Genomic DNA, 57,671 nt, shown 5'->3' with positions numbered 1-57,671 from the left:
TTGCCTAGCCAGCTCCACGCCCACATCGCCACGACCATAAACCACAGCGCCCAAACCATCAGCATCACAGGCGAGATAAAGACGCGTTCAATTAATAACAATGCCACGGCAAAAAGCAACAAAGCAAAGCCCTGCTTGACCCAGTTCATCCACTCACCCGCTTTTGGCATGATTTTACCTTGGGTCGCGCCGATTAAAATAAGCGGCGCTGATAAACCAAAACCGAGCATAAATAAAGCCGCAAAGCCAAGTAATGGACTTCCAATCGTTGATACAGCAAGCAGCGCCCCAAATAAGGGTGCCGAAACACAAGGCGATACCACGAGCGCCGATAAGAATCCCGCAATTAAACTGCCGCCCGTACTACCAAGCTTGCTATCCCCCGCTTGGCTTAGACCCTGCATTTTACTACTGATAAATCTCGGCAGACGAATGCTAAATACGCCCAACATATAAAGGGCTAATAAGACAAAAACGATGGCAAACCCAATTAAAATAATCGGATTTTGTAGCCAACCGATAATGCCTAACGATTCGCCAAATACCGCAATGACCGCGCCTAAAATACCATAAGCGATGGCAACACCAATAGCGTAGCTGGTCGTTAAAATGACACCTTTTTTAACTGTTGGGTTTTGCTGGCGAGCGACGATATTGGCGACAATCGGTAGCATCGGTAATACGCATGGCGTCAATGCCAAGCCTAATCCTGCCAAAAATAATAACACCAATGCCAACCACGGATGCGAGGCTAAGCCAAAAGGGTCGCTATCAATCGTGTTATCACCAACAACGGTATTGCTTGTTGCAGCAGCATTATTTATGACAGCGTCATTGTTCGCTGCTTCACTTGTGACATTATCGCCTACCACTTCTTCATCGGCTCCAGAGATGGTATTGATTGCACCAAGCTCTGCATCTAACGCTTCGTCATCTAACAATGCATAATCAATCACCTCGTCATCTGGCGTAGTTTGCTCTGTAGCAAGACTATTGGTAACTGTCCCATCTGTAGAGGCTTGCGCAGTTTCTACATTGCTGTTATTGCTCGCAGAAACTGTAGCAGTACTACTTGAACTATTGGCTGCCGATTGTGACGCAGCAGCGATATTGACCGTGGTTTTTATTTTCTCCGGTGGATAGCATAGACCCGCTTTGGCACAGCCTTGCCAACCTATTGTCACGGCGGCATTATTTATCGCCTTGCCATTACTACTACTCAAAATGGTAGTAGCAACCATATTGGCTTGGTCAAATACCAATACTTGCCCAAAGGTTGGATCATCAATGGAGACTGGCTTTTGGCTAAAGGTAAAAGGTGCAGCGCTCACGCCAGCAGGCAACGTTAGCTTAATTTGGTCTTTATAAACATAGTGCTCAGGCGTAATGTCAAAGTTAATCGATAAGCGCGTGCCATTATTGGTCGGTTTGCTGCTACTGCTAACTTGAAACGCTTCATCAACAGGCAAAAATTTCGGTTGGGCAGCACTTTTATTACCAAATAAATCACCCAATCCTGCCGCTTGCGATGCCACTGGCACGGCCGTCAGCCCAGTAGCTCCTAGCCCTGTCAATAATGAGCCCGCGCTGAAAGCGAACGCCAACAGATAAGATTTTTTTGACGGTTTATTTTGCGTTAATGACGGAGACTTTTCTGCGCTCTTAAGGGACATGAAGGGCTACCTATTATTTCCAATATTCGAATTGACCAATTCACTGTCTGTATGGACTTGTCTATTTACAACCCCAGTTCGGGATAAGCCACATTGTAACTCATTGATACTATTTACAATGTGGCTACCTGTCCCTGCTGAGGCATATTTTTGATGGTGGGTTTATAGGGAAACCAGCAATAAGCAATTAAACCTGACAGCAAGTTTGTGATAAACCCCGTGACACTACGATGGCGTGAGTGTTCGATTTGGCACAAGTTTTTAAGCTCCCCAAACACCGTTTCAACCAAAGAGCGATGATTGAGTAGTACCTCATCCATAGGCTCAAGTAAGGGGCTGTCCTAGATAAGTAAAATTATTTAGGATAGCACTATGAGAAAGAGTAAACTAAGTTGGTATAAACAAAACAGACTCATCGAGTTATTTGTTGCCGGTTCTACCGCCAGAACAGCAGCAAGCTTAGTTGGTGTTAATAAAACCACAGCCAGTTATTACTTTCATAGGCTAAGACTGCTTATTTACGAGAATAGTCAAGACCCTGGTCTATTTGAAGGCGAAATCGAAGTAGACGAATCATACTTTGGTGGAACTCGTAAAGGCAAGCGAGGGCGAGGTGCTGGTAGCAAAGTGCCCGTGTTTGGCCTATTAAAGCGTAATGGCAAGGTCTACGCTTGTATTATACCCAATGCTAAAGCAGATACTTTGATCCCCATTATAAGAGAAAAAGTGAAGCCTGATAGCATTGTTTATACTGACTCATTTAAAAGCTATAACGCATTAGATGTCAGTGAGTTTACTCATTATCGTATTAACCACTCCAAAACCTTTGTTAATGATAAGAATCACATTAATGGTATAGAGAACTTTTGGAACCAAGCTAAACGGCATCTACGTAAGTTTAACGGAGTTCCAAAAGAGCATTTTCACTTCTATTTAAAGGAATGTGAGTGGCGTTTTAATCACAGTGACCCAAAGTCGCAATTACTACAATTAAAACAATGGGTTAAACAGGGTTTGAACTAGTTATCTAGGACAGCCCCAAAATGACCAAACCTAATCCAAGAGTATTAGAAGTAAAAGGCGTATTCGTTGAGCCTGCATCGGCGGCTTCAATCGGCGGTGCAATCCGTGATATTAAAGCAGGTAAAATCGCTGAAGGTTCGGTGATCGTTTGCACAGTGACGGGTAATGGTCTAAAAGATCCTGACACTGCGATCAAACAATGTGCCGATGCCGTGATGCTCACCATCAATGCCACATTGGATGATGTCAGAACATCAATCCTATCAAATATGGAAAAATAATTTTTCATGCTTTGCTCAGAAGAAAATACTTAAAAAGCCAACCAACTGCGGTTGGTTTTTTTTATTGCATCGTGCAGAATATAAACTGTATAAGAATAATTCCTATTTACAAACAATTTGATACAGTTTGATTTGTTTTGGTGCAAAATCAATAAATCGCCCAATATTTGTGCAATACAATAATGCTTCAAAGTTGGTTTTGTAAGTTATTGCAGTTTTATTGCAAAGAAATAAGATAAAACAGTAACTTAATAAAGTTGGCACGCCCTTTGCTATTTCAATAACAAGTTCAGAGTCAAATCATTTCGATTTGAACATTTGTAATAAACAGCTTGGGGGAATACCAACATGAACTTTAAACTTTCTACATTAGTGGCTGCATCTTTACTCACTTGTGCAAGTGGCTTGACTATGGCAGCTGAAAGCGATGTATCATTCTCTGGTACTGCAGCAATGACTTCAGATTACCGCTATCGTGGTATGACACAAACTGAAAGCGACCCTGCCGTTCAAGTTGGTTATGGATTAACCCATAGCTCTGGCTTATACGCAGGTGTCTGGGGCTCGAATGTCGGCTTTGGTAGCTCATTAGAGCTCGATCCATATGTAGGTTATAGCACTGAACTTGGCTCTTTGGCGTCTAAACCAGTTTTAGATGTCGGTTTATGGTACTACGGCTATCCAAGTGCTTCTGATTTGAATTGGCTTGAGCTGTATGCACGTCTAGGTTTTGCAGACACCATCACTGTTGGTGACAGTTTGCTTGCAAGCGTGAATTTCACTAATGATTTTTTTGGCTTAGATACTGATGCATGGTATTTAAACCTGACTTATAGCATGCCATTGAGCGCATCTTTCGGTGGTGTAGCAAGCTTAGGTTATACCACTGCTGACGATTATGATTTCAGTGATAACGCTAGTGGCGATGATAACTACATCGACTGGAAAGTTGGTGTGACTTACAGCTTTGCTTCTGTTGAAGACCTGTCAGCTGAGCTTGCTGCTGTCGGCACAAATATTGACGCCGACACCAACCCGTACAAACGTGGTGTAGAGACTGGTGCTGTATTTACAATTACTAAAGCATTCTAAGTTGTAAATAGCATAGGCTAGAAAATTAGCCTTGCGATAAAAAAATCCTGTCTTACTTCAAGGCAGGATTTTTTTATGGAGAATTGGTTCTAAATACGTCTTGGCATGTTAAATGCTTAATATTTATATCGAATAAAGATTGTTTGAATAGATTAAAAAGAAGGGGCTGTCCTAGATAAGTAAAATTATTTAGGATAGCACTATGAGAAAGAGTAAACTAAGTTGGTATAAACAAAACAGACTCATCGAGTTATTTGTTGCCGGTTCTACCGCCAGAACAGCAGCAAGCTTAGTTGGTGTTAATAAAACCACAGCCAGTTATTACTTTCATAGGCTAAGACTGCTTATTTACGAGAATAGTCAAGACCCTGGTCTATTTGAAGGCGAAATCGAAGTAGACGAATCATACTTTGGTGGAACTCGTAAAGGCAAGCGAGGGCGAGGTGCTGGTAGCAAAGTGCCCGTGTTTGGCCTATTAAAGCGTAATGGCAAGGTCTACGCTTGTATTATACCCAATGCTAAAGCAGATACTTTGATCCCCATTATAAGAGAAAAAGTGAAGCCTGATAGCATTGTTTATACTGACTCATTTAAAAGCTATAACGCATTAGATGTCAGTGAGTTTACTCATTATCGTATTAACCACTCCAAAACCTTTGTTAATGATAAGAATCACATTAATGGTATAGAGAACTTTTGGAACCAAGCTAAACGGCATCTACGTAAGTTTAACGGAGTTCCAAAAGAGCATTTTCACTTCTATTTAAAGGAATGTGAGTGGCGTTTTAATCACAGTGACCCAAAGTCGCAATTACTACAATTAAAACAATGGGTTAAACAGGGTTTGAACTAGTTATCTAGGACAGCCCCAAAAATTATTACCGTAAGTTTCATAACACCAGAGCGGTAAGTGGAGCCGTTTATAAAAGTGGCGCGATTAATAGTCGTATACCAAAAACATATACGTTTAACATTGTTCATTGTATAAACACAGATAAAGAAAACAACTATGACTGAATCTACCGACAGATTAGATAGTACTAAATTGAATAGCGTTGAATCGGCTAGTACTAATATTGCTGACAAGAAGGTACCTATAGCTGTGAGTAGTACTCATCAATCGATTGACTCTAAAACCATAAATCATACGCCTAAAGCTATGTACGTGACTTCAGGCAACTCAATAACACCTAAAGATAAGTTGGACAAAATGCCAAAAATGGTTGCCAATGGCAGTCGCGCTTTTATCTGGTATTTGTTGGCGATAATGGTATTAATACTTGATCAATGGACTAAGTGGTTGGCCCAAACCACATTAGCGTTCAATGACCCCGTACCGGTCATTGAACCATTTCTCAACTGGACACTCGCTTATAACTATGGGGCAGCATTTAGCTTTTTAGCCAACGCTGGCGGTTGGCAGAAATGGTTTTTCTCAGGCTTAGCTTTTGTAATGGCTATCTTTTTAACGGTTTATTTAATCAAAGCGCCACGTGCAGCCAAGCTATTATCTATGGGGTTGGCCTTAATGCTTGGTGGTGCGATTGGCAACTTAATCGATCGTTTAAGAATTGGTAAAGTGGTTGACTTTATCCATGTGCATTATGCTGATGTCTGGAATTATCCTCTTTTCAATGTTGCAGATATAGGTGTCTGTGTCGGTGTCGCATTGATTATAATTGACATGATATTTTTAGAAAGTAAGCGTAATAAATAAGCACATTGATGCCGATTATCACAAACAAAATGAACTAGCGTCGTATTCACTCTATACGGAAAAATACTTTTTATACTTGAGTATGTTTATAAAATGTGAACTGGAAGGTAATGTATGACTGGTATAGGTACTCACTCATTTTAGGTCTTAAAACTCAATACTTAAAAGCTCTGCGTAGAGCCATTATTATAGAGAAATTGAATAATCCATAAATTCTTTATTGATAATAACAAAAGGAAAATACAGTGTCACAGACTCAGCCAACTATTGAAAAAATTCACAGCCTTAGAAAAAAAACAAGAGACAGCGTTAAAAAGTCTTACCCTTATATAGTCGATACACTCTAAAAATGTCATAGCACTACTGGGATGAATTTTGCGCAGCCTCCTATCGTGCGCTCAAAGAAATTTGAAGCGGACTATAATAATTACCATCGTTTGTCAGGCGAGGGTAAGCGGGATACAGACACATTCAGAAATGAAATGAAGAATTTTATTACTATGTATCCTGAAGATTTTGAGAAAAAACCGCTAGAAAATTATTTGAAATAACAGCTATTAATGGCACTCCATTAACATTTCTGTAAGTACATTACCGTTAAATGATTACCCTGCGCAGCAAGATAGCTCTTTAACGTCTTTGCTAAAGGTTTGAGCGCATAACTTCAATCCTTCAACCATCGTCAAATACGGAAATAGTTGACCTGCCAATTCTTCGACTGTCATTTTATTATGAATAGCAAGAGCCGCACTTTGAATCAGTTCTCCGCCTTCATGGGCTAAAATTTGTGCGCCTATCAGTTTTCCCGTGGATTCTTCAGCTACCAACTTGATAAAACCATCCGTTTCAAAATTTGCTAAAGCTCTTGGTACGTTTTCCATATCAAGTACACGACTTATCGTATTTATTCCTACCGCTGAAGCTTGTACTTCGGTTAGACCTACCGTAGCAACTTGTGGGTCGGTGAATATAACAGCAGGCATGGTAGATAAGTCGAGTTGCGCATTTCCACCTGTCATATTAATTCCAGCCCTACTTCCGGCAGCAGCAGCAACATAAACAAATTGTGGCATATTGGAGCAATCTCCAGCGGCATAAATGTTAGCTGTTGATGTTTCCATCATACTATTAACAACAATGGCACCACTTTTATCTGTTTCAACACCAACATTTTCTAAACCAAGCTTTCCAGTATTTGCATGGCGACCCGTAGAGATAAGCAATTTTTCAGCGATTAATGTTCCTTCGTTAGTTTCCAATGAAAAACCATTGCTATCATAAGAAACATGACTTGCTTGCGTATTATTAAGTACCCTAATACCTTCTTTTTCAAAGCACTCTGCCAGTTTTTCACCTAATAACGGATCTTCAGCATATAAAAGGGTATGTCTGGCTAGAATTGTCACACGGCTACCTAAACGGGCATAAGCTTGCGCAATTTCCAGAGCAACAACGGAGGAGCCGATGACAACTAGACTACTCGGTAACTCTTCTGCAAATAAGGCTTCTGTTGATGTCCAATAAGGTGTATCAACTAAACCCTTAATTGGCGGAATGCTTGGTGTAGAGCCTGTTGCAATTAAAATGCGATCTGCAACCAGCTCTTCTTCACTACCATCAGACTTGTGAACTAGCAAGGTATTTTGATTTTTAAAACGTGCATAACCTTTAAGTAAAGATAGCGCGGGATTACTCTCTAAAATACGTTGATATTTAGCATCGCGTAGTTCTTCGACGCGAGCGTTTTGCTGATGTGCTAATAAGGAGCGGCTAAGTTGTGGCTGAATATTTTCTAAACCATCAAACGGGTTAGTACGTTGCTGATGCGCTAATTGCGCAGCACGGATCAATATTTTTGAAGGAACACAGCCGACATTTACACAGCAACCTCCGATTACATCGGCTCCTTCAATGATAGTAACTCTTGCTCCGCCTTCTGCTGCTTTAATCGCACTGGCAAAGGCCCCTGAACCACTACCAATAATGGCTACATGTAATTGTTCTGGCTGGATGTCATTTGGCGAGCAACAACTATTCGTTGACATATTTTATTCCTCTTAAAAAGTTAAGCGGTACAAGTTTCATCATCACAGCGTTTATTCGCAGGAGAAACCATGTCCCAAATTGATACAGCAACCATTAGTCCTAGCCCCGTATAAGTAACGTATGAACTCCACCCGTACTGGAACCAAGGGTATAAAGAGAGTAAAACCAAAATGGGGCCAATTGAACCGATAAAACTACGGTGCCATTGACGATGGCTAAACCAGCCTAAGATATTCATTACCAGCGCTAATACTGCAAACAGTGGTAACAACGTATTGATAAATACCCCTTCCCACTGACTAAGAAATCCCATCCCAATTGCCGCACCAAGACTAGCTATCGCGGGAAAACACATGGCGCATCCCATTGCCGAAACAAGTGCACCTATAGAGCCTGCTTTATCTCCGATACGCGTAACTAGTTCTAAGGGGCTAAATATTACTTATTTTCACTTTTTAAATTTGAAGGGTAGCCAGCGTTGGTAGTCGCTGCAATTAATGCATTGATGTTGGTTTTAGTGTCATCAAAAGAAACAACAGCTAGCTTAGGCTTGTAGGTAACTTTCGCATTTTCAACGCCATCAACATTTTCTAATGACTTTTTAACTGTGATTGGACATGTCGCACAGTTCATCGTTGGCACTTCCAGTGTAACTGTTTTTACTTCAGCAAAAGCACCAAAACTAGAAAGTGAAAGCAGTGCGGTTAATAATAATTTTTTCATAATTAGCTCCAAATTTTAAAATGTTATAAATTTCTTGATCTGTATATTAAGCAAACAAAAGTATCCAATAATTACTGGTCACTAAAATTGTCGCAACTATAGCGCTCAGCCAGAAAATGACTTTTCGTTGTTGCTGTTTCTTAGGAATTGCACAGGCCGTTCCCGGCTCACACTCTTCTACAGGACGGTAAATTTTCCAACCTGAGTAACCAAACAACAACACTACAAATGCGATAAATAATGGCCTATAGGGTTCAAATGCAGTTAAATTACCAATCCATGAGCCACTTACCCCAAGTAATAACAGGAGCAAAGGACCTACACAGCATACGCCTGCGCCTAATGCTGCTATGATGCCTCCTATCATTGGAAGGTTTGATTCTTTTTGATTCATATAGATACCTCATTAGATAATGCAAGTGTATTGCATGTACCTAAGTACGGAGTCAAGGGTGATTTATAAAAAATTTATCTTTGATAATCTGCTACGACAGATACGGGGAATAAGCTAACTTGAATTAAGGCGCAGAAGTAAAATTGGATATGCTGTTTTAGTGGGAAATGGTAGTTAAGTGAATCATTTACTTCGGTTGCAACGAATCAATTATTGGGCAGTGGCTATCGTCATCATTATTTTGGCATTGTCCTAAATGTTCTTCCAAAGCGTGTTCTAACAACAACAAGTCAGCCATCTTTTTTTGTACTGCGATCAGTTTTTTATTAGCTAATTCTTGTACTTTACTACATGGACTATCGTTTAACGCAAGTAACCCTTCAATCTCATTTAGCGTAAAACCTAATTCTTGAGAACGCTTGATAAAATGTATTCTATTTACCGTTTCTTTCGGGTAATGTCTATAGCCCTGCATAGGCTTTGGTGGTTGTTTAATTAAGCCTTTGCGTTCATAAAAGCGAATTGTTTCGACATTTACACTCAGTTCTTTAGCCAACATACTTATGGTTCGTTTAGACACGTTATCAATTACCTTACTGACTTTTTGTTTACTTACTTTATATCTAATTAAAGTGACCATCAATGAATACCAGTTTAAACATCGCTAATTGATTTTGTTTTTTCTTCTATTAAATAAGTAAAGTTACCGTTGTTACAACAATATTAAACCACAACAATGTATGGTTTATCCTTTTTCATTATCAAAGTCCAAATTAGTGTTATTACATGCAGTTCTACATGAGTATACCCTAGCGGAACCATCTATTTCAGCATTTAAACCTATTAACAGACCACTTAAAACAGACCGGTATAATGGAACCACTTATATTAAGTCGTCTTTGATTATTTATAAATAGGTATTATTCACACTAAAATAATCAAGTACGACGTGAACAATACCTATACGGCGATGAGCCATAACAAATATATCAATTAGTAAGCGACTTATCCGCCATTTCATTAGCCATCTTCAATGCTTGGTATAAACTCGTCGCACTTGCGCCGCCGCGTCCCGCCAAGTCTAGCGCCGTACCATGATCGACAGAGGTGCGAATATAAGGCAGTCCTAAGGTGAGATTTACCGTATCACCAAAGCCGTGTGATTTGAGTACGGGCAACCCTTGATCGTGATACATGGCGATGACTGCATCGCAGTTTGCTAAGTGTCTGGGGGTAAACAGCGTATCGGCTGGCATCGCCTCTGAAATATTGACGCCTGCATCGGTGAACTCTCGTAAGACTGGATTGATAATCTCAATCTCCTCCATACCCAAATGCCCGCCCTCGCCTGCATGTGGATTGAGACCGCACACCAAAATACGAGGCTGCGTGAGGCCAAACTTTTCTCTCATGTCATTGACAACGATTTGTACTGTTTGACGTACATTATCCGCGGTGATGGCAGCAGGTATGTCTTTTAATGGCAAATGGGTAGTGACAAGCGCGACTTTCATCGCTTGATTGGCAAGCATCATCACCACTTTCTCACAGCCACTTTGCTGCATAAAAAACTCGGTGTGACCGCTAAACATAGTGCCATCCAATAGCTTGATACCAGCATCTATCAGCGCTGATTTTTGTAAAGGACCTGTGACGATAGCGGCAACTGTTCCATTTACTGCTAACTGATGAGCAATGTCTAATTGCTGAGCCACCATCGCTGAGTTGGCAATATTGATTTGTCCGCCAGTAACTGGTCCTGCACAAGGGACGTTAAGCAAAATAAAAGCACTATCAGCATCTATATCCTGCTGTGCTATCTGCTCGGCCGCGTCCATATCAAAGTCACCAGCCTCGTTGTCAATGGTTTGCCAAATAGGCACTTCTGTCAACACGCCAGCTGAAACCAACTCCTCTGCACGGACTTGCATCGTGCTCGCATCAGCGGTTACCCAAATGGGACGGTCAAAATCTTGCAGCTTGCCCTCTGCCGCCAGATTCAATACGACATCCATTCCAATGCCCGCAGGTTCACCTGTCGTGATTAATAATGGTCGTTTTTGTTCTGTCATAGCAATAGCCTTATTTTATTTAAATTTTTGATTTTATTATATTTATCGTCAATATTTTCAGTTGTTACGTTTAGACAATGGATGCGGTCTCTTATTTTATGCATAACAATCACTGTAGATTTAGTTGCTTACCCAGCCTAAAAAATCACATTATGTGTTAAACTTTCGCTTCTGATTGTAGCATTTGCAGGCAAATCTAAAACCACGTTTTGGTACATCTACCGTAGAGATGTACCATATCTGTTTTGCGCTACCATCGACATCTTTTTTTATACCCATTTTGACTCATTAGGCACTCATGGCAGAAAACGACAAAACCGACGACTTACTCAATCAGACACCGCCGCACAATATCGATATTGAAAAGGCATTGCTCGCGTCTTTGATGAGTATCGAAGAGGCGTACGACAAGATTGCCGATATCGTCACCAAAGATGACTTTTATGCGGGGCGACATCAATATATTTTTGATGCGATTGCTCACCTTGCAGCCGTTAATGAGCCTTATGATACGGTCATGGTACACGACTGGTTAGAGGCGCAAAAGTTACTCAAAGGTGCAGGTGGGGACAGCTACTTAGCTGATATTTTGAGCCAAAGTCCGGCGACCTTGTTTAACCTGACTGCTTACGCTCAGCGCGTACGTGAGCTCTCAACGCTGCGTCAGCTCATTACCACGGGTAATGACATGCTAGCGCTGGCCTACAATCCAAAAGACCAAAGCGTTAGTGATATCTTGGACAATGTCGAAGGTAAGATATTTAGCATCAATGAGCAGCATAACAAACGCGCGGAACAGCGTGGCCCTGTCGGTATTACTTCGGTCTTAACCAATGTTATCGATCAGATTCAAGAGTTAAAATCCAACCCCGATGGCATGATTGGTTTACAAACGCCATTTGTCGAGCTGAATAATAAAACGCAAGGGCTACAATCAGGCGACTTGATTATCGTCGCCGCTCGTCCTTCTATGGGTAAAACCACTTTTGCAATGAACTTGGCAGAAGGGATTTTATTTAATGAAGATTTGCCTGTTGTGGTGTTTTCGATGGAGATGCCGGCAGAGTCTATTGTCATGCGTTTGCTGTCTTCATGGGGCGCGATTAACCAGACGCATCTACGTTCTGGGCAAATGAATGAAGATGAGTGGGCAAAGATGATGAACGCCATTCAGCATCTACAGTCTAAGCATTTATATATTGATGACAGTACCGCCTTGCCGCCATCCGAGATGCGCTCACGCTGTCGACGTATTGCCAAAAACCATGATGGGCGCTTGGGTGCTATCGTGGTCGATTATCTTCAGCTGATGAAAGTGCCGAGCCTAGATGGCAACCGTGTTGGCGAGATTTCTGAGATTTCGCGCAGTCTAAAGGCGCTCGCACGTGAGCTTGAATGTCCCGTGATTGCGTTGTCACAGCTTAATCGTAGTCTAGAAAACCGTCCAAATAAACGCCCAATTATGTCGGATCTACGTGAGTCTGGTGCAATTGAGCAGGATGCCGATTTGATTATGTTCATCTATCGTGATGAGGTTTATAATGAAAACTCAGACCACAAAGGTGTGGCGGAAATTATTATCGGCAAGCAGCGTAACGGCCCTATTGGTACCGTACGCTTGGGTTTTGAAGGTCAATTCACCCGCTTCATTAATCTAACGCCAGAATACTATCAAGGCGTCAGTTTTGAGAATGATGAGTAATCAGCGTTATAACATTTAAGTCTTAGTAAAATGTAAGCCCATACCGATTTTGGCTTACTCACAAGTTAGTAAGTAGCTTTAACCACATAGCCAGTATAGTATCAACTCCATTGATGCTGTACTGGCTTTATCACTTCATAATTCTACTCATAAAGAAGGCGATTATGCGCACCATTACCATAAAACCAAAAGCCATTACTCATAATCTCAATCAAGTAAAACAACGCGCACCGCAAGCAAAAGTCTTAGCGATGGTCAAATCCAATGCGTATGGGCATGGCGTGGCGGCGGTATTACCAGCCCTGCAGCAAGCAGATGGTATTGGGGTTGCGACTTTAACCGAAGCATTAGAAGCCAGACAATTAGGTTGGGAGAAAACCATTGGTCTAGTAGAAGGGGCATTTAGCGCTGATGAGTGGCAACAAGCCATTGATCATGATATTAGCTGCGTGATTCACCACGGACCACAGTTAGAATGGGCACTACAAAACTTCCCGCCAGCTGGTAGTGCAACTAATGTGGTTTGGCTAAAATATAATACAGGTATGAACCGTTTGGGTTTCAATGCTGAGGGTGTGCTATCAGCAGCCAAGCGTTTGCATGAAGCAGGTTATCAGCTGATCCTAGCCACCCATTTTGCCAATGCTGATGATCATGACCATCCATTAAATGCCATGCAGATTGAGCGCTTCTCAAGCGTACTTGCGACTTTGAAAGATACCATTAGCCTAGATATCAAAGGCTCATTATGCAACTCTGCTGGCATCGTCAACTTCCCAGAGTACCATTATGATTGGGTACGCCCAGGCATCATCTTATACGGTAGCTCGCCTGTCGTCGATAAAAGCGCACAAGAGTTAGACTTGCAGCCCGCGATGGAATTTAGTGCTCAAATTATGGCATTACAAACGGTCAGTGCCAATGATGCGATCGGCTATGGTAGCCGCTGGCGTGCGCAGCAAGACACCAGAACCGCTCTCGTGAGTGTGGGTTACGGAGACGGCTACCCGCGTGTAATAAGTGACGACGCTTATGTCACCGTCATCGATACTAACGACAATCAAAGCTACCGTTGTCCTGTGATTGGGCGTGTGGCAATGGATATGATCGTCATTGATGTCAGCAAAACGCCTGAAAGCCTTGCTTTGGATAGCAAAGTCATGCTCTGGGGCGATGCGCCGCGTGTCGATGAAGTGGCAGGTCATGCTGGAACGATTAGCTATGAGCTGTTATGTCGCCTCAGCATACGTCCAAACCGTACACAGGCATAATCATTAACGGCACAGGCATTAGCATACGAGTACTATGGCTTGCTAATGCGATTTCGGTCTATTTAGCAAGCCATTCGATCTTGATAAAATTGCACGTTTACATTGAAAGTAAATACGCTATACTAAAAGTTTGTTGTCAACCCAGTATACGCACTGACGCGATGATATTGAAGACTGATGACGTTTCACTGACTGCGATCGACTGCTAGGATTACTATGAGTTTGCGCCATTTTTTAACCTTATCTGATTTAACCAAACAAGAACTAGAAAACTTAATCAAACGCGCAAGCGAATTGCGTAAGATGCAACACGCAGGCGAGATATATCAGCCTTTCGTTGGTCGTACGCTTGGCATGATATTTGAAAAATCTTCAACGCGTACCCGTATCTCATTTGAGACCGGCATGGGTCAATTTGGTGGTAATGCTATATTTTTATCACCCAACGATACGCAGCTCGGTCGCGGTGAGCCATTAGAAGACTCAGCACGCGTGATCTCCAGCATGGTTGATATCATTATGATTCGTACCTTTGGGCACGAAAAAGTCGAGACCTTTGCTGAATACTCAAGCGTCCCTATTATCAATGCGTTGACCGATGAATACCATCCTTGTCAATTGCTTGCTGATATGCAGACTTATTATGAGCATCGCGGTAGCATCGAAAATAAGATCGTCACGTGGGTCGGTGACGGCAACAATATGTGCTCGTCATTTATGCAAGCCGCCAATCAGTTTGGTTTTGAATTACGCGTGGCAGCGCCTTATGGGTTCGAGCCTGATCCGAAACTTATGGAACGCTTCTCACATTGCGTGAGCTTGGTCGAAAACGTACAAGACGCAGCCAAAGATTCTAATTTGATTGTCACCGATGTATGGGCAAGTATGGGTCAAGAGTCCGAGCAAAATACGCGCGCACGTCGTTTTGCCCCTTATCAAGTGACGCCGTCTCTACTAGACAAAGCCGACCCTGAAGTGGTGTTTATGCACTGTCTGCCCGCCCATCGTGGTGAGGAGATCTCTCATGATATGCTAAATGATCCGCGCTCTGTTGTGTGGGATGAAGCCGAAAATCGTCTACATGCGCAAAAAGCCTTGATGGAGTTTTTGCTAAAAGACAAAATCAAACTACCTGCCTAACTTACCGTGTAAAAAACAGTAAGATAAGTTATTAGTCCGTTCATAAATAAAAAAGCCGTTCAGATTTGGACGGCTTTTTATCTGTAAAAATGGCTTGAGACTGTATTCTTGAGACTGTATTAGCGCGTAAGCGTTGTTACGCCATCTGCACTGGCTTTTAATAGCACATCCGCTTGGTTTGCCGCAAAGATACCATTACAGACCACACCCACGATATTATTCAGCTCTTTTTCAAGCGCGATTGGATTACTCACATCCAAGTCATAAGTATCTAGAATAACGTTGCCGTAATCAGTGACAAAGTCTTCACGATAGACAGGCTCACCGCCCAATTTTGCTAATTGACGCGCGACATAAGAGCGCGCTTGCGGCAGGACTTCAATCGGCACTGGAAACGCGCGACCTAAGATCTCAACGCTTTTGCTCTCATCAACCATACACACAAACTTTTTGGAAGCAGCCGCGACGATCTTTTCGCGAGTCAATGCACCGCCGCCGCCTTTGATAAGTTGCAAGTGCTCATTGACCTCATCAGCACCATCGATATAAACATCAAGCGTACCAGCAAAGTTTAGATCAACAATTTCGATACCAAGCGCACGCAGTTTGTCTTCAGTCACCTGTGAGCTGGCAACCGCACCAGCAAGCTTCAATTGTGGCAACAACTCAATCAAACAGTTGACCGTACTACCCGTCCCCACCCCAAGTATCATATCATCTTCGATATAGCTTAGGGCAGCGCGGGCGGCGGCTTGCTTTTGTGCTTGCTGATCACTCATCATAAATCCTTGGAAAATAAACGTATGGTCTTAAAAAAAGTAAAAGGCTAAAACAAATAAAATGCGTGGCTATTATAACCGATGATATTGATCGATGTTAGCGCAATCACAATTCTAATTCGGTAGTCATATAATACTTATCTCACAACGTTCTTCACCACACGCTTTCACTTTATATTCATTCAGGCATAAAATCCCAAGAAAACTGCAATTGAGTCTTGCAAGATACTCAAAATCAGCATAGGCTAATCTATTTCATTTTTATATTCATTCTGTTTAGGGATTACTATGCTGTCACACTGGGTACGAGCCATACTACAAGCCACCGTCTATGACGTTGCGATTCAAACACCACTTGAAACGGCGCCCAAGCTGACCCAACGTTTTGCCAATGACATTCGTTTTAAACGTGAAGACTTACAACCTGTCAAATCTTTTAAGTTACGAGGTGCCTACAACCGTATCAGTCAGCTAAGCGATGAGCAAAAAGCGCGCGGCGTTATCTGCGCCTCAGCAGGCAACCATGCTCAAGGCGTGGCTTACTCTGCGCGCAAACTGTCACTAAACAACATCATCGTTATGCCAACGACTACGCCTGATATTAAGGTAGAAGCCGTCAGAGCGCTTGGTGGCAATGTCGATCTGCATGGCGATAGTTTTGATCAAGCAAACCGCTATGCAATAGATCGTGCTGAGCGCGAGGGCCTGACCTTTATACCGCCTTATGATGATGAATTGGTGATTGCTGGGCAAGGAACCATCGCGCTTGAGTTGACCCAACAGTGGCGTAACATGGATTATGTGTTTGTTGCCGTTGGTGGTGGCGGTCTCATCTCAGGTGTCGCCGCATTTTTGGGAGAAGTGGCACCGCATGTCAAAGTGATCGCGGTAGAAGCGGAACAATCAGCTTGCCTAAAAGCCGCACTTGAAACGGGTGAACGTGTCAAACTTGAGCAAGTCGGACTGTTCGTCGATGGCGTGGCAGTCGCGCAAATTGGTGAACTGCCTTTTGACGTCGTGCGTACTCAGAAAAGTGACAATTCAGGCCCTATCGTGGAGCCTAACGTCGTCACCTGTAGCAACGATGAAGTCTGCGCAGCAGTCAAAGATGTGTTTGAGGAGAGCCGCAGTATCGTAGAGCCTGCAGGTGCGTTGGCAGTTGCTGGTATGAAAAAATATATCACAGCGAACAATATTCAAGGCAAAAACTGCGCGGCCATCATTTGCGGCGCTAATATGAATTTTGACCGTCTGCGTTATATTGCTGAGCGCACTGAGATTGGCGAGAAAAAAGAAGCTATCTTTGGGGTTACTATACCAGAACAAACTGGCGCTTTCTTGAACTTCTGCCGCAGTCTGCACGGTCGTAATATTACTGAGTTTAACTACCGTGCCGATAGCAAAAAGTCACCAGACTCAATGGAGCCTGCCTCAATCTTTGTCGGTATTGCATTAAAAGAAGGTGAAAAAGAGCGTCAAACTATTAGTACTCAATTGGCAAATGATGGCTATACCGCTCACGATCTGACTGACGATGATATCGCCAAGTCACATATCCGTCATTTGATTGGTGGTCACGCTAAGGTCGAAAACGAGCAGTTACTACAAGTGATATTCCCAGAGCGTCCGGGCGCCCTGCTGACTTTCTTAGAAAAATTGGGCGATGACTTTAATATCACTTTATTCCATTACCGCAACCATGGTGCCGCTGAAGGCCGTGTACTGGTTGGTCTACAAGCCTCAGAAAGCAACTCTCGTCAGCTACAAGACGCCTTACTAGACATCGGCTATGACTGCACGACGGTCAATGACAATATTGGCTATCAGTTATTTTTGAAATAATGACTTAACGGGATATATTTAGACCTTATTATAAAAGCGACTTGTCATATGATGGGTCGCTTTTTACTTTCTATAATCTGCTACAGACGGCGACGAACACAAAACCTTATTTGTAAATACCAAATATGCCCTCATATTATTTGATATAAAAACAAATACAGAGTGAGCTTTATGAAAAAAAATACTGATGATAACACCCAAGGTTTGGTCAAAATTCGTCTCGATAAATGGTTATGGGCCGCTCGGTTTTACCGCACACGCACCCTTGCCAAGCAAGCCATTGAAAGCGGACGTGTGCATTATGGTGGCAGCCGCGTCAAGACCAGTAAAGAGATTTCAGTCGGCGATGAGCTAACCATTCGTCAAGGCTCAGCGACCGCCATGACTGAAAAGACTGTCATTGTTGAGGCGCTATCTGCACAGCGGGGCAATGCGACCGCCGCTGAGGTGCTATACTCAGAGACCAAAGAGAGCGAAACGCGGCGTGCTTATTATGCTGAACAGCGCAAACTGGCCAACCTTGCTCGTCCTGATAATAAGCCCAACAAAAAAGAGCGCCGTGACTTACAGCGCTTCAAAAGCAATCAAGATTGATACAGCATTACCCTCGCATCACCCAGTTACCTATAGCATTGTCATAAACCCAGTATTAAGTGACGCTATTGTCTAGTCTCTGTCCTTGCCATTCAAGCGATTAAGCGTTACGCTAGTCGTTGGTTCAATCGATTGCATGCTAATAAAAGCCGCATTAACAGTGCTGGTTTCTTATAGCATGTTTTTTTGTTATAGAAGGTCATATTATGCTGATGAAAGCCTGTACTCCCTCGTCTGTATTATTGGTTTGTTTAGGAAACATCTGCCGCTCCCCTACCGCTGAGGAAGTTTTCCGTCAGCAAGCGGCGATTGCTGGACTCTCAATAAAGATAGACTCAGCAGGTACCAGTGATTCACATGTCGGCGACAAACCTGACCCACGTTCGCAGCGCCATGCGAAATCACATGGCTACAAAATTAATAAATTGGTTGCACGCCAAGTCAGCGCCGATGACTTCCGTGATTTTGATTTGATCTTAGCCATGGATTCACAGAATTTGGCTGACCTACAAGCCATTAAAGACGACATGGCAGAGTCAGAAGAGGACTTGGCAAAGCTGGCCCTATTTAGTGAAGAAGACCCTACCTATTGCGGCAGTGATGTGCCAGATCCATATAAAGGCGATAACGATGATTTCGAAGAGGTGATCGAGCGCATCGAATCAAGCGCCCAAGCTTGGATCGAAAGCTGGAAGGCTTGCTAGCTATAAATTCTATATTTCTGCTACTCTTGCATCCGGTATCCTCTATAATATGGTTAATCCTCTATAAAAGAGCTGCAGCGTTAACCGTGCTTGAAGTAACACAGTTACGTCTGTACTCAACTGCCTTGTATCTCTTTTAAATTGAATCAACTATAGCTACCTTATTATTTATTATCCTTTTGCCCCATAGGCTATGTTATGACCCAAGCTGCACGCCTTGATCTCGACGCTCAGACCATGACTATAAATGACTCATCAGCGACTCTGTTAGTCAGTAATTCAGTCGATTTGGCACATAGCAATACGATGGCACTGTCGTGTGTCGCTGACTCTGTAGTGACGTTGACCAATGAGGCACAGCTTGATGACTTTATGGCAACCTATGCAGAGGATGTAGAGCATCAGCTGTCATTATTTGTCTTATCTGGCGGTAGCAATGTTTTATTACCAGCAGCGTTAAATGCAGTGGTATTGCAACCCAAAATGCGCGGTATTCATTTGACTGCACAAACCGACGATTATGTTGATATCGAAGTAATGGCGGGCGAAAACTGGCATGATCTAGTCGTACATACAGTCAATCAAGGCTGGTATGGGTTAGAAAACCTTGCGCTCATACCTGGCCTAACTGGTGCAGCGCCAGTACAAAATATTGGTGCGTACGGTGTGCAATTAGAAGACTGCTTACAATATGTACGCGCCTATCATTTACCGACACAAACTTGGCACCATTTATCAGCGGCCGACTGTCAATTTGACTATCGTGATAGTATCTTTAAACGCACGCCAAATACATGGCTGATCAGCCGCGTGGCTTTTAGACTGCATACAGATCCCACCCATATTTTAGCCAGCTATGGAGATGTACAGACTGTGGCGCAGCGCTATGCGGAACAACAAGAGCGCGAGCAAGCCAATCCTCATGACGTTATGCAAGCCATTATAGATATTAGACAACAAAAGCTACCAGACCCAAAACAGCTACCTAACTGTGGCAGTTTTTTTCAAAATCCTATTATTGGTCAAGATCAATTTACGGCGCTGCAAACAACTTATCCAGCTATCGTTGGTTATCCGATGCCTGACGCGATGGTAAAAGTTGCCGCAGGTTGGCTCATCGAGCAAGCAGGATTAAAAGGGGGCGGCATCGCACCTATCATGACTCATAAACATCAGGCGCTGGTACTGACCAATCATACTCCTTATCAAGCAACTCAAGAAGATGTGGAAACAGCACAGCGCTATATCGCCAACATCGTCTATGAGAAATTTGCAATTCAGCTATCACGTGAGCCAGTTTGGGTGAATGCTGATGGCTCAATTGGATATCCTGAGCATGTGGTCTAAACAATCATGGTCTAAACGCTTATGGCGAAACTATTTGCGTTCAGCCGAACGAATGGTGAAGCTATTCCGTATCATCAATATTACCTTTGTATTAGGCTCGACGTCTGTTATTTTAGTCCTAATCAGTTTGTTCACACCGCTATTTTCACAAGCCGTTGTCTATATATTTGCGCTTCTTCCTTTACCAAAAATGCCTTCTGCTGCTATGAGCTCTCCGCCGACTGCTTACGTGGTATTAGGCGGTGGTCTAACTAATGATAATAACAATCAAATCATCCTCAATCGCTATAGCCTGAATCGTGTCCGTACCGCGGCTGGGGCCTATCACGATCTTCCCTTACCTATTGTACTAAGCGGCGCTGAAGCCCCTTGGCTAGGTCAATGGCTCATTGAGCATGGTATCGATGGGCTGATAAGCGAAAATGCCAGTATGAATACGTGCGAAAACGCCCGTTTTACAGCCAAGCGTATTCCGCTTCATCACGTTTACCTTATTACTGATAGTTATCATATGGCACGTGCGCGCAGACAGTTTGCCTTGAATGGTATTAATAGCACACCGCTTAGCGCACCATTGCCAGTGAGACGCGACTGGATGAAACCTGCGCAAAACCTAAGTCATTCACGGCGGGCTGTTTATGAAATCGCCGCCTATCTACGGGATGTGATACGTCCGCAAATGAACTGTCGTCACGCCGATGATGTGACTTCACAGCAGCTCCTAACACCGCGAGGCAGTGCCAAAAAAGCATCTGATGAATAGGTTTTTATACTAAACGCGCAGCTAATATCGTCATATGATGCTACGCCTCATTCTAATCGCTACAGATCATCCACTGCATTTGCGATGGGTGTATAATAATAAAAGACACTGCTATTGAAGAGAGTTACCATGCTCAGTATATTTTTATTAATCCCATTAAGTCTCATGCTATTTGTGGTTGCCATCTGGGCGGTGCGTTATGCGGTAAAATCAAACCAGTTCGAAGATTTGGACAATGCATCACAGCGTATCATATTGGATGATCGTCAAGAGCGCAGGCAAACCATGCAGGCTCATGAGCGCGCGGTGCAGTCTCAGCCTTCTGCTGATACCGAGCCGTCAGATGATAACGTTGATAAAGATGCGCTCGTTCGTACTGATGTAGAGAAAAACACAAAAATCTAACCTTTATTCTTCTCTCTTTTCATCGTGTAATGATGAGCTTTCGTTAGATAATAATCGTGTCTATAGATACGGCCTTTATGACTTTTAGGAGATGCATCCATGACCATGGCTTTACTTGCTGCGGCATTACTGATGGGGTTTTTTGGCTCGCCGCATTGTTTGGGTATGTGTGGCGGTCTTGTGACGGCATTTGGTCTGTCTATGAAAGATGTCAGTCCTACTAAACGCCGCGCGCTGGTGGCCACCTATCATCTTGGCCGTCTGAGCAGTTATGCACTGTTAGGTCTGCTGGCAGGATTTATCGGTACGACGGTGTTAGAGCCACTCATGAAAGGCAATAGCTTGCCACGTATTTTACTGGGCGCAGTGTTGGTCTTTGTGGGTGTGACCATGCTTGGCGCACCTTTTTTGAATAAGCTCGAGCGTTTTGGTATGCGCTTTTGGCAATACCTCAGCCCGCTACGCCAAAAGGTCTTTCCCCTAAACACCTTTCCACGTGCATTGACAGCTGGTTTGCTTTGGGGCTTTTTGCCTTGCGGTTTGGTATATGGCGCCCTACTCATCGCGGTGGTGGCTCACAACCCATTAAGCGGTGCAGCGTTGATGTTTGTTTTTGGTCTTGGCACGGTGCCGATGTTAGTTGCAACGCACGAGACAGTCGGCTGGTTACGTGACAAGATTGGTCGTTTTCGCTTAAGGCAGTTAAATGGTGCGGTGATGGTACTCTCAGGTTTGGCAGTTGCTGTCGTTCCTATGGTCATGGCAAACATGCATGGCGGGCATGGTGGTGGACACGCACAGATGGATCATAGTAGCCACTCTGCTATGATGTCTGAGACAGATGCTCATAATATAGATCAGATGAATCACGATATGACGCCAGCTATGGATCATGATATGCAAGACATGGATAATCATATGGATCATAGCATGCATGATATGGGTGATGACGCCACCTCCATGCATCATGGTCAATAATTTCTAACACATAACTCGAGTACTGCGCGGACTTTACCAAGCGTACAAAAACCCCTTAATATCAAAAATGATATTAAGGGGTTTATTGGTTAAGTGTTACCTATTTATAGCAATTATTCCTGCCACTGCTCAAGCGTAAACTTGGTTTCTAAATGCTTCTCTAATGCTGGTATATTAAATGCGTCATCTTCACTGACAAAGCTAATGCTAATGCCTGTTTGCCCAGCGCGGCCCGTACGACCAATACGGTGGACATAATCATCTGGTTGATCGGGCAAGGTATAGTTAACGACATGACTGATATCATCAACATGGATACCGCGCCCTGCAACATCTGTCGCCACCAAGATAGACGTGTGACCATCCTTGAAGCGCTGCAAGTATTTCTCACGTTTTTGCTGAATTACATCACCTGAGAGCATGACAATCTTATGCGCTTGACGCAGTTTATGATAGAGACGCTTGACTTGATCTTTGCGATTGGCGAATACAATGACCTTTTCAACGGCCTCCTCACTAATAATACGCTGAAGGGCTTCGAGTTTTTGATCTTCTGTCAGTAAGTAAAAGTGCTGATCAACCAATTCGCTGGTCTTGTGTTCTGGCTCGATTTCCACAAACTGCGGCTCATGCAACCAGCGATACGCCAAATTCATCACATCTTGGTTAAAAGTAGCAGAAAACAGTAAGCTTTGACGGTCTGTATTGGCGGGCATACGCCCCACAAGGCGCTTGATATCAGGGATAAAACCCATGTCCAGCATACGGTCTGCTTCATCAAGCACCAGCACCTCTACTCGATCTAAATACACCATGCCTTTATTGGCAAGATCAATTAGACGGCCAGGCGTCGCCACCAAAATATCAACGTATTGGCGCTCAAGCTCATGCTGCTGGGTTTCGTAATTGGTCCCACCCATAATACAGACACTGTGTAATGAGGTGTATTTGGTCAGTGCAATGCAGTCCTCAAATATCTGTTGAGCCAGCTCGCGAGTTGGCGCCATAATCACGGCACGCGGCTCACCTAGATAACGCGTTTCATCATGCGTAAAAGGACGTTTGAGTAACGCTTCCATGATTGTCAATAAAAACGTTGCTGTTTTACCCGTTCCCGTTTGCGCCTGTCCGATGGCATCTTGACTTGCTAGTGTATGCGGTAGTATTTTCGCCTGAATCGGCGTGAGTTCCGTGAATCCCAAATCACTCACTGCCCGCAGGGTCGCGGTTGAAAGTGGCAAATCAGTAAACGTTGTAAAATTACTCAAAAAAATATCCTTTTAAATTAGTTGCTTGTATTTTATCAATCACAAATCAGCTCACAATAAAATTTTATACTGACATAAGCGTGACCAATAGTAGTCGCAACATTATATCTATAGATGGCCGCTAGACATACGGGTACAAAAAAAGCCAAGCCCAATACCTGACCTACCAAATATGCTGTTGTTCACTCAACATGGGTAAGACAATACGGGCTTGACTCAGTAGTATATCAGTAGTTCATACAGACATTATAACTAAACTGCTTTAATGTCTGGATAGATTACTCTTCTAACTTTCTGACTTCTTCAGCTTGTAGGCCTTTTTCACCTTCTACTACGCTGAACTCAACTTTTTCGCCATCTTTTAAAGAACGATAGCCATCACCCTGAATCGCGCGGAAATGGACAAAAATATCTTCTCCGCTGTCACGTTGAATGAAACCAAAGCCTTTTGAGTCATTAAACCACTTAACGATACCTTGCTCACGAGCTGACATAATATTACTTCCTAAAAAAGTTCGCTTAGCCCCAAATTCCTTTGCAACATTGCATATAAACGGGATCTAAGATGATGAAATCAAAAACTTAAGAGTACTAATCTAGTCACAGTCATCTTTAAAACGCTTATATAAAAGAAAGCCAATCTTGCAAACTATCTCTCATATCAATGACAGTAACAAACTTGCAATACTTATTGCATAAAAAATATCATAGCACGGGTTTTTAGCAACATAAAGACTTTTAACACGCTTTTTAAGGCATGGGTGAGTTTTTCCTGTAATTTTTTTATAACCCAGCCTACAAGCTGCTATTATAAAGGGATACGCTGGATCAGCGTGTGCAACCTATTTGTCATGCATACCTTATTCATTATAATAAATCATTCACATATTTAAACAGCGATAGAGATTACTATGACGTCCTCTTCTCCATCTACAGCAGCAGAAAATCCTGCTGACCAACACATCGATCAGACCCTCAATCACAAACTGCTATTGGTGAATGGCGTCAACCTGAACTTATTGGGTAAGCGTGAGCCTGAAATTTATGGCCATATGACGCTGGTAGATATCGAAAAACGCTTGGTCGAACGAGCCGCTCAGCACAGCATTGAATTAATTTGTGTACAGTCAAACCATGAAGGCGATCTAGTAGATAAGATTCAATATTATGGTTTATTAGCAGAAAAATCTGCCCAAGCTGATGCCGTTATTATCAATCCTGCTGCCTTTACCCATACCTCAGTTGCCCTACGCGATGCGTTACTAGCGACACAGAAGCCTTTTATAGAGGTCCATTTATCCAATGTCCATGCACGTGAGCCTTTCAGGCATCATTCCTATTTGAGCGATGTCGCAGTCGGTGTCATCTGTGGTTTGGGTCATATGGGTTATGAGATGGCACTAGACTACTGGCTAAGCAATATTTATTCAGTCAATACAAGCACTTAAGGTGTTTTCTAATTTTATAGATTACTAGCTTTGTTAATAAAGTAAAACTTCTTATTTTTCACACATTAGTTAAACAGTAATTGTTTGATGAAAATAATAGAATTATGACTGAGCAAAACAATCCACTATATGGTGATATGAATGGCAAAAACGTCCGGAAAGCGCTTTATGAAACTCGCTGGCATGACAGCAAGCATCGCCGGCAAAGCCGCTAAAAACTCGTTTAAGCATCTCTCGAGTGACGAAGAAAAGCGCCTACAAGCTCGCTCAGACTTGATGCAAGACGTGGGTATCCAGATTGCCGAGACGTTGGGTGAGATGAAAGGTGCGGTGATGAAAGTCGGACAAATTGCCTCACAGTACAAAGACGTGTTCCCGCCTGAGGTCGCAACTGCCCTAGAAAAACTCCAAAAAGATGCACCGCCCATGCCTTATGCGCAAATACGTGCACAAGTTGAGCGTGAGCTTAAAGCACCGATGGCAGAGCTGTTCAGTGAGTTTGACGAGACGCCATTTGCCGCAGCATCTATTGGGCAAGTCCATAAAGCTGTGCTACCTTCTGGACAAAGGGTCGTGGTCAAAGTCCAGTATCCTGATGTCGATGAAAACTGTGATAGCGACCTCAAACAGGTGCGCATGGCGCTAAAAATTGCAGGTGTGCTCAATATGAGTAAGCAGTTGCAAGAGCAGTTATTTAATGAGATTCGACAGAGTCTACACGACGAGTTGGACTATACCAAAGAGGCGCACAATCTGCGTGTATTTGGTGCCTTTCATGCTGATGATGAAGGTCTCATTATCCCAAAAGTCATTAGCAGCCACTCTTCTAGACGGATTTTGACACTGACTGAGGAGATAGGAGAGACATTGACCGTCGCTGCAACATGGGACAATGCCATTAAGCAAAAAATAGCAAAGCGCTTGTTTCATTTTACCGCAGGACAACTATTTAGTCTGTACCGTATGCATTGTGATCCGCATCCAGGCAACTTTGCTTTTCGGCAGGATGGTAGTGTTGTGGCGTATGACTTCGGCGGTATCCGTAGTTACAGTGATAGCGAGGTCCAACTATTCCGTCGTTTTGCCAAGCATGCTATCAAAGGCGATGTGACCGCGCTTGAGCAAGACCTTGTCGCCTTAGATATTCGCCGTGATGATGATAAAAACATCCCTGGCGAGTTTTATGAAAAATGGCTATCTATTGGTCTAAAACCACTATCTATCCGCCCATACCAAGAAGGGCCATTTGATTTTGGTAGCAGTCAAATACACCATGAGGTGATTGCCCAAATGCGCACTTCATTAAAATACTTCGGTCAGTTTCAGCCCTCTGCCACCACCATGATGTTAGACCGTACCGTATCTGGACAGTACTGGAATCTGGTCAATCTTGGCGTTGAGACTGACCTCTCGCCGCTCGTTGATGAGTACATTGACGTATAATAAGCGATCAATTGGCAATAACAGTCAAACCTGTCATTAAATGTGGAGCGCGTGCCCGCAGCGATCGCAAAAGTCTGCGCCCACTGCATGACCGAATTTACCACAGTTCGGACAAGTGACAGGATTAAGCTGCGGACGCATATTACGAGCCAGCTCAGAGGTAAAAATACCTGTCGGTACAGCGATAATCGAATAACCTGTGATCATAACCATGGTTGCAATTGCTTGGCCTAACGGCGTCTTGGGCGACATATCACCATAGCCAACTGTCGTCATCGTGACGACCGCCCAATAGATAGACAATGGAATACTAGTAAACCCGTTCTCAGGCCCCTCTACTACGTAAATGATTGAACCAAAGATGGTTACCAATAGCACAAGCGACAAGAAGAAAACGGTAATTTTCTGCTGACTGGTTTTGAGTGCAGAAGCCAAAAAACCTGCTTGTTGCATATAGGCTTTAAGTTTTAGGACACGGAATACACGTAAGATACGTAGCACTCGTATGACAAGTAGATACTGCACACCTACAAATAGTAAGCTGAGATAGCTTGGCAAAACAGACAACAAATCCACTATGCCAAAAAAACTAAACGCATAGCGCAAGCGATTGGGTGCTGAAAACAACCTTAGTGCATACTCAATGGTAAATAGAATCGTAAAAAACCACTCTGCATAAAAAAACAACGTGCCATATTGCAAGCGCATGTACAACACACTATCAAGCATGACGACAGCCACACTGGTCAAAATCGCAATCAATAATACAATATCAAAGAGCTTACCCAAACGGGTATCTGTACCTTCAATAATAATATGCGTACGGTTACGCAAGTGTGTTAGGGCTTCAGCAGTTGGTCGCTTCATAGAATCAGTAACTTTATAAAATCAATGGCTTGATAGCGTTCCATGACTTAAAATGTGATGGATAAGGGCAAGTTGGTCAAAATAGTTAAAACTGGTTTATAATATTGCTCACTTATCACAGTGAATACAATCTATAATTTGCCACAGTGTAGCAAAAAAGCACTCTCAACAACATACAAATCGTTAACGTGCAAGTAGCGCTATTACCTGATATAGACAAAATAATGATAGTATAAAACAAGGTGATCAGACATCGAAGGCTGTAATTCATCGCCTTCTTGCACATAAAAAATAATACGTAAACCTTAAGGATGTTATATGGCAGGCCATTCAAAATGGGCAAATATTAAACACCGTAAAGCCCGTCAGGATGCAGTAAAAGGTAAAATATTTACCAAAATTATTCGTGAAATCGTCTCAGCTGCCAAACAAGGCGACCCCGACCCTGACAAAAACCCGCGCTTACGTGCTGTTATCGAAAAAGCGCTATCAGTCAATATGACTCGCGACACGATCAACCGTGCTGTCGACCGTGGTACAGGCGGCGGTGATAATGAAAAAATGGAAGAAGTCAGTTACGAAGGCTACGGTGTCGGCGGTGTAGCGGTACTGGTCGAAACCATGACTGATAACCTCAATCGTACGGTCAGTGAAGTCCGTCACGCCTTTACCAAATGTGATGGCAATCTTGGTACTTCAGGTTCAGTGGCTTATCTGTTTACCAAACGCGGCGAGATCACTTTTAATGATGTAAGCCTAGAAGATGAAGTCATGATGGTGGCACTAGATGCGGGCGCCGTTGATATCGAAAACGATGGTGAAAGCTTGCTTGTCATCACTGAGTGGGAAACTTTCGGTCAAGTTCAAGACGCGCTTAACGCTGCTGGTCTTGTCTCTGACAATGCTGAAGTCACCATGTCACCATCTACCACGGCTGAAATCGACAATGTGGAAGATGCTGAAAAAATCCTAAAGATGATCGATATGTTAGAAGATGCGGATGATGTGCAAGAAGTTTATACTAACGTGAACTTCTCTGCTGACGTCATGGCGCAGCTTGAGGGATAGCCAGCTTAATAACTAAATACTGGCAAGAACACCCCCAGAAAAAGCACCAATCAATTGTCGGTTTGGTGCTTTTTTCTGCTCACTCATTCAATAGTTGAAGCGTTATATTTATCTTTACGTTCTACACCTAACCCCTTCAAGCGCCAGCAGATATTCCTTCTTATCTAATCCACCTGTATAACCGCCAAGCTTACCGTCGCTTGCAATCACTCGGTGACAAGGCACAATGATACTAAAAGGATTTTTGCCATTAGCCTGTGCAACCGCGCGGAACCCCTTCGGGCTATTAACACGCTGCGCGAGGGTGGCATAGCTGATGGTTTCGCCATAGCCAATCTCTTGTAGTGCCCGCCATACGCTTTGTTGAAACTCAGTACCCATAGAAAAATCTAAGGGCAAGTCCAATGTCTTGCGTTTACCAGCAGCATAATCTTTGAGTTGGAAAATCGTTTCTATCAGTAAAGCTTGAGTAGGCTCTTTCATGCTTAGGCTATTGCTGTCTATAAAGGTAAAGTCTTCATCTGTCAGGCCATAATATTTTTTAAGCTTGGGGACAGATTTTGAGCTGTGCCAAGTATTACCGGGCAGCAGCCAGTTGGCTTCAACGAGCACAGGCTGGTCATGCTCATCGAGACGGGCAATGAGCGTTAATCGATACGATCCAAAAGATGCTTCGGTCACTATCATGGCTTTGATTTCCAAATTATTTTAAAGATTGTTTAGCCGTTACAAATAGCGGTTCTACTCTTTGTCATCTGTCTCAAACAAAGCGGCGACAAACTGTTTCGGACTAAAGGCGCGCAAGTCATCAATCGACTCACCCACACCAATATAGCGGATAGGCACGTCTGTCGTTTCGGCAATGTTAAACACCACGCCACCTTTTGCCGTACCATCTAGCTTCGTAATGGTGATACCTGTCAATGGTACAATCTTGTTAAATAGCTCAACTTGGTTAATGGCATTTTGACCCGTGCCAGCATCGAGTACGATCATACCTTCATGCGGAGCGCTTGGATCAGCTTTACGCATCACGCGCACCACTTTCTCTAACTCTGCCATCAAATGTGTCTTGTTTTGTAGACGGCCAGCGGTATCTGCTATGAGTACGTCGATATTTTTTGCTTTGGCAGATTGCATCGCATCAAAAATAACAGAAGCACTATCAGAGCCATGACCTTGTGCCACCACTGGGATATGATTACGCTCGCCCCAAATCTGTAGCTGCTCGGTGGCAGCCGCGCGAAAAGTATCCCCTGCTGCGAGCATGACTGATTTACCCTCACCTTGTAAGCGCTTGGCAAGCTTACCGATGGTTGTGGTTTTGCCCACACCATTGACGCCCACAACTAAGATAACAAATGGTTTTTTGCTGGTATCGATCACCAGCGGCTCAACCTTAGGCGTTAGGATATCAACCAGCTCACTTTGCAAGGCTTTATAGAGTGAGTGAGCATAAATCAAGTCACCACGGGCAGTCTGCTCGGTCAGGTTCTTGATGATACGGTTGGTTGCATTAACGCCGATATCAGCAACCAATAACTGATCTTCGACCTCTTCTAACAGCTCGTCATCGATCTCTTTACCACCGATAAGTATGCTGACCATCCCTTCGGCCAAATTTTTACGTGACTTACTCAGCCCCGTCTTCATACGGTTAAACCAGCTGCCTTTTTTCTTATTGTCTTGTGGCTCTGCAGCAGGCTCTTGTGGCGTAGTCGTCTGTACATTACTGCTAGCGGCTGGACTTACGCTTGGCGTGTCCCCGAGCTGCTCTTGTAATGGCATGGCAGGAATGGTTGTCGCAGTGTCAGGTTTGCTCGTAGTGCCTGTCTCTTTAGCACTTGAAAAGCTCTCAGAGGCACCTTTAGGGACGTTATGCTCTTCTGTCATAACAATTGGCGTGGCCAAAGCAATATTTTCTGCTGCCTGATTGTTTGAGACATCTGGATTTGCCGTATTATCCCTTTGTGGCGCAGCACTCTCTGTTTCATCAATAATGGTTACAGATTGCGCCGGTAAACTGGGTAAGGTAATATCATCGTCATCTAAGTCATCAAGACCATCATCAAGATTGATGACCACACGGTTGCTATTGTTTGGGTTATTCATAAGTTTGCCCTAAAAGTTATCGCTATTAATTATTTGTTTATTGTAAATGGATTTTTAGATTGTCATAAGCTTGCCAGCTATATGACCATGGGTTTTAGCCTATTTTAGCATAATTCAAGTCGCGCTTAGCCCTTACCATAGTAGACTGTCGTCAAAAATTATCTGCTCAAAAAATCACATAATGATTTGAGAGAGTTTTGCTTAAGGTTTGGACACAAAATTCTGACTTGTTCCTTGCAAGACTTCGCCTACTCTACCAAGACTCATTCAAAAATCCTTATTAGGAAACGCTTATGTCATCACTCTCTAAACACTATAAAAGCATTGCCAATATCAGTATGGCGATTTTGCTAACGACAACTGTATTATCTGTGGCAGGTTGCAATACGACGCAAGGTATTAGACCGACTGCGAGTGTCATGGTTGGTGCACAGACATCACTGTGATGCATTGTATTGCTATGATTACGTCCATCACTTCAGTCATTATTTTATATAAGTAGACCATACCATGCCATTGTCTTTACCACTACCTACTACGCCGTTACGTATCGCCTGTGCTCTAACGGTGGCAACATTATTTTCTGCCTGTCAAACCACCGCACTACCTTCTAGCACGACTACCACCACAAAAAATACGGTCACGACAGATGGGTCATCTCAAAGCGCATTTAGTAAAAATAAAACAACTGATGAGGCAAAGCCCTCTGCGTTGACAATGGATATGTCAGGTCGACATGAGTACCAGTTAGAAAATGGCCTAAAAGTGGTCATAAAAGAAGACCACCGTGCACCCGTCGCCATGACCCAGATTTGGTATCGGGTGGGCTCGGCAGATGAGCCGCTGGATAAAGGCGGCATCTCTCACTTACTTGAGCATATGATGTTTAAAGGCACCAACAATGTATCAAGTGATGATTATGAGCGGTTGATTGCCAAGTTTGGCGGGGTTAACAATGCTTTTACCAGCTATGATTATACGGGCTACTACGAGCTATTTCCTGCCAATCGTATGCCGTTGGCGTTAGAGCTTGAAGCAGATCGAATGAAAAACATCACCTTCAATGACAAAGAGTTTGCCAAAGAGCACCAAGTTGTCATGGAAGAGCGACGTCAGCGTACTGATGACAATCCCCTTGCCAAAGCTTACGAATCCTTTCGCCTGCTAGCATTGCCTAACAGTCCAAAAGGCGAGTCTGTCATCGGACCTATGAGTGAGCTTGAATCTATCAAACTCTCGGATCTAAAAGACTGGTACAAGACATGGTATGCGCCCAATAATGCTACTTTAGTCATCGTCGGCGATGTGCAACCACAAGAAGTACTCACTCAAGTCAAACGCTATTTTGGTGAGCTGGCGCCAAGCAACGTACCTAAGCGTAACGCTGTCACTCAAAAAGGCTTTCGTGGTTATCAAAAAGTAGACTCTGAGCAAGCGGTGCAAGTGCCCGTTTTGCTACTGGGTTACAACGTACCTAGCCTAGTGACAGCAGGCGCAAACAATGAAAAACAGGCTTACGCCCTCTCGCTTGCTCAAGATGTACTCGATGGCGGTCTATCTGCACGCTTGGAGAGTCGATTGATACGTGAGCAAGGTCTACTGACCACGGTTGGTACTTCTTACGATTTGTTAGATCGCGGCGATGGGCTATTTATGATTCAAGCGACAGCGCGCGAAGGTGTCAGTTTAGAACAAGCGCAACAAGCCATAATATCAGAGATAGAAAAACTCAAAACCGATCCCATTGCTGCCGATGAAATCAGTCGCGCCAAGACCAATGCCGTCACTGGCCTAGTATATGCACAAGATAGCATGGAAGGACAAGCACGTATGATCGGCTCATTACAGTCTATCGGGCTGGATGACAGATTACTTGCTAAGTTACCAACCAAACTAGATGATATCAGTGTCGCTGACATTCAGGCTGCCAGTAAGAAGTATTTGGTTAAGGACAACTTAACGGTGATGCATATTGTGCCCCCAAAAGAGAACACTACCAAAGCACAATAAATACTGCCTGTTATCAGAACGTCTCATAAAAGCGACGATATAACCGTATTCTTAATAAGAAGAACATCATGTTTCAGAATAAATATAACTCTCAAGCAACACACAAATCTTTGAGTAATGCTTTGCCCTCTACATCATCTAATCTCCCATTAAAAAAGCTATCATACCTTAGTACCAGCATAGTTTTTGCGTTGAGTATATTGGCTAATACTGCCCAAGCCGACACTACAGGCGCTGAAGATTACCGAGCCCCTACTGCTGTTGATGCAAGTGCGCCGATTGCAGCCTTATCTAAACTTACCAGTATCGATGATGCCAAATCTTTAAAAGTCACAGTGCCAACGATTCAAGAGTTTAAGACCAAAGCTGGCGTTCCTGTCATGTTCGTTCAGACCACAGCCTTACCGATCGTCGATGTGGACTTACGTTTCAATGCTGGTAGTGCCCGTGATGGCAGCATCAGTAAAGACGGTTTTGGCATCGCCAACATGACCGCAACGATGCTTGAGCAGGGCTCCAAAAGCTTAGATGAAGATGCGTTCACGCGTGCTGTTGAAACACTAGGCATCAATCTGGGCAGTAGTGCCTATAAGGATATGTTCATTGTTTCGCTACGCAGCTTATCAGACGATAAACACCTGTTACCAGCTGTTGATTTGATGACGCAAATGGTGAGTGAGCCTACGTTTAATGACGAGGTATTAGCACGTAACAAGTCACGATTACTCGTTGGCTTACAGCAGCAAAAACAAGACCCTGGCAGTCTTGCCAGTATTGCCTTTGATAAGGCTTTATACGGCAGTCATCCTTACGCTCATCCCTCAGTCGGTACGCTAGAGAGCGTGCCAACTATCCAGAAGCAACAGCTGATAGACTTTAAAAATCGGTATTTAGTGGCGGCAAATGCCTCTATCGCTATGACAGGCAATCTGACCTTGGTACAGGCGAAAAAACTGGCTGAAGATATCACGACTAAACTATCTGCTGGTCAAGCTGCCGCTGATTTACCTGAGCCTAAACCTCTCACTAAATCACAGCACATTCATATTCCCTTCCCAAGTACCCAAACTACCGTATTGATGGGACAATTAGGCAGTAAACGTGCAACCAATCCAACAGCCCAGCAGCAGCAAACCAATTTTGCGGTTGGTAACGAGATAATGGCAGGTGGTGACTTTAATGCCCGTTTGATGACTGAGATTAGACAAAATCTCGGCTACACCTACGGTATTTCAGGATCAATGAATCCGATGCTAGCACGCGGGCCTTATCAGATTGGCTTTTCGACACGTAATGACAAAGCACGTGCGGCAATCGATGCAAGCTTAGCGGTTATCGATGACACGTTAGAAAAAGGAGTCACTCAGGACGAGATACGCCTGACCAAAGACAATCTCAAAAATAGCTTCCCGATGGGTTTTGCAAGTAACGCAGGGATCAATGGGTTGTTAGGAATGATGAATTTCTATCAATTGCCAAACACTTACTTGGCCGATTATGTCAACCGTATTGATCAAGTCACGCTGTCAGGGGTCAACAAAACGCTGCGCGATACCTTAAATCCGGATAACTTTTTAATCGTGACAGTTGGGCAAGACGATCCTTGGAAGGGGATAGAAGCTACGACAACAACGACCAAATAACAAGAGGGAAATAAGCTAGGTTAAATTCACTCAGTTAGATAACAAATAGCGTGAGTGATGAGCGATTCAGTATGCCCGATTCATCACTCATGTGCTTATTATCTTGTGACTGACTTGTGCTATCAAAAAAGACTACGAATACTCTTTATCAGAGTTATCAGAAATGGTCATTACGATGTCGTAATTGAGGTTTTGAGGCTTATAGGTGGCACCATTATAGCTCAGTCGAACGATATGCTTATCGTAAGACATGACCTTATAACCACCATTAGCAAAGTTATGTAGCGCGGGGACTATAAGTAAGGCTTCGATTTGGCGATTGTTGGTGGCGACTGAAATATGCTGACCCTCTCGAGGATACAGGAAATAGTCACAATAGTCGTTTACCATTACTTCTGCAACGCGCTCAATAACCTGACTACCCTGTTCTTCTATCAACTTTGGGCATACATCAGCGCGCTCTGAGGCCAAACGAGCATAAGAGTTTCTAATACTGTCTTCAATGTTTTCAGAATTTTGTGCGATGCTATCACGTGTTAGCGCAGCTTTATCTGTCACCAATGAGCTGTTTTCAGGATAGGGTTCTGGACTGCAGGCACTCACCAATAATATGGAAAATGATGCCATTCCTATTAACGTGGTGTAAATATATTTTGAGCGAAAAAAACGTTGTTTCCTTTCATTCGATTTACTGCATCTTGCAACTGCTGAATGCTGCTTTGTCATAAATCCCGCTTATAATAACCATAATCTTCTTCCTTGAAGAGTGATAAGGATATAAAGATAGTAAATGAAAATATTCATATTAGAACATAAATATTAAATTCCAAACAATTTTTTGGTGAACTTGCGCGTCTAGCCAGCTCATCCTATTAATCATTTAGCTGTAAAATTTATAAGCGATATTATACTGTTTCTCGTTTTTTTATTGTCACTAATTTGAGTGTGCGCTTGCTTATGACGCGTTAACCCTTAGCTATAGTGAATTCAGTATAAAAACGATACAGTGGGACTGGGATAAATTTTTCGCAGCATCGAGCAGCGTAGGCACAGCACGCAAGGAAAATTTAGACCAGTTCCACCTTGATATATAATGTATCTGTTTTATTTAGGATTGACTATATCTAATAGCGACAATAAGAGCTACTACTGGTATGGTTAAAACCCCATTTACGATAACCATCGGTATCTAGATGAATCGCACCTGTGGCATATAAACCCAAGCCAAAGTTGTAAGACTGTCCTTGATATTGCCAAAACTGGCACAGGCCATCCTGCATCGTACTAAGCCGCCATAGGTTGTCTTCGTACTCTGGCACCCAAATATCCATGGCACTTGCATTCATATGCTTGCTACTGCCAGCACCGCCAGCACAGTCGTTCAGCCCAGGGCTACGATACACCGAGCGTATCTCAGTACTTAAAGGCAAAATGCCTTGATTTTTTAGCTCACTATAGAGGTGTAGTGTTGGCACGATATTGGCCCACAACTCTCGCGGTGGCAGCTGATAAGGCTCATAACCGCATTTGTCCCAGCTGCGCGCGGTGGTAAGTAGCTGAGACAGTGGTGGTACATTTTGTGCACCCACACGTGCGCTCAAATAGCGCTGATATTCGGCTACTTGCCTAGCACGGTAACTGTTACTGTTGAGCCATGCATTAAAGTCCATGCTCGTAAGATCGTTATTAGCACTATTATAGGTGTTATTCGTTGTGCTGTAGCTGTTATTACGGTAAGTTGTATTATAAGTCGGTCTTCGTTGATTCACATTGACGCGTTTGTTTTCCTCGATAGACAGACTGGCATCAATTTCAAAATCACGCTGCTTTTGTGCAATCAAGCTTTGCATACTATCGCCATTTGATGCATTTGCGCCACTTAACATAGTGACACCAGGGCGCTGACTAGAGACATTGTTAGAAGGCGATATATAAGCATTGCTAGTGTCGCCACTGCCTTGACGCACTTCGATACGGCGTTCACTACTATCAGTTATAATAGCGGCATGAACACTGATGCTACTCATACAAACAACCAGTGCAAGAATAGGCTTCTGGATTTGTCCATAGTTATGGTTTTTTGATTTTATCATTGCAGGAATCTACCGCTAAAAACGTTTTATCGATACTATCAAATTTTCAGCAAGCAGGCTAAACTATCGCCTCTAATCTGAGGCAGGATATTCGTAATTAACACTTATCCTTATCACTTTTATAATTACGTGACTTTATTGCCTAGATGTTAAGTATCTGCTTGTTTTTTTGTCCGTGGGCTTCTATTAGAATAGAGACCATCAAATACTCATCACATATTTTATATAAGACAGCTTAGATAACCTCTCCCTTTTACTCCAACTGCTAGCCAAACTTTGCCTATGTCTTCTAACCCGCAATACCGTTTTTCACGTCAGAGCCATCACTTAGGCCAAGGTCATGCACCGACGATCTGGCAACGTATTCACATCGATCCGTGGTTGACCTTGCTTTTGTTAACGGTTTGCTGCATTGGCCTGACGATTTTATATAGTGCTGCCAGTCAAGACATCGGCATGGTCATACGTCAGATGGTAAGTTACGGTGTGGCATTCACCGTAATGTTTGCGATGGCACAAATACCGCCAAGCCTTTACCGTACCTTTACGCCTGTGTTTTATGTATTAGGTCTTATATTATTGGTATTGGTTGATATCATTGGTGAAGTGCGTATGGGTGCTCAGCGCTGGATCAACTTACCTGGGTTTGGTAGTGTGCAGCCGTCTGAGTTTATGAAGCTTGGTATGCCGATGATGTGTGCTTGGTTTTTGTCCAAGCGTGATCTTCCGCCATCACCGTCCAGTATTGCCATCACTCTGGCATTGATTATCGTTCCTGTATTGCTGATTGCAAAAGAGCCTGATCTTGGCACTTCGCTTTTAGTCGCTGCTAGTGGCATTTTTGTGCTGTTCTTGGCGGGCCTATCTTGGCGTCTGATTTCTGCTGCTGTGGTTTTAGCGATACCTTTTATTGCATTTGCTTGGAACTTTTTGTTGCATGATTATCAGCGTACGCGCGTCCTAACCTTACTCAATCCTGAAGCCGATGTACAAGGTGCTGGATGGAATATTATTCAGTCAAAGACAGCCATTGGGTCAGGCGGGCTCACTGGCAAAGGGTATTTAGAAGGCACACAGTCGCATCTGCATTTTTTACCAGAAGGTCATACTGACTTTATTATTGCAGCTTTCTCTGAAGAATTTGGTTTACTAGGTGTCATGCTGCTGATGTTTATTTACTTTTGCCTTTTGTCGCGTGCCTTGTATATCGCTTTCACCCATCCTGACATTTATAGCAGGCTGCTTGCGGGCGCTATTGCCATGTCTTTCTTCGTTTATATATTCGTCAATGTCGGTATGGTTGGCGGTATTTTACCTGTTGTTGGCGTACCCCTTCCTTTCATCAGCTATGGTGGTACCGCTATCGTGACTTTGATGGCAGGTTTTGGCTTATTGATGTCGATTCACACTCACAAATCTGGTTAAAAACACTGATAAACAATACCTTATATATAAAACATCAGTAAATTATCATTGAAATATGACAAACACACATCATTTATATCTCTCAAAAACACTGAGCATAAAATAAAGCACTCTCGCATGACTAATGACAACAAAGTTTAGATTAAATCAAAGTATCAGCGATTTTGCTACTATTAATATTTTGTTACTTTTAATAGATACTACATAACCCCCAGTCATGACCAGACTATCAAAATGCTGTCATGAGACATAAAGTATTGTTATTTAATTACTTGTATCATACTGTCATTAACAGTGATTTTTTTAACCAAAATGAATTGTAAATCAGGGCTGAAATATTTTATTTCTTGTTTTTTACAAAAAATTGCGTTAACCTCGTTTTACTGTACTTTGATACATAACCCGTACATAGCCACTAACAAAATTTGCATTTAATTATACTTTGGTTGTAGATTGGTCGTATAGTTAGCATCTTGTAGATTTCAGACTTTCAAATACACTACTTAATTAACGGTTTAATAACAAAGCATCACGCAAAAACTTTTAAACCCTTCATTACTTTAGCAATATCAGAAAGTTTGTATATCGGAAGTTTTATAGATACGACATATAGTGACATTGGTACTTACTCTCTAAGTTAAAAATAAGTACTCAATGAATATCGCTGACTATCATTTAAGCATGTTCTAAGTAACTACGGTCATTACTACCGCTACTTATGATCATAAAATGAAAAATTACCATATATTGAAACCTGTAAGAGTCTCGCCCTAAATATTAATCGCTATCAAAACAATAGATTAATATAAAGATTCTAGAGTTTGATTCACTGTTAGATTGGTCTAACGCTGTCATACTTAATCTAAAAATTTAGAGTTAGGTTTTGGTGTATAAGTTATAGAGGTATTTATGAATAAGCGTTTATCTGGTTTACTTACTATGTCGGCAGTTTTATTCGCTGGCTCTGCAGTTGCTACAAATGTAAATGCTGTAGAAGCAAAAACCTCCCTTGCAATGATTTCACAAGATAACGCCTCCCATATCGATCGTGTACTTGGTGAGCTTAGCCGTCAGCATGATGGTGCATCAAGTTTGGTCAAATCAGCACGTCAGCCTACTTCATTAGCACTTAGTAGTTCACTATTAGCGAGTGATACCACTCAAGTCACTAATGATGAAGATGTGTTAGAGCGTCTAACCGCAGTAGCCTCTAATTCTGTTAGTAAATTTAAGCAAACTGGTCTTGCCTCTTGGTATGGTCGTAAGTTTCATGGCCGAAAAACTGCTAGTGGTGAAACTTTTGATATGAATGGTTTGACGGCAGCACATCGCTCACTACCACTCAACTGCTATGTCAAAGTGACCAACAAGACGAATGGCAAGAGCGTTGTAGTAAAAGTGAACGATCGTGGTCCATTCCATGGCAACCGCGTATTAGATTTATCGTATGGTGCAGCTAAGCGCCTAGGTATCACTAATAAAGGTGTCGGTAATGTCGCTATTGAGCGTGTTTCAGGACCTTAGTTTTAAAACTTATAGCATATAAAAAAGCCCTTAACTTATCATGAGTTAGGGGCTTTTTTGATCAAATCTTTTATACTTTTCAAGATTGGTTATAACTCAAACGCACTTTCGATGGCATCGTCAAGACGTTCAACAGCAATCACATTGATTCCTTTAAATTGAGGCGCATCTTTAGCAGGTGCATTGGCCTTTGGAATAATCGCATGTTTGAACCCATGCTTCATCGCTTCTTTTAAACGCTCCTGACCGTTGGGTACTGGACGGATTTCACCAGATAAACCGACCTCACCAAACACTGCTAATGACGATGGTAATGGCTTTTCTTTGATGCTTGAGGCACATGCCAACAACACTGCCAAATCAGATCCAGTCTCTATGACTTTGACGCCACCAACAACGTTGACATAGACGTCTTGTCCACTGGTATGAATGCCACCGTGACGATGCATCACTGCTAGTAGCATGGACAAACGCTGGAAGTCCAAACCCAACGCCATGCGTCTAGGCTGTCCTTGGGAGTCATCCACCAACGCTTGCACCTCAACCAGTAATGGCCTAGTCCCTTCACGGCTAACCATAACAACAGATCCAGCAACGGGCTTATCATAACGGCTCAAAAATATCGCTGATGGGTTGGCAACTTCTTTGAGCCCCATGTCAGTCATGCCAAAAATACCCAGCTCATTAACCGCACCAAAACGGTTTTTGACTGCACGAATCATCCGAAAACGTGAGTCAGACTGACCTTCAAAATACAATACCGTATCGACCATATGCTCAAGTACACGTGGGCCTGCTAAAGTGCCTTCTTTCGTCACATGGCCCACTAAAAATAGCGCTGTACCTGTTTGCTTTGCATAGCGCGTTAAGATCGCGGCAGACTCTCTGATTTGACTGACGCCGCCTGGTGCAGAATTGATGGCGTCAGTATAAATAGTCTGGATAGAGTCAATAATAGCAATGGCTGGCTGCTCTTGGGTCAAGGCCGCACAAATGGTTTCCACATTGGTCTCTGCGAGTACGCGAAGTCTATCAGCAGGTAAATCTAAGCGTTTGGCACGCATAGCTACTTGTGCAAGTGACTCTTCGCCAGTCACATAAAGCGCGCTACCTGCCAAAGAGTCAGCACGTGCCATATTAGTCGCTGTCTGCAACAATATGGTTGACTTACCAATACCCGGGTCACCACCGATTAGTACGACGGAACCAGCTACCAATCCGCCACCCAGCACACGATCAAACTCACTAATGCCTGTTGGCAAGCGTGTGTCTAGCGTCACACTGACTGCGTTAAGTGGCATAACGGCGCTGTGAGTGCCAGAGTAGTTACCAACTGGTGCAGCAGTACTACGAGAAGTGGATCGGCCGGCATTAGGCTTGGCGGTACTTTTATTGTGATGCGGCATACTGACATTTGGCGCTTCTACCAAGCTATTCCATTCGCCGCAATCTGTACACTGCCCTGCCCATTTGCCAAAATGCGCGCCGCAATTCTGACAGACATAACTGCTTTTATTTTTTGCCATAAATGATGAGCCTTATCCAGATGATTAGTCGAGAATAATGAATAAAATATCGTACGCTCTTTGATGAGTGGGAATGTAAGAGTGTTTGTCGCGATCAGCCAGTTGTGAGTATCGAAAGCTGTATTTGATAGAAGGAAGAGCGTTAAGCGTAGGTTATTCTAAATATAATGAAGATGTTGACTGCTGGCTTTATAAGTTAGTTGCAATGCTAAAATCAGCAGTTCGTGTAGATAAGAATATGAGTAAAAAATGATTTAGCACAGCGGGCTATACTTGAAAGTCTTTACCTAAGTAAACAGATTTGACCAGATCATTTTCTAAGACTTCCGATGAAGTACCTTCGGCAATGATAGCCCCTTCTGAAACAATATAAGCCTTTTCACAGATGGCTAACGTATCACGAACATTGTGATCAGTGATTAAGACACCAATACCACGATTTTTCAGTGTCAAAACAACATCCTTGATATCGCCAACAGAAATGGGGTCTACACCGGCAAATGGCTCATCCAATAAGATAAATTTAGGATCCGCTGCTAGCGCACGAGCAATTTCACAGCGACGACGCTCGCCGCCTGACACACTCATTCCAAGTGAGGTACGTACATGTTCTAAATGAAATTCGCCAATCAGCTTTTCAAGCTCTTGCTGCTGCTCAGCTTTACTTAATTCTGTACGAGTCTGCAAAATCGCCAATATATTGTCTTCGATAGATAATTTACGGAAAATCGACGCTTCTTGCGGCAAATAACCAATACCAGCACGAGCACGCTCGTGCATAGCGTATTTAGACAGATCCATTTTTCCTAGAGTGACACGGCCCTTATCCATATTGACCAGTCCCACCACCATGTAAAAACTGGTCGTTTTACCAGCACCATTCGGGCCTAGCAGTCCAACAACTTGGCCTTGCTCAACAGAAAACGAGACATCTTTGACTACCCAGCGCTTGCCGTAACGTTTACCCAAATTTTGCATAGTCAAGCGAGCGACAGGCGCCGTATTGCTATTTGATACTGAAGAATCTATATTTTTATTGTCACTCATAGCTTACTCTTGCTTTCACGATATTCGTATACTACCAAAAACCTATTCATGCTTTGGTTGGCTAGGTTAGCGAACGCCACTTTGGTTGGTATTATTATTTGGTGGAAATACCAACTCTACTCGCTGATTACCACCAGCGGTCGCTTCTACATCACCTGCTTTTAGACTATAACGAATAACATTACCGGCAAAACTTGCCCCATTCTGAACCAGCTTGGCATTTCCTGTTAGAGTGATAATGCCAGATACCGCGTTATAATCAATCTTATTTGCCTGACCTTTTGCCAAGCCTTTTTCTTGCGTCACAACCTGCTGCATAGTTGCTGGACGACCCGTCGCTACCGCTGAATTAATGCTGCGCTGCTGCGAGAGATTGACTGTGATATTGTCCGCAGTCATTTTAAAAGTGCCTTGAGTAATAATGACATTACCTGAGTAACTAGTGACGCCAGTACGCTCACTATAAGTGGCCTTGTCCGCTAGCAGTTTGATTTGCTGATTGGCATCTGATGGCAGTGCATGGCTATACAATGGTAGGGCTAACAACATAAACGTTGGAACAACACGTAGCTTATGTGAGCAGATTGATGCGCATAAAGTAGGCAAAAATTTAGATTTCATATAATAACTCGTTTCATAATTGTTGATAGGATTTGCAAACTTCATGATGGCTGCTGTTTTAATGTAGTAGAAAACGCTAGTTTAAAATAATGCTTTATCTTGACGATCAGCGGGCGTAAAAGCGACAGCAACTTGCCCAAACTCATATTCACCCGTTTCCAGATTGGCGGTCATGCTGGATGCTTCAAAACGATTCATCCCTTGTTCAATTTTGACGGGCTCATCGCTATACACTTGACCAGACTTTGTATTGCCTTTTAGGGTACTACCAGTCACTTTGATTGGCTCAATATCAGACGCCTCTTTATTACCTTCGCTAACCAGTGTAAAGCCACCTGATAAGCTCAACTCCCCTGTTTGCTGACTGATGGCTGCACTACCTGCTTGAATACGGTAGCGCTGCTCTGTTGACGGCTCCCAATTCATCGTGATGCCTGACATCTCATCCTGATTGGTTTCAGGATTATGCGTCAAAGACTCAGCAGTAAGTTCATACTCAGTTTCACCTTGCTCATTTGTCTGAACTGCTTTGATATCAGTGGCTTCATAATCGACATCTGTCGTCTCGATATTGACTGGTGGCGACACATCCCCTTGTTGCTGGAAAAACCAGCCCGCAATACCGGCAATAATCAACGCTAATATAATGAGAACACGTGTATTCACGACAGTTCATCCTGAGCTTGAGTTTCATCAAGCGTATAATGTGCGATAAAGTCTTGATAATGTCCGTACCCCTTTAAGATGAGATCACATACTTCACGTACTGCGCCGGTACCACCTGCTCGAGTGGTGACCATATCACTGCGTTTTATGACTTCCGCGTGTGCATTGGGCACGGTTGCTGCAAACCCTACCGTTTGCATCGCTTTAATATCTGGCAAGTCATCACCCATATAAGCGCAGTCGGCAGCTGTAATATTGAGCGCAGGATCAAGAGACGATAATAACTCTTTTAGTGCAATGAGCTTATCATCCCGCCCTTGTACCACGTGATTGACACCCATTTCTGTTGCACGTTTGTCAACCATAGCGCTGCTACGCCCAGTAATAATAGCAGTTAAAATGCCATAACGCGCTAGAGACTTAACACCGACGCCATCCTGTACTGAAAACGCTTTGGTTTCGATACCATTTGCGTCGTAGATAATTTGACCATTAGATAAAATCCCATCGACATCCATGATCAATAGCTTTACTTGTCCGGCTTTTTTTATTAAATCTTGCATTATTTGTCTCTTTTTGACGAATATTTTTCTAACTATTTTATATGAAAAACCAATCGTTCTATCAACTATTAATGAATTACTTTACACCAGCTTGTAATAGATCATGAACCGTGATGACTGCTTCTAAACGATCTTCATCATCAATAATTAGTAATTGACTGATACCATTTTCATTCATGACACTCAAGGCATCCGATGCGCGCATTGTTTTACTGATATGGCGTGGGTTACTGACCATTACCTCATTCATCGGCGTTTGTAGATCAATACCTTTTTCAAGACCACGGCGTAAGTCACCATCTGTAAATACGCCAACGACTTTATCATTATCATCCGTCACCACGGTCATCCCTAAGCGTCCAGCAGACATCGTAAATAGTGCTTGCTGTAGCGGTGCTTGTTGGTGAATCAAGGGTAAGTCTTCTGACTTGGTATGCATTAAATCTTCGACACGCGTCAATAGCTGACGACCTAATGCGCCCGCTGGATGCGATAATGCAAAGTCCTCAGAAGTGAAGTTACGAGCATGTACCAAGGCGACCGCTAGAGCATCCCCTAACGCTAAGGTAGCCGTTGTACTCGATGTAGGGGCAAGATTGAGCGGACAAGCCTCTTGTGAGTGGCCAAGGGTCAAAACAATATCAGCCGCTCGTGGCAGCATACCGCGTTTATCTCGGCTGATACTAATTAGAGGGATGTTCAAGCGTTTGACCACTGGCAATAGCATCTTAATCTCATCGGATTCACCAGAGTTCGAGATAGCAAGCAGTACATCACCTTTGACCAGCATGCCCAAATCGCCATGACCTGCCTCACCAGGATGCATAAAAAAAGCAGGCGTACCCGTCGAGGCAAAAGTCGCTGCTATTTTACGTCCAATCAATCCTGATTTACCCATGCCCGTTACTACCACTCGACCCTGACAAGCCAAAATAACGTCACATGCTTGTGCAAACCTGTCATCTATCTGCTCTGTCAACAATGCTAATGCAGATATCTCAGTATTAATCGCGTCAATAGCCGTTGTGATAAATTGCTCATGGGTCAAATCAGTTGTAGTATCGCTCATGGATCTGCTCTATTTTTATAATGAATCAACCTAGTATTTTACTATACTCTGTTTCATATTAATAATGGCCTACCATTTATATAATGGAGACAGCCATTATTTTTTACAGTAACTATCTGCTTATTTATATAAAAAAAACCCACTATGTTAGCAGGTCTTAATCGTATAAATCATGTCTTTTAATGTATAGTTGGATAATACACTCAATGCGTGCAGCTAATTAACTATTGGTATCATTCGATCCGTTGTCCGGCTTTTCTTCAAAGCCCGTACCGTCTGTCGGTGCATCAAAACCACGATCCTGTCCAAAGCCGCCGCGCTCAAAACCGCGTTCCTGACCTTGTCCAAAGCTACCACGCTCAAAGCCACGTTCTTGACCTTGACTAAACCCTCCGCGATTAAATCCACTACGACTAGAGGCAAAACCACGCTCTTCAAAACCGCCCGCAGCAGGATTGCTGCCACGCTCAAAGCCACCCCCTTGATAACCAGTTTGCGCTAAGCCTTGAGGTTGAGCGCCAGTACCTGTAGTGGTTGTACTACTACGCGGGTTACGAGCTGGCACTACGGTTGAGATGGCATGTTTATATACCATCTGACTGACTGTATTTTTGAGGAGTACAACATATTGATCGAATGATTCAATTTGGCCTTGCAGCTTGATACCGTTAACCAAAAAAATAGAGACAGGAATGCGATCTTTACGCAGTGAATTCAAGAATGGATCTTGTAAAGTTTGTCCTTTTGACATGAAGTCTCTCCTAAATATTATGTAGTTATGTTTTGAGTGCCAATTATTCTAAGTGTCAATTCAATTATAATGGCTAAAAGGCAGATACAATAATACGTTTTCTTTGTAAAACGTATCTAAATAAATATTCGTTGTTCTTAAGTTATCCCACTTTATCGCGAGTACGTTATTATTGTTAGTAATTAAGTAACCACTTGTTTCATCAAGCGTTTTTTCTTTAAAAGTTAATAGCTATCTACTACCAAGATAACTGTATTTAACGGCTACTAGATCTGTAGTAAGCTCAAATTATAACAGCTATCCATGCTAATTTTTGAAACTAATTGTGATTCTTTATTTATATATCAATAACGTGCTTTGAAAACGTAAAGTAAGACGCACGTTAATAAGATAAAAGCATGTTTTCAAAAAAGATAATCTCTTGCTTGTGCCATTGTTGTAAAGTTTTTTAGCACCATCCCTTTGGTGACCGCATCATCAAACTCAGATACAGCATCAGGCAATTGAGCCACTTTTCTAAGCCATGTATATTGGCGCTTTGCCAGCTGCCTTGTGGCATATAATGCCTTATTTTGCATGTCCTGACAAGCAAGCGCTTCGGTCTCAGCATAGGATACATCTGGCTGAGCATTTGTGTAAACGCCCTCGCCTTGTATCTTATTTATGGCCATTAGGCTTTTAGAGTCTGCGAAGGCTTCATAAAATTGGGCTTTGTCCAAATGGGTTTTATCCAATACTGGATGCTGCGTACGAACGAGATATTCCAATACTTGGCGATAACCCACACAGCGCATAGACGGCATATTAGGGGTCAGCGGGTACTTCTCAAGTAAGCCAACAACCTCTGCCACTAACCCTTCTTGCCACATGATATCAAGGCGCTGTTCGATACGCGCATGTAACCACGGGCGGTCTGGTATCACTGACAATGCATGCCACTGCTGTTCTGGATGATGGGCCAAAGCTTGTTTTGGCTCACGCTGCCAGTCGCTTATGGGCCTATCTGTCTGCAAATAAACCTCAATTGCCCGAGTAATGCGCTGAGTATCCGTCGCATTCAAACGCTGATGGCTAACTGAGTCAACATGGCCAAGATAATCATATAAAGCACTGATACCTTCCTCTTGTCGCCACTGCTCAACGCGTGCACGTACGCTGTCATCGCTATCAGGTACGGGAGACAGGCCATCGAGTAGCGCCATGTAGTACATCATAGTGCCGCCTACTAACAGCGGTATCTTTTTGCGCTCATGACACTCATCAATAAGACGTGCTACATCATCAACAAACTCAGCGACGCTATAGCTTTGCATGGGATCAATAATATCAACCAAATGATGCGGATAACGCGTTAATTCATCTGCTGTTGGTTTTGCGGTACCAATATTCATATCGCGATATATCAGTGCTGAATCCACAGAAATCAGTTCAAAACGGCCTGTATCGTATAATTCATATGCTAATGCTGTTTTTCCGCTGGCAGTGGGCGCCATCAGACACACGACACTATTATCAGGCAGATTAGTAGAGACGCTATCAGACGAATATTGCATAGAATTGCCTTTCTCAATATGTAGTTGGCTAAAATAGTAGTCAGCTTGATATTTATTCGGATGTAGAAGATAACATTAGTGTGACTAAACGATGACTGTCTAAGATTCTGATCGCATTTCTTGTCAGTATATCAGCGAGATCTGCGACAAAAACTGCTGAGTCTTGTGCAGTCATTTGCGAGCTTACTGTTGTAAGCTGTTGATTGATCTCCATAGCACTGTTTGACATTTTATCTTTTTTAAATACCTTATTGCTAAATATAGATGATTCAAACAACTGTCTTACCTTTGACTGCCAGTCTTTAGTACTTATTAATAGACATTGCCCTTGATGATAAAATAAGAGCCAAGGTAGGTTTTTATCAGTTGCGGTTGAATCGATAACAAGAGCCTCTGCATCATTAATAATATCCAAGCAGATTGGTAAGGATGAAACTGTAGGCGCTTCGGATGAACGATACGAAGTACGGCGACTTTGCTGTAACGGCTCATCGACATAAGATGGTGCTGGTTCTTTAGCTGGCGACTTATGTGAAAATGATTTGCTTGAAGCAGATTGATATGACTGCCTAGGAGCTTGCACTTGCCTGCTCTGTCTTGTGTGATCTATAGGCATATCATTGGGCAAATGTGTGTCAGACAAATTATCTACAGAGACGTCTTTTTTTGACACTTCTGGATTATCGGGGCTAGCAACCTTTGACGTAGCATTGACTATTTTTAGCTGTGAACGAATCGTATGGCTTAAGTGAGCCATGATATTGTTTAGCGGACTGATTTTGATACGCTGCTTCGATGGATGCACATTGACATTGAGCCACTGGGTTGGCAACTCAAAATAAAGCGCATACCCCATACCTGCTAGCTGAGCGCTCTGAGCAAGTTGACGCATTTGGTTACTGATCAATGCTTCTTTTACCAAGCGACCATTCACATAAATTAGCTTTGGCAATGCTATCTGCTCATCAGTCATCGGCCATAACCAGCCACTGATTGCTGCCTGATTAACCGTGCTATCGCCGTACGCTACAGACGACTGCACAAGACTCGATAAATCTATCGATATCGCTAGCGCATTGTCCGTTAATGGCATACCAGTCGCTTGTTCTAGACGCGGCAATGGTAGACAGTTAGCATCATTATCGTTAACGTTTGTAGCATTTGCAGACAATGATAACCGCTTTTTATTGTCATGAAAAAGTGTCAGTGCGACATCAGCTCGCGCCAGTGCGACTTCACGGACGATGGTCTCGATATGGCCAAATTCAGTGGCAATAGATTTTAAATTACCGCGGCGGGCAGGCACATTGAAATATAAGTCTTTGACTATGATTGTTGTGCCGCGATTATGCACGACTGGTGTGAGCTTTGGGGTATCATCTAACACCCCAGCCACCTGTAGTTGACGGCCTATACCACTCTCATCATGGCTACTCGTCAAGGTCAAACGAGAGACAGCCGCCATCGCTGCCAATGCTTCACCGCGAAAACCGAGCGTCGTAATGCCGTGCAAGTTCGCAACATCAGCGACTTTGCTAGTCGCATGACGAGTAATCGCCATCACCATATCATCAGGATGAATACCCACACCGTTATCCACCACTTCAATCATGCCCATACCACCTTGAGTAATACGTACCTCAATATTGGTGGCACCTGCATCAATGGCATTTTCGAGCAGCTCTTTGACGACCGCTGCTGGACGTGTCACGACCTCACCTGCTGCTAGTTGATTAATCAGCAGCGGCGATAGTTTTTTGATGCGGGTGTTGTGGTGGTTATCTGGCATTGATAGATGTCATATTTTAAAAGAATGGCAAGTGGTGTGATTTAGATATTAAATTTTGATAAATCCAGACCTTGCGCTTGGCCTGCTTTTGATACTCTTAAGTGCACTTGGCGTGCTTCATTACCTTTATCATCGTTTTCAACTTGCGTAATATCGATAAACAAAGTTGGCATCGGTAGATAACCATCAGCACGGCTCGCCCATTCAATGATAACGAGCGCTTCAGGCTCATCTAAATACTCATCAAAGCCAATAAAAGACAGCTCTTCTGGATCTTGGAGACGATATAAATCTGCATGATAAACTGGCTTAGTCGTGCCATTGTTTTGTTCAATGCTATAAGGCTCAACCAAGGTATACGTTGGGCTTTTTACCGCACCAGTATGACCGAGAGCATGCAACCAGTAACGCGTTAAAGTGGTTTTACCTGCACCCAAATCCCCTGCCAGCCACACACTACCCGTCAGCGGCAATGCTGCCAGTTGCTTAGCCAATAACTGAGTGTCTTGCTCAGAGTTCAGTATCAAAGTTTGCACGCTGTCACTGTTTTCTATTGATTGATCATTATGCATCAGTCTGAACCTGCATAGTCACCGTTGGATTGGTGAAGCTTTCACCGCGAATCAGCTTGGCATACAGATCAGAGTCCGTCCACTCAGCACGAACTTGTTCACTAAATTCGAAATCCTCTAAAACCAGCTTACCCATTTGCTCGTTTGCCACATCATCGGCGAAACACTGCGCGTAACCCGTCGCGGTTTCATGAGCAATCACTGAATACACACTGACATCCGCCTCACCATTTTGCATTTGCGTCTGTCGCAGTATTTCTTGCGCCCAAAAGAAAATCACCCGTGAAAACTGCTCTGCTGACGGAGATACTGGTAGGCTAATCCAGCGTGCGCTAAATTTCTTGCACGCTGCGATATATTCAGGATCGTCTTTGTTCCAAAAACAAATGGCATGATCAAAGCTGTCGATAATGTCTTTGATCGAAGATTTTAGCAGCCCAAAATCATAAACCATTTGCCCGTGATCTAAACGTGTGGCCTCTAAAATCAGCTCAATCTGATAGCTGTGACCATGGATGGAGTGTTTGCAGCGCTCAGAGCTACAGTTGCGAACGATGTGAGCGTTTTCAAATTTGAATAGTTTACGTATACGCATAATAAGGTGACCAAAACAGTGAGCACGATGGTGCTAAATGTTAATAAATAAGAGTTTGCCGCGTTTATGAATCGGTTTATGGCTAATTATAGCAAATCGCCATGTATCCGTAAGTAAGCACTTATGAATACCATGATTAATTGAACGAATCGATTAGCGCATAACTTGGCTAAAGCAATGATTTCGCTAAAGGAAAGAAACAAGAGAACTGAATCGTAGGCGAATTGTGCGAGTGCTATCTATTACCAACGCTTAAACTTATACTCAATTGGGTAAGCGGCTATGTATGTTAGTCGTCACCATACTTACCTTAAGTCAGCCCAATTGGCTTAGCAGGTTGTATGCGTTATCTACAAAGGAATTACCATGAGCAAAGTCAAGACAGTAAGAAGAATGTCAAAAAGAATCCGCTTCTGACCGCCAAAGAAAAGAAAGCGGCCAAACAAGCGAAGAAAGACGACAACGGTAGTATTTTAGGTAAACATTAATATTTTTCGTATCAATATGCCAATCTGACCTAGTGGTTTGATTGGTATTTTTTTAGTTGGCCACTCGTTTTTTTAGGCACTGCGCGGCGCAAACATAATAATCGCCATTCCTAATAGTGCAACTACTGAGCCCACTATGTCCCACACGGTTGGTCGTATCCCATTGACCGTCCATAACCATAAAATCGCCATACAAATATATACGCCACCATAGGCCGCATAGACCCTACCTGCAGCAGTCGGATGTAATGACAGCAGCCAGACAAACGCGATCAAACTCAGCGCGCCAGGTATTAATAGCCAGATAGATTTACCTTCTCGTAACCATAGATAAGGCAAATAACACCCTGCAATCTCAGCCAATGCGGTCAGCGCAAACAGGCTAACGGTCTTTAATTCTGTCAAACTTACCTACTCCTCAACGGTGATAAATCCAGTCAAATATGATACAGCATTGCCAGAAATAAGCACTCTATCGTCTGCCACGGTACAGTCAAGCACACCGCCGCGACTATTTGCTGGCCAAAAGTATCTAGAGATAAAATCATAATCATGATACTTCTCTGAGGTTGCCTGACAAGTTACCACTACATCATAAGGCGCTATAGCTGCTTCAACTTTTCATTATCACGCACGACATTCAGCACATCGGATTCAGCATCATAGATGACGAAATACGCTTGAGTATTACGATAGACTTCAGCAGGCACAATGGATAGACCTGCTAATAAACTATCAGGAATCTCATCGATTCTTTCAGGCATTCTATTGGGAAAATCCATTTGCATTTTGCCAGAATCCGTTTTTGCGACTGTCAAAATACCAACCGCTTTGGCTGAAAAGTTAATCGACTGTACGTTTGAATTTTTATTAAACAATACATAGGCAGCGGCTAAAGTCGCATGACCACAGAAGTCAATTTCGGTCAATGGTGAGAACCAACGAATATGATAAACACCTATGCCATCAGCAACAATAAAAGCGGTCTCAGACAAGTTATTTTCAGACGCAATAGACTGCATCAAAGCATCATCTAACCATGTATCTGTCACAATAACCGCCGCAGAATTGCCTTTAAACAAAGTGTCAGTGAAGGCGTCTATAATATTTATTTCTAGTTGCATGAGATGTTCGCATTTTTATAATTTTTTAAAGATTAATCTTGGTCATCATTATCTTCCGAGAAATCAAAATAAGAAATAGTTGACCAAAACTTAATACTTAGATCAATAGGCAATAGTTTCGGTGATGTTGTACTGTAGCTAACCAGTCTTGGCAACGAGCTAATATATACCTAGTTCGCTAATTGTCTCAAAAAATCTCACTATAGCTAGGACAACATAATTATTTTAGCATTTTGACAATATTGAAATAGTATGACACACAAAACCCCAGTAAAATCTATCATGGCAAACAAACCTCTTAGATAACCGCCTATCTAGGCCATACCAACACTTTAAATAGGAAATTAGCGTCATGATGCGTATTGGATTGTTTTTATTGACCAACTTGGCCGTGATCGTGGTCTTTAGCATTGTGTTTGGGATACTATCCAGATTTTTTGGGATTGGCGGTGTATATACGGCAGGTGGGCTAGATTATGTCAGCCTTGCAGTTATGTGCGGTATCTACGGTATGGTCGGCTCAATGATTTCGCTATTTCTGTCAAAATGGATGGCCAAAAAATCCACGGGTACGGTGGTAATAGAATCTGCACGCAACCCAACTGAGCAATGGCTGGTCGATACAGTGGCAAAACAAGCGCAAGCGGTAAACATCGGTATGCCTGAGGTTGGTATTTTTAATAACTCGCAGCCAAATGCTTTTGCGACTGGCTGGAATAAGAATAAAGCGCTGGTAGCGGTATCCTCTGGTCTACTACAGAATATGAATCAAGATGAAGTCGAAGCGGTATTGGCGCATGAGATTGGTCATGTAGCCAACGGTGATATGGTAACCCTTGCCCTCATTCAAGGCGTGGTCAATGCGTTTGTGATGTTCTTTGCGCGCATTGTCGGTAGCTTCGTGGACCGTACTGTGTTCAAAAACACCAGTGATCGCCCAGGTATCGGTTACTTTATCACCAGTATTGTGATGGATATTCTGCTTGGGTTTTTGGCATCTGCCATCGTGATGTGGTTTTCACGCTTACGTGAATTCCGTGCAGATCAAATGGGGGCCAAACTTGCCAGCCGCGAAAAAATGATCAGTGCGCTTGATGCTCTGCGTCCTTCTGCACAGCGACCAGATCAAATGCCTGAGAGTATGAAAGCATTTGCAATCTCGTCTGGACAAACGCAAGGCTTTAGTATTGCCAACTTATTCCGCTCACACCCCACACTTGATGACCGTATTGCGGCGCTACGAGAATATAATCCTAGTGAAGGGTGATGAAGAAAACATAATTACGCTGTCATAAAAACGCTTATATAGCGTACAGTGTGTATTTCACTACTCTAGCTAATCCAATCTATTTCCATGAGTTTATCGATTTCTTTTCTATACTTTGGTTCTACATAAATAGGAATATACTTCTCCCGTATTTCTTTTGCAATAGCATATCGGTGATGTCCGCCCATTAACATAACCTCTCCCATAAGGTGAGGTTTTACCAGTGGCGGCGATATAGGTCTTTTTTCAGATAAATAGACAATCAAATATGCCAAGCTACTTTTACACCCTACCGTCCACAGCTCGCCTTTATCCCTACGGCTAAAATGACATAGTTTACTATTTAAGGCATGCAACTCTACTTTCCCTAATATAAAACCTTCTTGATAGTGAGTTTTAAAATTTGATTCATTCTCACCATCTAAAGAGAAGCGTTGACCTTCTTTTGATAAGTCCCAATTAAAGGTAATAGGTGGCCAATCTGAAGAATCTGTTTCTATATACTGATTTGCCTCGCTGGATATTCTTGAATGTAGTAACTTTTTAGAACGATAACTTTCTAAAGTTTCACCTGCGTTATCGGCAAAAATATTGTCAATGATCTCATCCATATCCATATTTAATTCCATTTCTCAATACCAGACGAGCTGTCATAAATTTTGTTCATTATATAGATCGACCTTGAAAATACTCAGCTCTTGATCCTCGTTAGTAGTATCTAATCATCCCCTAGAAATAGTGAATCCAGCTCCTCTTTTTTACAATACAGTCAAACACAAAAAAGCCTATCTATAAAAGACAGGCTTTTCTAAATCAAACTCGTTATTTAAATATCAAACTCAAGCGCTCTATCACCTTCGCTATCTTTGATACGCGTTGGCAGACCAATCTTATTCAATAGATTAATAAATGGCTTGGCATCTAGCTCTTCGACGTTGACCATTGTGCCTGCATCCCATTCACCAGTCGCAACTAGCATCGCAGCAGCAACAGGTGGCACGCCTGCAGTATACGAGATACCTTGGCTACCCACTTCGTTGTAAGCGTCTTTATGATCTGAGACATTATAGATAAACACTTCTGTCTCAACGCCATTGATTTTGCCTTTAACTTTATCACCAATGCAGGTCTTGCCTGTATATTCTGGTGCAAGCGAGCTTGGATCTGGTAGTACCGCCTTCACGACTTTTAGCGGCACCACTTCTTGGCCTTCAGCCGTCATCACTGGCTGCTCAGACAATAGTCCTAAGCTTTGTAAGACAGTGAAGACATTGATGTAGTGCTCACCAAAGCCCATCCAAAAACGAATGTTTGGTACATCTAGGTTGGCTGATAGCGAATGAATCTCGTCATGTCCGCTTAAATAGCTGTTCTGCACACCCACAACTGGCAAATCATCCGTACGTTTGACTTCAAACATTTTATTAGACTGCCACTTGCTATCTTGCCAAGAGTAAACCGTACCGGTGAACTCACGGAAGTTGATCTCTGGGTCAAAGTTAGTCGCAAAATATTTGCCATGGCTGCCGGCATTGATATCAATGATGTCAATATCAGTCACAGATCCTGCATCCATCATGTCATAACCCAAGCGTGCATACGCATTGACCACACCGGGATCAAAGCCTGCACCTAGAATAGCAGTGACATTATTGTCTGCACAGCGCTGTTTGCGTTGCCACTCGTAGTTGTTGTACCACGGCGGCGTCTCACAAATCTTGCGTGGATCTTCATGAATAGCCGTATCTATATATGCCGTGCCTGTTTCAATACAAGCTTCTAGTACGGTCATATTGATAAATGCCGAGCCTACATTAATCAGTATTTGTATTTTTGTATCTTGTATCAGCTGCACGAGTGCTTGGCTGTCCATGGCATCGACCTGATGCGTATGCAAGACTGCAGCCTGCTTAAAGCTGTCTTTTTCTTTTACGCTCTGCGCGATGGCATCGCATTTGTCTTTGGTACGTGAGGCGATATGGATCTCGCCGAGCACATCATTGTGCATCGCACATTTATGCGCGACCACTTGAGCGACGCCGCCTGCTCCGATGATAAGTACGTTTTTTTTGTTAGATTTGGCTGGTTGGTTTGTGTTCAATGAACAATCCTCCTTTGTGTCCCTGTCGATACCATTGATTGTGGCTATGCAAAACAGAAACGAGTGAATGATATGCGTGAATTAAAAAGGAAGACCGAGGAAAACCCACGCACCCGTCGGGCAGATAATACTCCATTATTTGCCCGACGCGATTATAACAATTTTTATTCCCTTATCGGTAAAAAATATGTATAAAAAGTAGAGATATTAAAATGCATACTAATACAGGTTAAGCCTTTGTTTTTTAAACATTAAAATACAAAACCCGACAATAACATAGTCTTAAAAACTAAGGCTACTAACGCTACTAAGGCTTAAGATAGGCTGGCTTTATATTCCTCATAGTCAAACTCACGCTGGATATCAGTACTGCCATCCAAACGGCGGATCACTATCGCTGGCATATTAACCCCATTGAACCAGTTTTTCTTGACCATCGTATAACCGGCCGCATTACCAAAGGCGATCTTATCGCCTATCTGAAGATTACTCGGTAATGCATACTCACCAAAGATATCACCTGCCAAGCAAGAACGACCATAAATAATGGTATGGTCTGCCGACTCAGCATTGGCTTCAGACGGCGCAGCTTCTGCTGGATTGCCAGTAGGTGCAATATTGCTAGCAGTATTATTGATCGCGGCAATCGGTGCGGACTCACGATAGATAAGCAAGTCGAGCATATGTGCTTCAATCGAAGCGTCGACGACGGCGAGATTTTTTTGATTGTGCATGGTGTCTAACACTGTCGTCACCAACGTGCCTGCGCCATGGATACTTGCTTCACCTGGTTCTAAATAAACTTGCACGCCATAGGTCTCACTAAATACTTTTAATCTGTCAGCCAGCTTTTCTAGTGGATAGTCAGGCGCGATAAAATGAATGCCGCCGCCCAAGCTCACCCATTCAAGTTGCTGCAAAATATCGCCAAATCTAGATTCGATATCAGCTAAACTTTCACTAAAAGCCTCAAAACTGTCATTTTCGCAATTGTTATGAATCATAACGCCTGTAATATCGCTTAGTACCGCTGCGATTTTATCTTTATCGTGCTCACCAAGGCGGCTAAATGGACGTGCAGGATCAGCAATCAAAAATGATGAGTTGCTGGTTTTTGGATTTAAGCGTAAGCCTACTGGAACACCTTGCGCTGCCGCTTGATTTTTAAAAGCAGTTAGCTGTGAGATTGAGTTAAATATAATCTTATCAGCATAACTGAGTACTTCAGGAATTTCATCTGCACTATAGGCGACGCTATAAGCGTGGGTTTCTTTTTTATCGCTGCTACTGGCATCAGCGTTATTACCAAAGGTCTCATAGCCCAATCTCACTTCGTTAAGTGAAGACGAAGTCGTGCCATGCAGATAAGGCTGCATCACATCAAAAACACCCCATGTGGCAAAGCATTTTAGTGCCAATAATGCTTTTGCACCAGACAGCTCACATAGCCTAGCGATGATTTTCATATTGGCAACGATCGCCGCTTCATCAAGCACGTAGTATGGCGTTGGTGGCAATGTCGCGTTGATAGAATTCTCTAGATTTTTTGCATTCATAATAGGTTACCTAATAGACACTCTACTGTTGGTATCTTGACAGACAGATATAAATATTTGCGCTATAGTAGACTAAATCCATCATAATTAGAATATCTTATGGCACTCTCAACCGATTATTCCACCTCTGCCAGTCGATCCCATGCCTCTCAATTAGACCCAAAACATATAGACTTGACGCACCTCCACCCGGATGCGCGTGCAGTATTGGATTTTTGGTTTGATAAAGATAATGAAGCGTGTTGGTTTGAACAAAACGATCGTTTTGATAAGCAGATAAAGGACAAGTTTGGTGACATTTGGCAGGCAGCAAAGCAAGGTGAATGCGTTAAATGGCGCCTCGCAGAATCTTCTCTAGATGGCAATAGTTCAATAACAGCGCTAGCAGGACGATTGGCAGAAATCATTGTCTTAGATCAGTTTTCACGAAACCTGTGTCGCGAACAAGCCTGTGCTTTTGCCCAAGATGGTATGGCATTAGTTTTAGCACAAGAAGCCACTCAGCAGCCCTATTTTGACACTTTACCGATGCAATGGCGTAAGTTTATGATTATCCCATTTATGCACTCTGAATCTGCCTTAATTCATGAGCGCTATTTGCCATTATTTAGACAGTTGGATGATGCCACTACGCTAGATTTTGAATATCGTCATAAAGAAATTATTGATCAATTTGGGCGTTACCCACATCGTAATGAGGCACTAGGGCGCAAATCAACTGAGGATGAAAAAGCCTTTTTGCAACAGCCAAACTCTTCATTTTAAAGTAGGTTTTATCCAGTCTGCTTACTTTGTCACATTCTTATAGTGTCTTTATATAAAACAAGGACTGAACCAGTTATCTGGTTCAGTCCTTTTGTTTGTACAATTGATTAAACGGTTTAACTAATAATTTACCTTACCCGTCGTAAAAGTGAATGACTTACTTTCTAAGTT

The 57,671-nt window shown here is 43.0% G+C and carries 57 protein-coding genes and 3 pseudogenes (2 of these 60 running past the window's edge); 26 read left to right on the top strand and 34 right to left on the bottom strand.

Translation table 11 applies throughout. The annotated features are described in order from the left end of the window. Positions 1 to 1,673: the 5' portion of a protein-disulfide reductase DsbD gene (dsbD, locus tag GYK50_RS06195; protein ID WP_212564467.1), read on the bottom strand. It extends 496 nt beyond the left edge of the window; only the first 1,673 of its 2,169 coding nucleotides appear in the window; it begins with the start codon at positions 1,671 to 1,673; the stop codon falls past the left edge of the window. Between the two features lie 113 nt (positions 1,674 to 1,786). Next, positions 1,787 to 1,990, bottom strand: a pseudogene (locus tag GYK50_RS06190) (transposase); the annotation flags it as partial. Between the two features lie 55 nt (positions 1,991 to 2,045). On the opposite strand from GYK50_RS06190, the gene GYK50_RS06185 reads away from it, so the two are divergent. The 5 genes and pseudogenes from GYK50_RS06185 to lspA all read left to right on the top strand — a co-directional run bounded on the left by GYK50_RS06185 (position 2,046) and on the right by lspA (position 5,786). Continuing rightward, positions 2,046 to 2,696: an IS1595-like element ISPssp3 family transposase gene (locus tag GYK50_RS06185; RefSeq protein WP_212564466.1), complete on the top strand. Its 651-nt coding sequence runs from the start codon at positions 2,046 to 2,048 to the stop codon at positions 2,694 to 2,696. A 53-nt stretch (positions 2,697 to 2,749) separates the two neighbouring features. Beyond that, positions 2,750 to 2,977, top strand: a pseudogene (locus GYK50_RS06180) (threonine synthase); the annotation flags it as partial. A 348-nt stretch (positions 2,978 to 3,325) separates the two neighbouring features. Beyond that, positions 3,326 to 4,069, top strand: a complete 744-nt coding sequence (locus tag GYK50_RS06175) for a TorF family putative porin (RefSeq protein WP_071001644.1) — start codon at positions 3,326 to 3,328, stop codon at positions 4,067 to 4,069. Between the two features lie 202 nt (positions 4,070 to 4,271). After that, positions 4,272 to 4,922: an IS1595-like element ISPssp3 family transposase gene (locus tag GYK50_RS06170; RefSeq protein ID WP_212564466.1), complete on the top strand. Its 651-nt coding sequence runs from the start codon at positions 4,272 to 4,274 to the stop codon at positions 4,920 to 4,922. A gap of 156 nt (positions 4,923 to 5,078) precedes the next feature. Further along, a complete protein-coding gene (lspA, locus tag GYK50_RS06165; RefSeq protein ID WP_075107731.1) occupies positions 5,079 to 5,786 on the top strand; it encodes a signal peptidase II in 708 nt (235 codons plus the stop codon). A 605-nt stretch (positions 5,787 to 6,391) separates the two neighbouring features. On the opposite strand, the pseudogene merA reads toward lspA, so the two are convergent. The 6 genes and pseudogenes from merA to pdxA form a co-directional block, all read right to left on the bottom strand. Then, positions 6,392 to 7,783: pseudogene (merA, locus tag GYK50_RS06160) on the bottom strand (mercury(II) reductase); the annotation flags it as partial. Between the two features lie 68 nt (positions 7,784 to 7,851). Continuing rightward, positions 7,852 to 8,271 carry an organomercurial transporter MerC gene (gene merC / locus GYK50_RS06155; protein ID WP_186475527.1) on the bottom strand — a complete coding sequence of 140 codons (420 nt, stop codon included), beginning with the start codon at positions 8,269 to 8,271 and terminating at the stop codon, positions 7,852 to 7,854. Continuing rightward, a complete protein-coding gene (gene merP / locus GYK50_RS06150; RefSeq protein WP_008110847.1) occupies positions 8,271 to 8,555 on the bottom strand; it encodes a mercury resistance system periplasmic binding protein MerP in 285 nt (94 codons plus the stop codon). The genes merC and merP overlap by 1 nt, the downstream gene beginning before the upstream one ends. Before the next feature lie 46 nt (positions 8,556 to 8,601). Continuing rightward, on the bottom strand, positions 8,602 to 8,949 hold the full coding sequence (locus GYK50_RS06145) for a mercuric transporter MerT family protein (RefSeq protein ID WP_016899520.1): 348 nt from the start codon (positions 8,947 to 8,949) through the stop codon (positions 8,602 to 8,604). Positions 8,950 to 9,136: 187 nt separating this feature from the next. Next, a complete protein-coding gene (gene merR, locus GYK50_RS06140; protein WP_033011277.1) occupies positions 9,137 to 9,508 on the bottom strand; it encodes an Hg(II)-responsive transcriptional regulator in 372 nt (123 codons plus the stop codon). A gap of 430 nt (positions 9,509 to 9,938) precedes the next feature. Further along, positions 9,939 to 11,021 (bottom strand): 4-hydroxythreonine-4-phosphate dehydrogenase PdxA, encoded by a 1,083-nt coding sequence (gene pdxA / locus GYK50_RS06135; protein ID WP_071001651.1) that lies wholly within the window; start codon positions 11,019 to 11,021, stop codon positions 9,939 to 9,941. Between the two features lie 298 nt (positions 11,022 to 11,319). On the opposite strand from pdxA, the gene dnaB reads away from it, so the two are divergent. From dnaB to argF, 3 genes are all read left to right on the top strand, one after another. Continuing rightward, the gene (gene dnaB, locus GYK50_RS06130) at positions 11,320 to 12,723 is read left to right on the top strand and encodes a replicative DNA helicase (RefSeq protein WP_071001653.1); all 1,404 of its coding nucleotides are present in this window, start codon (positions 11,320 to 11,322) and stop codon (positions 12,721 to 12,723) included. A 164-nt stretch (positions 12,724 to 12,887) separates the two neighbouring features. Next, entirely contained in the window at positions 12,888 to 13,994 is a 1,107-nt protein-coding gene (gene alr, locus GYK50_RS06125) for an alanine racemase (RefSeq protein ID WP_071001654.1), read from the top strand. A 216-nt stretch (positions 13,995 to 14,210) separates the two neighbouring features. After that, complete coding sequence (argF, locus tag GYK50_RS06120; protein WP_071001655.1) at positions 14,211 to 15,134, top strand: ornithine carbamoyltransferase; 924 nt, start codon at positions 14,211 to 14,213, stop codon at positions 15,132 to 15,134. A 119-nt stretch (positions 15,135 to 15,253) separates the two neighbouring features. Here the strand turns inward: argF and rpiA are convergent, their stop codons facing one another. Further along, entirely contained in the window at positions 15,254 to 15,913 is a 660-nt protein-coding gene (gene rpiA, locus GYK50_RS06115; RefSeq protein ID WP_071001657.1) for a ribose-5-phosphate isomerase RpiA, read from the bottom strand. Positions 15,914 to 16,201: 288 nt separating this feature from the next. Here rpiA and ilvA point away from each other — a divergent pair, with 288 nt between their 5' ends. The 7 genes from ilvA (at position 16,202) to GYK50_RS06080 (ending at position 22,546) form a co-directional block, all read left to right on the top strand. Next, a complete protein-coding gene (gene ilvA / locus GYK50_RS06110; protein WP_071001658.1) occupies positions 16,202 to 17,755 on the top strand; it encodes a threonine ammonia-lyase, biosynthetic in 1,554 nt (517 codons plus the stop codon). A 171-nt stretch (positions 17,756 to 17,926) separates the two neighbouring features. After that, positions 17,927 to 18,349, top strand: coding sequence for an RNA-binding S4 domain-containing protein (locus tag GYK50_RS06105; RefSeq protein WP_071001659.1), 423 nt, complete (start codon positions 17,927 to 17,929; stop codon positions 18,347 to 18,349). A gap of 206 nt (positions 18,350 to 18,555) precedes the next feature. Then, a complete protein-coding gene (locus tag GYK50_RS06100; protein ID WP_083328818.1) occupies positions 18,556 to 19,053 on the top strand; it encodes a low molecular weight protein-tyrosine-phosphatase in 498 nt (165 codons plus the stop codon). 237 nt (positions 19,054 to 19,290) lie between these two features. Continuing rightward, positions 19,291 to 20,400: a UDP-N-acetylmuramate dehydrogenase gene (murB, locus tag GYK50_RS06095; RefSeq protein WP_071003614.1), complete on the top strand. Its 1,110-nt coding sequence runs from the start codon at positions 19,291 to 19,293 to the stop codon at positions 20,398 to 20,400. Then, positions 20,390 to 21,163: a YdcF family protein gene (locus tag GYK50_RS06090; RefSeq protein WP_071001661.1), complete on the top strand. Its 774-nt coding sequence runs from the start codon at positions 20,390 to 20,392 to the stop codon at positions 21,161 to 21,163. The genes murB and GYK50_RS06090 overlap by 11 nt, the downstream gene beginning before the upstream one ends. A 129-nt stretch (positions 21,164 to 21,292) precedes the next feature. Continuing rightward, positions 21,293 to 21,568, top strand: a complete 276-nt coding sequence (ccoS, locus tag GYK50_RS12880) for a cbb3-type cytochrome oxidase assembly protein CcoS (RefSeq protein WP_058024050.1) — start codon at positions 21,293 to 21,295, stop codon at positions 21,566 to 21,568. A gap of 99 nt (positions 21,569 to 21,667) precedes the next feature. Next, a complete protein-coding gene (locus GYK50_RS06080; protein WP_093070024.1) occupies positions 21,668 to 22,546 on the top strand; it encodes a sulfite exporter TauE/SafE family protein in 879 nt (292 codons plus the stop codon). A 113-nt stretch (positions 22,547 to 22,659) separates the two neighbouring features. Here the strand turns inward: GYK50_RS06080 and GYK50_RS06075 are convergent, their stop codons facing one another. Together GYK50_RS06075 and GYK50_RS06070 are read right to left on the bottom strand one after the other, a co-directional pair. Continuing rightward, complete coding sequence (locus GYK50_RS06075; RefSeq protein WP_093070021.1) at positions 22,660 to 23,814, bottom strand: DEAD/DEAH box helicase; 1,155 nt, start codon at positions 23,812 to 23,814, stop codon at positions 22,660 to 22,662. A 278-nt stretch (positions 23,815 to 24,092) separates the two neighbouring features. Continuing rightward, entirely contained in the window at positions 24,093 to 24,308 is a 216-nt protein-coding gene (locus GYK50_RS06070) for a cold-shock protein (protein WP_058024053.1), read from the bottom strand. A gap of 417 nt (positions 24,309 to 24,725) precedes the next feature. On the opposite strand from GYK50_RS06070, the gene aroQ reads away from it, so the two are divergent. Together aroQ and GYK50_RS06060 are read left to right on the top strand one after the other, a co-directional pair. Continuing rightward, entirely contained in the window at positions 24,726 to 25,262 is a 537-nt protein-coding gene (gene aroQ / locus GYK50_RS06065) for a type II 3-dehydroquinate dehydratase (protein WP_093070019.1), read from the top strand. A 141-nt stretch (positions 25,263 to 25,403) separates the two neighbouring features. After that, positions 25,404 to 26,705, top strand: coding sequence for an ABC1 kinase family protein (locus GYK50_RS06060; protein WP_093070016.1), 1,302 nt, complete (start codon positions 25,404 to 25,406; stop codon positions 26,703 to 26,705). Between the two features lie 36 nt (positions 26,706 to 26,741). Here GYK50_RS06060 and GYK50_RS06055 read toward each other — a convergent pair whose 3' ends face one another. Then, positions 26,742 to 27,572, bottom strand: a complete 831-nt coding sequence (locus GYK50_RS06055; RefSeq protein WP_093070013.1) for an ion transporter — start codon at positions 27,570 to 27,572, stop codon at positions 26,742 to 26,744. A 318-nt stretch (positions 27,573 to 27,890) separates the two neighbouring features. Between GYK50_RS06055 and GYK50_RS06050 the strand changes: the two genes are divergently transcribed. After that, positions 27,891 to 28,640, top strand: a complete 750-nt coding sequence (locus tag GYK50_RS06050; protein WP_093070005.1) for a YebC/PmpR family DNA-binding transcriptional regulator — start codon at positions 27,891 to 27,893, stop codon at positions 28,638 to 28,640. A 114-nt stretch (positions 28,641 to 28,754) separates the two neighbouring features. On the opposite strand, the gene GYK50_RS06045 is transcribed toward GYK50_RS06050, so the two are convergent. Further along, the gene (locus GYK50_RS06045) at positions 28,755 to 29,327 is read right to left on the bottom strand and encodes a methylated-DNA--[protein]-cysteine S-methyltransferase (protein WP_093069992.1); all 573 of its coding nucleotides are present in this window, start codon (positions 29,325 to 29,327) and stop codon (positions 28,755 to 28,757) included. Between the two features lie 54 nt (positions 29,328 to 29,381). Further along, a complete protein-coding gene (gene ftsY, locus GYK50_RS06040) occupies positions 29,382 to 30,752 on the bottom strand; it encodes a signal recognition particle-docking protein FtsY (protein ID WP_093069990.1) in 1,371 nt (456 codons plus the stop codon). 293 nt (positions 30,753 to 31,045) lie between these two features. On the opposite strand from ftsY, the gene GYK50_RS06035 reads away from it, so the two are divergent. The 3 genes from GYK50_RS06035 (at position 31,046) to GYK50_RS06025 (ending at position 34,405) form a co-directional block, all read left to right on the top strand. Beyond that, positions 31,046 to 31,198 (top strand): hypothetical protein, encoded by a 153-nt coding sequence (locus GYK50_RS06035; RefSeq protein WP_167669392.1) that lies wholly within the window; start codon positions 31,046 to 31,048, stop codon positions 31,196 to 31,198. A 64-nt stretch (positions 31,199 to 31,262) separates the two neighbouring features. After that, on the top strand, positions 31,263 to 32,762 hold the full coding sequence (locus GYK50_RS06030) for a M16 family metallopeptidase (protein ID WP_420070479.1): 1,500 nt from the start codon (positions 31,263 to 31,265) through the stop codon (positions 32,760 to 32,762). Positions 32,763 to 32,962: 200 nt separating this feature from the next. Continuing rightward, on the top strand, positions 32,963 to 34,405 hold the full coding sequence (locus GYK50_RS06025) for a M16 family metallopeptidase (RefSeq protein WP_289116108.1): 1,443 nt from the start codon (positions 32,963 to 32,965) through the stop codon (positions 34,403 to 34,405). 132 nt (positions 34,406 to 34,537) lie between these two features. Here GYK50_RS06025 and GYK50_RS06020 read toward each other — a convergent pair whose 3' ends face one another. Together GYK50_RS06020 and GYK50_RS06015 are read right to left on the bottom strand one after the other, a co-directional pair. Continuing rightward, positions 34,538 to 35,032 (bottom strand): hypothetical protein, encoded by a 495-nt coding sequence (locus GYK50_RS06020; protein ID WP_212564464.1) that lies wholly within the window; start codon positions 35,030 to 35,032, stop codon positions 34,538 to 34,540. Positions 35,033 to 35,529: 497 nt separating this feature from the next. Beyond that, positions 35,530 to 36,432: a D-Ala-D-Ala carboxypeptidase family metallohydrolase gene (locus GYK50_RS06015; RefSeq protein ID WP_223334207.1), complete on the bottom strand. Its 903-nt coding sequence runs from the start codon at positions 36,430 to 36,432 to the stop codon at positions 35,530 to 35,532. 348 nt (positions 36,433 to 36,780) lie between these two features. Here GYK50_RS06015 and rodA point away from each other — a divergent pair, with 348 nt between their 5' ends. Both rodA and GYK50_RS06005 read left to right on the top strand, forming a co-directional pair. Next, entirely contained in the window at positions 36,781 to 37,923 is a 1,143-nt protein-coding gene (gene rodA, locus GYK50_RS06010; protein WP_071001679.1) for a rod shape-determining protein RodA, read from the top strand. Between the two features lie 909 nt (positions 37,924 to 38,832). Then, positions 38,833 to 39,447 (top strand): septal ring lytic transglycosylase RlpA family protein, encoded by a 615-nt coding sequence (locus tag GYK50_RS06005; protein WP_071001681.1) that lies wholly within the window; start codon positions 38,833 to 38,835, stop codon positions 39,445 to 39,447. Positions 39,448 to 39,536: 89 nt separating this feature from the next. On the opposite strand, the gene radA is transcribed toward GYK50_RS06005, so the two are convergent. The 11 genes from radA to GYK50_RS05950 all read right to left on the bottom strand — a co-directional run bounded on the left by radA (position 39,537) and on the right by GYK50_RS05950 (position 50,199). Next, positions 39,537 to 40,973 (bottom strand): DNA repair protein RadA, encoded by a 1,437-nt coding sequence (radA, locus tag GYK50_RS06000; RefSeq protein WP_093069985.1) that lies wholly within the window; start codon positions 40,971 to 40,973, stop codon positions 39,537 to 39,539. A gap of 267 nt (positions 40,974 to 41,240) precedes the next feature. After that, positions 41,241 to 42,020 carry an LPS export ABC transporter ATP-binding protein gene (lptB, locus tag GYK50_RS05995; RefSeq protein WP_071001684.1) on the bottom strand — a complete coding sequence of 260 codons (780 nt, stop codon included), beginning with the start codon at positions 42,018 to 42,020 and terminating at the stop codon, positions 41,241 to 41,243. A gap of 66 nt (positions 42,021 to 42,086) precedes the next feature. After that, positions 42,087 to 42,569 (bottom strand): lipopolysaccharide transport periplasmic protein LptA, encoded by a 483-nt coding sequence (gene lptA, locus GYK50_RS05990; protein ID WP_227511569.1) that lies wholly within the window; start codon positions 42,567 to 42,569, stop codon positions 42,087 to 42,089. A 153-nt stretch (positions 42,570 to 42,722) separates the two neighbouring features. Then, positions 42,723 to 43,307, bottom strand: coding sequence for an LPS export ABC transporter periplasmic protein LptC (gene lptC, locus GYK50_RS05985; RefSeq protein ID WP_058024069.1), 585 nt, complete (start codon positions 43,305 to 43,307; stop codon positions 42,723 to 42,725). After that, on the bottom strand, positions 43,304 to 43,870 hold the full coding sequence (locus GYK50_RS05980) for a KdsC family phosphatase (protein ID WP_071001685.1): 567 nt from the start codon (positions 43,868 to 43,870) through the stop codon (positions 43,304 to 43,306). The genes lptC and GYK50_RS05980 overlap by 4 nt, the downstream gene beginning before the upstream one ends. Before the next feature lie 76 nt (positions 43,871 to 43,946). Continuing rightward, complete coding sequence (locus tag GYK50_RS05975) at positions 43,947 to 44,939, bottom strand: KpsF/GutQ family sugar-phosphate isomerase (protein ID WP_093069980.1); 993 nt, start codon at positions 44,937 to 44,939, stop codon at positions 43,947 to 43,949. 220 nt (positions 44,940 to 45,159) lie between these two features. Beyond that, positions 45,160 to 45,690: an RNA chaperone Hfq gene (gene hfq / locus GYK50_RS05970; RefSeq protein ID WP_058024072.1), complete on the bottom strand. Its 531-nt coding sequence runs from the start codon at positions 45,688 to 45,690 to the stop codon at positions 45,160 to 45,162. A gap of 404 nt (positions 45,691 to 46,094) precedes the next feature. Next, positions 46,095 to 47,243: a tRNA (adenosine(37)-N6)-dimethylallyltransferase MiaA gene (miaA, locus tag GYK50_RS05965; protein ID WP_212564462.1), complete on the bottom strand. Its 1,149-nt coding sequence runs from the start codon at positions 47,241 to 47,243 to the stop codon at positions 46,095 to 46,097. 52 nt (positions 47,244 to 47,295) lie between these two features. Continuing rightward, positions 47,296 to 49,032, bottom strand: coding sequence for a DNA mismatch repair endonuclease MutL (gene mutL / locus GYK50_RS05960; protein WP_212564461.1), 1,737 nt, complete (start codon positions 49,030 to 49,032; stop codon positions 47,296 to 47,298). A 41-nt stretch (positions 49,033 to 49,073) separates the two neighbouring features. Continuing rightward, on the bottom strand, positions 49,074 to 49,604 hold the full coding sequence (gene tsaE / locus GYK50_RS05955; protein ID WP_071001691.1) for a tRNA (adenosine(37)-N6)-threonylcarbamoyltransferase complex ATPase subunit type 1 TsaE: 531 nt from the start codon (positions 49,602 to 49,604) through the stop codon (positions 49,074 to 49,076). Next, positions 49,597 to 50,199, bottom strand: a complete 603-nt coding sequence (locus GYK50_RS05950) for a 6-pyruvoyl trahydropterin synthase family protein (protein ID WP_212564460.1) — start codon at positions 50,197 to 50,199, stop codon at positions 49,597 to 49,599. The genes tsaE and GYK50_RS05950 overlap by 8 nt, the downstream gene beginning before the upstream one ends. Before the next feature lie 341 nt (positions 50,200 to 50,540). Here GYK50_RS05950 and GYK50_RS05945 point away from each other — a divergent pair, with 341 nt between their 5' ends. After that, positions 50,541 to 50,687, top strand: a complete 147-nt coding sequence (locus GYK50_RS05945) for a hypothetical protein (protein WP_212564459.1) — start codon at positions 50,541 to 50,543, stop codon at positions 50,685 to 50,687. A 72-nt stretch (positions 50,688 to 50,759) separates the two neighbouring features. Here the strand turns inward: GYK50_RS05945 and GYK50_RS05940 are convergent, their stop codons facing one another. Genes GYK50_RS05940 through GYK50_RS05935 form a run of 3 tightly spaced genes read right to left on the bottom strand, consistent with a single transcriptional unit; the run spans position 50,760 to position 51,811 of the window. Then, positions 50,760 to 51,092 carry a YnfA family protein gene (locus tag GYK50_RS05940; RefSeq protein WP_212564458.1) on the bottom strand — a complete coding sequence of 111 codons (333 nt, stop codon included), beginning with the start codon at positions 51,090 to 51,092 and terminating at the stop codon, positions 50,760 to 50,762. A 6-nt stretch (positions 51,093 to 51,098) separates the two neighbouring features. Next, the gene (locus tag GYK50_RS12875) at positions 51,099 to 51,275 is read right to left on the bottom strand and encodes a hypothetical protein (RefSeq protein WP_420070478.1); all 177 of its coding nucleotides are present in this window, start codon (positions 51,273 to 51,275) and stop codon (positions 51,099 to 51,101) included. A gap of 14 nt (positions 51,276 to 51,289) precedes the next feature. Continuing rightward, complete coding sequence (locus GYK50_RS05935; RefSeq protein WP_223334195.1) at positions 51,290 to 51,811, bottom strand: PhzF family phenazine biosynthesis protein; 522 nt, start codon at positions 51,809 to 51,811, stop codon at positions 51,290 to 51,292. A gap of 352 nt (positions 51,812 to 52,163) precedes the next feature. Between GYK50_RS05935 and htpX the strand changes: the two genes are divergently transcribed. Then, a complete protein-coding gene (gene htpX, locus GYK50_RS05930) occupies positions 52,164 to 53,078 on the top strand; it encodes a protease HtpX (protein ID WP_212564457.1) in 915 nt (304 codons plus the stop codon). A 65-nt stretch (positions 53,079 to 53,143) separates the two neighbouring features. On the opposite strand, the gene GYK50_RS05925 is transcribed toward htpX, so the two are convergent. The 3 genes from GYK50_RS05925 to GYK50_RS05915 form a co-directional block, all read right to left on the bottom strand. Beyond that, positions 53,144 to 53,695, bottom strand: a complete 552-nt coding sequence (locus tag GYK50_RS05925) for a ParB N-terminal domain-containing protein (protein WP_212564456.1) — start codon at positions 53,693 to 53,695, stop codon at positions 53,144 to 53,146. A 209-nt stretch (positions 53,696 to 53,904) separates the two neighbouring features. After that, positions 53,905 to 55,179, bottom strand: a complete 1,275-nt coding sequence (locus GYK50_RS05920; RefSeq protein ID WP_212564455.1) for a saccharopine dehydrogenase family protein — start codon at positions 55,177 to 55,179, stop codon at positions 53,905 to 53,907. A gap of 314 nt (positions 55,180 to 55,493) precedes the next feature. Continuing rightward, entirely contained in the window at positions 55,494 to 56,735 is a 1,242-nt protein-coding gene (locus tag GYK50_RS05915) for a carboxynorspermidine decarboxylase (RefSeq protein WP_212564454.1), read from the bottom strand. 99 nt (positions 56,736 to 56,834) lie between these two features. On the opposite strand from GYK50_RS05915, the gene GYK50_RS05910 reads away from it, so the two are divergent. Next, a complete protein-coding gene (locus GYK50_RS05910; protein ID WP_212564453.1) occupies positions 56,835 to 57,500 on the top strand; it encodes a DUF924 family protein in 666 nt (221 codons plus the stop codon). Positions 57,501 to 57,620: 120 nt separating this feature from the next. Here the strand turns inward: GYK50_RS05910 and GYK50_RS05905 are convergent, their stop codons facing one another. Next, positions 57,621 to 57,671: the end of a CAP domain-containing protein gene (locus tag GYK50_RS05905; RefSeq protein ID WP_212564452.1), read on the bottom strand. The gene runs 1,128 nt beyond the window's last position; the window shows 51 of its 1,179 coding nt (coding positions 1,129-1,179); its start codon lies off the right edge, out of view; the stop codon is at positions 57,621 to 57,623.

It is taken from the genome of Psychrobacter pacificensis, from assembly GCF_018336615.1.
Classification (GTDB): domain Bacteria; phylum Pseudomonadota; class Gammaproteobacteria; order Pseudomonadales; family Moraxellaceae; genus Psychrobacter; species Psychrobacter pacificensis.
The sequence above is the reverse complement of the archived record's forward strand: the minus strand, read 5'-3'. Positions and strand labels throughout refer to the sequence as shown.

Bases quoted from the DNA above. Each gene is read 5' to 3' on its own strand.
- merP (WP_008110847.1), bottom strand. From the start codon at position 8,555: ATGAAAAAATTATTATTAACCGCACTGCTTTCACTTTCTAGTTTTGGT.
- GYK50_RS06020 (WP_212564464.1), bottom strand. From the start codon at position 35,032: ATGGCATCATTTTCCATATTATTGGTGAGTGCCTGCAGTCCAGAACCC.
- GYK50_RS06145 (WP_016899520.1), bottom strand. From the start codon at position 8,949: ATGAATCAAAAAGAATCAAACCTTCCAATGATAGGAGGCATCATAGCA.
- miaA (WP_212564462.1), bottom strand. From the start codon at position 47,243: ATGCAATATTCGTCTGATAGCGTCTCTACTAATCTGCCTGATAATAGT.
- GYK50_RS06100 (WP_083328818.1), top strand. From the start codon at position 18,556: ATGCTGATGAAAGCCTGTACTCCCTCGTCTGTATTATTGGTTTGTTTA.
- ccoS (WP_058024050.1), top strand. From the start codon at position 21,293: ATGCTCAGTATATTTTTATTAATCCCATTAAGTCTCATGCTATTTGTG.
- GYK50_RS06015 (WP_223334207.1), bottom strand. From the start codon at position 36,432: ATGAGTAGCATCAGTGTTCATGCCGCTATTATAACTGATAGTAGTGAA.
- GYK50_RS06170 (WP_212564466.1), top strand. From the start codon at position 4,272: ATGAGAAAGAGTAAACTAAGTTGGTATAAACAAAACAGACTCATCGAG.
- GYK50_RS05945 (WP_212564459.1), top strand. From the start codon at position 50,541: ATGCGTTATCTACAAAGGAATTACCATGAGCAAAGTCAAGACAGTAAG.
- GYK50_RS05935 (WP_223334195.1), bottom strand. From the start codon at position 51,811: ATGCAACTAGAAATAAATATTATAGACGCCTTCACTGACACTTTGTTT.
- pdxA (WP_071001651.1), bottom strand. From the start codon at position 11,021: ATGACAGAACAAAAACGACCATTATTAATCACGACAGGTGAACCTGCG.
- lspA (WP_075107731.1), top strand. From the start codon at position 5,079: ATGACTGAATCTACCGACAGATTAGATAGTACTAAATTGAATAGCGTT.
- GYK50_RS06030 (WP_420070479.1), top strand. From the start codon at position 31,263: ATGCCATTGTCTTTACCACTACCTACTACGCCGTTACGTATCGCCTGT.
- alr (WP_071001654.1), top strand. From the start codon at position 12,888: ATGCGCACCATTACCATAAAACCAAAAGCCATTACTCATAATCTCAAT.
- mutL (WP_212564461.1), bottom strand. From the start codon at position 49,032: ATGCCAGATAACCACCACAACACCCGCATCAAAAAACTATCGCCGCTG.
- dnaB (WP_071001653.1), top strand. From the start codon at position 11,320: ATGGCAGAAAACGACAAAACCGACGACTTACTCAATCAGACACCGCCG.
- GYK50_RS06080 (WP_093070024.1), top strand. From the start codon at position 21,668: ATGACCATGGCTTTACTTGCTGCGGCATTACTGATGGGGTTTTTTGGC.
- GYK50_RS06060 (WP_093070016.1), top strand. From the start codon at position 25,404: ATGGCAAAAACGTCCGGAAAGCGCTTTATGAAACTCGCTGGCATGACA.
- GYK50_RS05980 (WP_071001685.1), bottom strand. From the start codon at position 43,870: ATGCAAGATTTAATAAAAAAAGCCGGACAAGTAAAGCTATTGATCATG.
- GYK50_RS06045 (WP_093069992.1), bottom strand. From the start codon at position 29,327: ATGATAGTGACCGAAGCATCTTTTGGATCGTATCGATTAACGCTCATT.
- GYK50_RS05915 (WP_212564454.1), bottom strand. From the start codon at position 56,735: ATGAATGCAAAAAATCTAGAGAATTCTATCAACGCGACATTGCCACCA.
- htpX (WP_212564457.1), top strand. From the start codon at position 52,164: ATGATGCGTATTGGATTGTTTTTATTGACCAACTTGGCCGTGATCGTG.
- GYK50_RS06050 (WP_093070005.1), top strand. From the start codon at position 27,891: ATGGCAGGCCATTCAAAATGGGCAAATATTAAACACCGTAAAGCCCGT.
- GYK50_RS06185 (WP_212564466.1), top strand. From the start codon at position 2,046: ATGAGAAAGAGTAAACTAAGTTGGTATAAACAAAACAGACTCATCGAG.
- ftsY (WP_093069990.1), bottom strand. From the start codon at position 30,752: ATGAATAACCCAAACAATAGCAACCGTGTGGTCATCAATCTTGATGAT.
- GYK50_RS06105 (WP_071001659.1), top strand. From the start codon at position 17,927: ATGAAAAAAAATACTGATGATAACACCCAAGGTTTGGTCAAAATTCGT.
- GYK50_RS05925 (WP_212564456.1), bottom strand. From the start codon at position 53,695: ATGGATATGGATGAGATCATTGACAATATTTTTGCCGATAACGCAGGT.
- rpiA (WP_071001657.1), bottom strand. From the start codon at position 15,913: ATGAGTGATCAGCAAGCACAAAAGCAAGCCGCCGCCCGCGCTGCCCTA.
- GYK50_RS06175 (WP_071001644.1), top strand. From the start codon at position 3,326: ATGAACTTTAAACTTTCTACATTAGTGGCTGCATCTTTACTCACTTGT.
- GYK50_RS05910 (WP_212564453.1), top strand. From the start codon at position 56,835: ATGGCACTCTCAACCGATTATTCCACCTCTGCCAGTCGATCCCATGCC.
- radA (WP_093069985.1), bottom strand. From the start codon at position 40,973: ATGGCAAAAAATAAAAGCAGTTATGTCTGTCAGAATTGCGGCGCGCAT.
- aroQ (WP_093070019.1), top strand. From the start codon at position 24,726: ATGACGTCCTCTTCTCCATCTACAGCAGCAGAAAATCCTGCTGACCAA.
- murB (WP_071003614.1), top strand. From the start codon at position 19,291: ATGACTATAAATGACTCATCAGCGACTCTGTTAGTCAGTAATTCAGTC.
- ilvA (WP_071001658.1), top strand. From the start codon at position 16,202: ATGCTGTCACACTGGGTACGAGCCATACTACAAGCCACCGTCTATGAC.
- GYK50_RS05950 (WP_212564460.1), bottom strand. From the start codon at position 50,199: ATGCGTATACGTAAACTATTCAAATTTGAAAACGCTCACATCGTTCGC.
- GYK50_RS06070 (WP_058024053.1), bottom strand. From the start codon at position 24,308: ATGTCAGCTCGTGAGCAAGGTATCGTTAAGTGGTTTAATGACTCAAAA.
- lptA (WP_227511569.1), bottom strand. From the start codon at position 42,569: ATGTTGTTAGCCCTACCATTGTATAGCCATGCACTGCCATCAGATGCC.
- argF (WP_071001655.1), top strand. From the start codon at position 14,211: ATGAGTTTGCGCCATTTTTTAACCTTATCTGATTTAACCAAACAAGAA.
- GYK50_RS06005 (WP_071001681.1), top strand. From the start codon at position 38,833: ATGAATAAGCGTTTATCTGGTTTACTTACTATGTCGGCAGTTTTATTC.
- lptB (WP_071001684.1), bottom strand. From the start codon at position 42,020: ATGAGTGACAATAAAAATATAGATTCTTCAGTATCAAATAGCAATACG.
- tsaE (WP_071001691.1), bottom strand. From the start codon at position 49,604: ATGCATAATGATCAATCAATAGAAAACAGTGACAGCGTGCAAACTTTG.
- merR (WP_033011277.1), bottom strand. From the start codon at position 9,508: ATGTTGGCTAAAGAACTGAGTGTAAATGTCGAAACAATTCGCTTTTAT.
- hfq (WP_058024072.1), bottom strand. From the start codon at position 45,690: ATGTCAAAAGGACAAACTTTACAAGATCCATTCTTGAATTCACTGCGT.
- rodA (WP_071001679.1), top strand. From the start codon at position 36,781: ATGTCTTCTAACCCGCAATACCGTTTTTCACGTCAGAGCCATCACTTA.
- GYK50_RS05975 (WP_093069980.1), bottom strand. From the start codon at position 44,939: ATGAGCGATACTACAACTGATTTGACCCATGAGCAATTTATCACAACG.
- GYK50_RS06090 (WP_071001661.1), top strand. From the start codon at position 20,390: ATGTGGTCTAAACAATCATGGTCTAAACGCTTATGGCGAAACTATTTG.
- GYK50_RS06035 (WP_167669392.1), top strand. From the start codon at position 31,046: ATGTCATCACTCTCTAAACACTATAAAAGCATTGCCAATATCAGTATG.
- GYK50_RS06055 (WP_093070013.1), bottom strand. From the start codon at position 27,572: ATGAAGCGACCAACTGCTGAAGCCCTAACACACTTGCGTAACCGTACG.